The 49,073-nt window shown below is 73.0% G+C and carries 42 protein-coding genes and 1 rRNA gene (1 of these 43 cut by a window edge); 15 read left to right on the forward strand and 28 right to left on the reverse strand.

What is annotated here, in order from left to right; translation table 11 throughout:
• The 3 genes in view from ABD343_RS19565 to ABD343_RS19575 are tightly spaced (each overlapping or abutting the next) and all read left to right on the forward strand, a layout consistent with a single transcriptional unit that may run on beyond the window.
• Positions 1–486: the 3' portion of a hypothetical protein gene (locus ABD343_RS19565; RefSeq protein WP_344529889.1), read on the forward strand. Its footprint begins 42 nt before the window's first position; 486 of the gene's 528 nt are visible here — the last part of the coding sequence; its start codon lies off the left edge, out of view; it ends in the stop codon at positions 484–486.
• Positions 483–3,248 (forward strand): ABC transporter permease subunit, encoded by a 2,766-nt coding sequence (locus ABD343_RS19570; RefSeq protein ID WP_344529891.1) that lies wholly within the window; start codon positions 483–485, stop codon positions 3,246–3,248. The genes ABD343_RS19565 and ABD343_RS19570 overlap by 4 nt, the downstream gene beginning before the upstream one ends.
• Positions 3,245–3,931 carry an ABC transporter ATP-binding protein gene (locus ABD343_RS19575; protein WP_344529893.1) on the forward strand — a complete coding sequence of 229 codons (687 nt, stop codon included), beginning with the start codon at positions 3,245–3,247 and terminating at the stop codon, positions 3,929–3,931. Before ABD343_RS19570 ends, ABD343_RS19575 begins: the two co-directional genes overlap by 4 nt.
• A 96-nt stretch (positions 3,932–4,027) precedes the next feature.
• On the opposite strand, the gene ABD343_RS19580 is transcribed toward ABD343_RS19575, so the two are convergent.
• Entirely contained in the window at positions 4,028–4,657 is a 630-nt protein-coding gene (locus ABD343_RS19580; protein ID WP_344529895.1) for a LysM peptidoglycan-binding domain-containing protein, read from the reverse strand.
• A gap of 454 nt (positions 4,658–5,111) precedes the next feature.
• Here ABD343_RS19580 and ABD343_RS19585 point away from each other — a divergent pair, with 454 nt between their 5' ends.
• Entirely contained in the window at positions 5,112–5,957 is an 846-nt protein-coding gene (locus ABD343_RS19585) for a hypothetical protein (RefSeq protein WP_344529989.1), read from the forward strand.
• Between the two features lie 196 nt (positions 5,958–6,153).
• Positions 6,154–6,453: a hypothetical protein gene (locus tag ABD343_RS19590; protein ID WP_344529897.1), complete on the forward strand. Its 300-nt coding sequence runs from the start codon at positions 6,154–6,156 to the stop codon at positions 6,451–6,453.
• Between the two features lie 31 nt (positions 6,454–6,484).
• Here ABD343_RS19590 and der read toward each other — a convergent pair whose 3' ends face one another.
• The 4 genes from der to ABD343_RS19610 form a co-directional block, all read right to left on the reverse strand.
• Positions 6,485–7,954, reverse strand: a complete 1,470-nt coding sequence (der, locus tag ABD343_RS19595; protein ID WP_344529899.1) for a ribosome biogenesis GTPase Der — start codon at positions 7,952–7,954, stop codon at positions 6,485–6,487.
• Positions 7,951–8,571, reverse strand: coding sequence for a lysophospholipid acyltransferase family protein (locus ABD343_RS19600; protein ID WP_425578226.1), 621 nt, complete (start codon positions 8,569–8,571; stop codon positions 7,951–7,953). The genes der and ABD343_RS19600 overlap by 4 nt, the downstream gene beginning before the upstream one ends.
• A gap of 69 nt (positions 8,572–8,640) precedes the next feature.
• Positions 8,641–9,375 carry a (d)CMP kinase gene (gene cmk / locus ABD343_RS19605; RefSeq protein ID WP_344529903.1) on the reverse strand — a complete coding sequence of 245 codons (735 nt, stop codon included), beginning with the start codon at positions 9,373–9,375 and terminating at the stop codon, positions 8,641–8,643.
• Positions 9,376–9,633: 258 nt separating this feature from the next.
• Positions 9,634–10,722, reverse strand: coding sequence for a prephenate dehydrogenase (locus ABD343_RS19610; RefSeq protein WP_344529905.1), 1,089 nt, complete (start codon positions 10,720–10,722; stop codon positions 9,634–9,636).
• 71 nt (positions 10,723–10,793) lie between these two features.
• Between ABD343_RS19610 and ABD343_RS19615 the strand changes: the two genes are divergently transcribed.
• The gene (locus ABD343_RS19615; protein WP_344529907.1) at positions 10,794–11,114 is read left to right on the forward strand and encodes a DUF952 domain-containing protein; all 321 of its coding nucleotides are present in this window, start codon (positions 10,794–10,796) and stop codon (positions 11,112–11,114) included.
• Positions 11,115–11,288: 174 nt separating this feature from the next.
• Here the strand turns inward: ABD343_RS19615 and ABD343_RS19620 are convergent, their stop codons facing one another.
• The 9 genes from ABD343_RS19620 to pyrG all read right to left on the reverse strand — a co-directional run bounded on the left by ABD343_RS19620 (position 11,289) and on the right by pyrG (position 22,503).
• Positions 11,289–12,425 carry a pseudouridine synthase gene (locus tag ABD343_RS19620; protein ID WP_344529909.1) on the reverse strand — a complete coding sequence of 379 codons (1,137 nt, stop codon included), beginning with the start codon at positions 12,423–12,425 and terminating at the stop codon, positions 11,289–11,291.
• Positions 12,425–13,150, reverse strand: coding sequence for an SMC-Scp complex subunit ScpB (scpB, locus tag ABD343_RS19625; protein ID WP_425578222.1), 726 nt, complete (start codon positions 13,148–13,150; stop codon positions 12,425–12,427). Before scpB ends, ABD343_RS19620 begins: the two co-directional genes overlap by 1 nt.
• A complete protein-coding gene (locus ABD343_RS19630) occupies positions 13,143–14,162 on the reverse strand; it encodes a segregation and condensation protein A (RefSeq protein ID WP_344529911.1) in 1,020 nt (339 codons plus the stop codon). Before ABD343_RS19630 ends, scpB begins: the two co-directional genes overlap by 8 nt.
• Before the next feature lie 25 nt (positions 14,163–14,187).
• Entirely contained in the window at positions 14,188–14,853 is a 666-nt protein-coding gene (locus ABD343_RS19635; protein ID WP_344529913.1) for a hypothetical protein, read from the reverse strand.
• Positions 14,850–15,914: a ParA family protein gene (locus ABD343_RS19640; RefSeq protein WP_344529915.1), complete on the reverse strand. Its 1,065-nt coding sequence runs from the start codon at positions 15,912–15,914 to the stop codon at positions 14,850–14,852. Before ABD343_RS19640 ends, ABD343_RS19635 begins: the two co-directional genes overlap by 4 nt.
• Positions 15,915–16,406: 492 nt before the next feature.
• The gene (gene ald / locus ABD343_RS19645; RefSeq protein WP_344529993.1) at positions 16,407–17,522 is read right to left on the reverse strand and encodes an alanine dehydrogenase; all 1,116 of its coding nucleotides are present in this window, start codon (positions 17,520–17,522) and stop codon (positions 16,407–16,409) included.
• A 176-nt stretch (positions 17,523–17,698) separates the two neighbouring features.
• Positions 17,699–19,735 carry an AAA family ATPase gene (locus ABD343_RS19650; RefSeq protein ID WP_344529917.1) on the reverse strand — a complete coding sequence of 679 codons (2,037 nt, stop codon included), beginning with the start codon at positions 19,733–19,735 and terminating at the stop codon, positions 17,699–17,701.
• 474 nt (positions 19,736–20,209) lie between these two features.
• Positions 20,210–20,845, reverse strand: a complete 636-nt coding sequence (locus tag ABD343_RS19655; RefSeq protein ID WP_344529995.1) for an NUDIX domain-containing protein — start codon at positions 20,843–20,845, stop codon at positions 20,210–20,212.
• Between the two features lie 5 nt (positions 20,846–20,850).
• Complete coding sequence (gene pyrG / locus ABD343_RS19660) at positions 20,851–22,503, reverse strand: CTP synthase (RefSeq protein ID WP_344529997.1); 1,653 nt, start codon at positions 22,501–22,503, stop codon at positions 20,851–20,853.
• 409 nt (positions 22,504–22,912) lie between these two features.
• Between pyrG and ABD343_RS19665 the strand changes: the two genes are divergently transcribed.
• Complete coding sequence (locus tag ABD343_RS19665; protein WP_344529919.1) at positions 22,913–24,730, forward strand: glycoside hydrolase family 15 protein; 1,818 nt, start codon at positions 22,913–22,915, stop codon at positions 24,728–24,730.
• A gap of 43 nt (positions 24,731–24,773) precedes the next feature.
• Here the strand turns inward: ABD343_RS19665 and ABD343_RS19670 are convergent, their stop codons facing one another.
• Together ABD343_RS19670 and ABD343_RS19675 are read right to left on the reverse strand one after the other, a co-directional pair.
• The gene (locus ABD343_RS19670; protein WP_344529921.1) at positions 24,774–25,943 is read right to left on the reverse strand and encodes a beta-1,3-glucanase family protein; all 1,170 of its coding nucleotides are present in this window, start codon (positions 25,941–25,943) and stop codon (positions 24,774–24,776) included.
• Positions 25,940–26,884, reverse strand: coding sequence for a glycoside hydrolase family 16 protein (locus tag ABD343_RS19675; protein ID WP_344529923.1), 945 nt, complete (start codon positions 26,882–26,884; stop codon positions 25,940–25,942). The genes ABD343_RS19670 and ABD343_RS19675 overlap by 4 nt, the downstream gene beginning before the upstream one ends.
• A gap of 110 nt (positions 26,885–26,994) precedes the next feature.
• Here ABD343_RS19675 and ABD343_RS19680 point away from each other — a divergent pair, with 110 nt between their 5' ends.
• Positions 26,995–28,035, forward strand: coding sequence for a LacI family DNA-binding transcriptional regulator (locus ABD343_RS19680; protein ID WP_344529925.1), 1,041 nt, complete (start codon positions 26,995–26,997; stop codon positions 28,033–28,035).
• Between the two features lie 203 nt (positions 28,036–28,238).
• On the opposite strand, the gene ABD343_RS19685 is transcribed toward ABD343_RS19680, so the two are convergent.
• The 8 genes from ABD343_RS19685 to ABD343_RS19720 form a co-directional block, all read right to left on the reverse strand.
• Positions 28,239–29,477, reverse strand: coding sequence for a glycosyltransferase family 4 protein (locus ABD343_RS19685; RefSeq protein WP_344529927.1), 1,239 nt, complete (start codon positions 29,475–29,477; stop codon positions 28,239–28,241).
• Between the two features lie 371 nt (positions 29,478–29,848).
• The gene (gene recN / locus ABD343_RS19690; RefSeq protein WP_344529929.1) at positions 29,849–31,615 is read right to left on the reverse strand and encodes a DNA repair protein RecN; all 1,767 of its coding nucleotides are present in this window, start codon (positions 31,613–31,615) and stop codon (positions 29,849–29,851) included.
• Positions 31,616–31,800: 185 nt separating this feature from the next.
• A complete protein-coding gene (locus tag ABD343_RS19695; RefSeq protein WP_344529931.1) occupies positions 31,801–32,706 on the reverse strand; it encodes an NAD kinase in 906 nt (301 codons plus the stop codon).
• Positions 32,703–33,506 carry a TlyA family RNA methyltransferase gene (locus tag ABD343_RS19700; RefSeq protein WP_344529998.1) on the reverse strand — a complete coding sequence of 268 codons (804 nt, stop codon included), beginning with the start codon at positions 33,504–33,506 and terminating at the stop codon, positions 32,703–32,705. Before ABD343_RS19700 ends, ABD343_RS19695 begins: the two co-directional genes overlap by 4 nt.
• A gap of 9 nt (positions 33,507–33,515) precedes the next feature.
• Entirely contained in the window at positions 33,516–33,782 is a 267-nt protein-coding gene (locus ABD343_RS19705) for a hypothetical protein (RefSeq protein ID WP_344529933.1), read from the reverse strand.
• Between the two features lie 170 nt (positions 33,783–33,952).
• A complete protein-coding gene (locus tag ABD343_RS19710) occupies positions 33,953–34,804 on the reverse strand; it encodes an ABC transporter ATP-binding protein (RefSeq protein ID WP_344529935.1) in 852 nt (283 codons plus the stop codon).
• Complete coding sequence (locus tag ABD343_RS19715) at positions 34,801–35,832, reverse strand: FecCD family ABC transporter permease (protein WP_344529937.1); 1,032 nt, start codon at positions 35,830–35,832, stop codon at positions 34,801–34,803. The genes ABD343_RS19710 and ABD343_RS19715 overlap by 4 nt, the downstream gene beginning before the upstream one ends.
• Entirely contained in the window at positions 35,829–36,908 is a 1,080-nt protein-coding gene (locus ABD343_RS19720) for a FecCD family ABC transporter permease (protein ID WP_425578223.1), read from the reverse strand. The genes ABD343_RS19715 and ABD343_RS19720 overlap by 4 nt, the downstream gene beginning before the upstream one ends.
• A 129-nt stretch (positions 36,909–37,037) precedes the next feature.
• Here ABD343_RS19720 and ABD343_RS19725 point away from each other — a divergent pair, with 129 nt between their 5' ends.
• Both ABD343_RS19725 and ABD343_RS19730 read left to right on the forward strand, forming a co-directional pair.
• Complete coding sequence (locus ABD343_RS19725; RefSeq protein ID WP_344529938.1) at positions 37,038–38,069, forward strand: ABC transporter substrate-binding protein; 1,032 nt, start codon at positions 37,038–37,040, stop codon at positions 38,067–38,069.
• A gap of 23 nt (positions 38,070–38,092) precedes the next feature.
• On the forward strand, positions 38,093–38,953 hold the full coding sequence (locus tag ABD343_RS19730; RefSeq protein ID WP_344529940.1) for a siderophore-interacting protein: 861 nt from the start codon (positions 38,093–38,095) through the stop codon (positions 38,951–38,953).
• A 250-nt stretch (positions 38,954–39,203) separates the two neighbouring features.
• On the opposite strand, the gene ABD343_RS19735 is transcribed toward ABD343_RS19730, so the two are convergent.
• On the reverse strand, positions 39,204–40,280 hold the full coding sequence (locus ABD343_RS19735; protein WP_344529942.1) for an HAD hydrolase-like protein: 1,077 nt from the start codon (positions 40,278–40,280) through the stop codon (positions 39,204–39,206).
• Between the two features lie 146 nt (positions 40,281–40,426).
• On the opposite strand from ABD343_RS19735, the gene ABD343_RS19740 reads away from it, so the two are divergent.
• The 5 genes from ABD343_RS19740 to ABD343_RS19760 all read left to right on the forward strand — a co-directional run bounded on the left by ABD343_RS19740 (position 40,427) and on the right by ABD343_RS19760 (position 47,183).
• The gene (locus tag ABD343_RS19740; protein WP_344529944.1) at positions 40,427–41,713 is read left to right on the forward strand and encodes a DUF1015 family protein; all 1,287 of its coding nucleotides are present in this window, start codon (positions 40,427–40,429) and stop codon (positions 41,711–41,713) included.
• A gap of 177 nt (positions 41,714–41,890) precedes the next feature.
• Positions 41,891–43,378: a pyridoxal phosphate-dependent decarboxylase family protein gene (locus ABD343_RS19745; RefSeq protein WP_344529946.1), complete on the forward strand. Its 1,488-nt coding sequence runs from the start codon at positions 41,891–41,893 to the stop codon at positions 43,376–43,378.
• A 90-nt stretch (positions 43,379–43,468) separates the two neighbouring features.
• Entirely contained in the window at positions 43,469–44,800 is a 1,332-nt protein-coding gene (locus ABD343_RS19750; protein WP_344529948.1) for a lysine N(6)-hydroxylase/L-ornithine N(5)-oxygenase family protein, read from the forward strand.
• Entirely contained in the window at positions 44,797–45,381 is a 585-nt protein-coding gene (locus tag ABD343_RS19755) for a GNAT family N-acetyltransferase (protein ID WP_344529950.1), read from the forward strand. The genes ABD343_RS19750 and ABD343_RS19755 overlap by 4 nt, the downstream gene beginning before the upstream one ends.
• On the forward strand, positions 45,378–47,183 hold the full coding sequence (locus ABD343_RS19760) for an IucA/IucC family protein (protein ID WP_344529952.1): 1,806 nt from the start codon (positions 45,378–45,380) through the stop codon (positions 47,181–47,183). Before ABD343_RS19755 ends, ABD343_RS19760 begins: the two co-directional genes overlap by 4 nt.
• A 69-nt stretch (positions 47,184–47,252) precedes the next feature.
• Here the strand turns inward: ABD343_RS19760 and ABD343_RS19765 are convergent, their stop codons facing one another.
• The 3 genes from ABD343_RS19765 to rrf all read right to left on the reverse strand — a co-directional run bounded on the left by ABD343_RS19765 (position 47,253) and on the right by rrf (position 48,937).
• Positions 47,253–47,978 carry a tetratricopeptide repeat protein gene (locus tag ABD343_RS19765; protein ID WP_344530002.1) on the reverse strand — a complete coding sequence of 242 codons (726 nt, stop codon included), beginning with the start codon at positions 47,976–47,978 and terminating at the stop codon, positions 47,253–47,255.
• Positions 47,918–48,547, reverse strand: a complete 630-nt coding sequence (locus tag ABD343_RS19770; protein ID WP_344530004.1) for a hypothetical protein — start codon at positions 48,545–48,547, stop codon at positions 47,918–47,920. Before ABD343_RS19770 ends, ABD343_RS19765 begins: the two co-directional genes overlap by 61 nt.
• Positions 48,548–48,820: 273 nt before the next feature.
• A 5S ribosomal RNA gene (rrf, locus tag ABD343_RS19775) occupies positions 48,821–48,937 on the reverse strand.
• Between the last annotated feature and the right edge of the window lie 136 nt (positions 48,938–49,073).

The following is a 49,073-nucleotide window of genomic DNA, read 5'->3' on the forward strand; positions in this document are numbered from 1 at the left end:
GCCGCCGGGGCCGTGCTCTGCGCGATCGGCTGGTACGGCGTCTCCGGCGAGCGCTTCGCCGAGCGGCAGATCCCGTACCTGGCCTCGTGCACGATTCCCGGGGCCGCGCTGATCGTCGCGGGCGCGGTGCTGCTCGCCGCCTTCGGCGCCGACTGGCCCGTACGAGGCGGGGCGCCGCCTCCCGCCACGCCTCCCGCCACCCTGGCCGAAACCGCCCCCGTGCCGGAGGGTGCCGCGGACGTGGACCGGAGCGGTGTCCGTACGGGCGGCCCCCCGCTGGCCGTTCCCGGCGGCACGCTCGCGCACGACCCCGGCTGCCCCCTGGTCGACGGCAAGCCCGAGGCCACGCCCCTCGACGAGACGGCGCTGCGCGAACGGGACCTGAGCCCCTGCCCGATCTGCGAACCGGACCTGCCGGAGCCGCCGGAGCGGCCGGAGCCGTCGGATCCGTCGAACCTGCCGGAGCCGCCGGAGCGGCGGAGTTGAACTCCCTCACCTACGACCTGACGCTCGCCGGGCTCGCCGTCGGCAGCGCCGCCGCGCTCACCGGCATCGGCCTGATCGTCACCTATCGCGCGACGGGCGTCCTCAACCTCGCGCACGGCGCCCTCGCGATGGTCTGCGCGTACCTGCTGCGCCAGCTCACCGTCGAGTGGGGCTGGCCGCTCTGGCTCGCCGCCGCCGTCACCCTCCTCGTCGTCGCGCCCGCGCTCGGACTCGTCCTGGACCGCGCCGTCTTCCGACCGCTGGAGGGCGACACGGTGCCCGCGCTCGTCGCCTCGCTCGGCGTCTTCGTACTCCTCATCGGCCTCGCCACCCTGCTCTGGGGCACGGGCGCCCGCGCCGACGCGCCCGAACTGCTGCCCGAGGACCCGTGGATCCAGCTCGCCACGGCCGTCCTCCTCGCGCTCGGCGTCGCCGCCGTCACCCGCTGGACGCGGCTGGGCCGTGAACTGCGCGCCGTGGTCGACAACCGGAGCCTGGCCGTGCTCTCCGGGATCGACGCGGGCCGGGTCTCCGCCGCGGGCTGGGCCTTCGGCACGGTGACGGCCGGGCTCACGGGCGTACTCCTCGCGCCCCAACTGCGCCTGGACCCCTACGGGCTGCCGCTGCTCGTGATGGAGGTGATGGCGGTCGCCGTCGCGGCACGGATGCGGAGCCTGCCGCTCGCGGTCGGCGTGGCGCTCGCCGTCGCCGTCGCGCAGAGCCAGCTCACCCGCCTCCACCCCGAGGGCGCGGCCCAGCCGCTGGTCCAGGCGGTCGGCTCGAACCTCTTCGCGGTCGCCCTCCTGGTCGCTGCGCTCGGCCTGCCCGCGGTACGCGCTTCCGGCGAGGCGCCGGTCCCCGCGACCGCGCCGCGGGCGCGGCTGCGGCCGCGTGACGGTACGCCGGTACGCGATCCGCGCGGGGCCGCGCCGGGTGATGCCGGTGCGGGGCAGGCGGCAAGGGCCGTGCGGGGTGCGCCCGCTGTGCCGTTGCCGCTTGTCGCGGGCATCCTCTTCCTGCTTCCGCTCGGCTTCGCGGGGAGCGATCTGCACACCTCGATCCAGGTGCCGGCCCTCGCCGTCATCCTGCTCTCCCTCGTGGTCGTCACCGGGCGGGGCGGGCAGATCTCGCTCGGCCAGGCCGCGTACGCCGGGCTCGGCGCGCTCCTCACCGCGCAGTTCTCGCCGCACATGCCGAACCTGTCGGCGCTCCTGTGCGCCGTCCTGGTGATCGCGCCGCTGGGGCTGCTCACCGGCTGGCCCGCGATCCGCCGCCGCGGCCTCGCGCTCGCGCTGACGACGCTCGCGATCTCGCTGCTGGTGAGCCGCTTCGTCCTCGAACAGCCCTACGCCCTGGAGGGCCTCGTCCCCGACCGCCCCGCGGGCTTCTCCGGCGACCGCGCCTATTACGCCCTCGAACTCGCCCTCCTCGCCCTCGCCGCGCTGACCGTACGGGCGCTGCGGCGCGGGCGGTACGGGCGTGCGCTGGCCGCCATCCGCGACCACGAGCAGGGCGCGGCGGCGGCCGGGGTGCCGGTCCCGGCGCTCAAGCTGACCGCCTTCGTCACGGGCGCGGCGCTCGCCGCCCTCGGGGGCGGGATGCTGACGATGGGGGTCCGCGCGTTCGATCCCGGGGCCTTTGATCCCGTGCGGGGCCTGCTCTGGTTCGCGGCGATCGTCGTCCTCGGCTCGGACAGCGTCATCGCGGCGATGGCGGGGGCCGCGTTGCTGGTCGGGCTCGACGCCGGGACGCAGGGCGGTTGGGCCGCCGCCGTCATCGGCGTACTGGCCGTTGCCACGGGGCGTGTGCCGGTGCTCCGAAACGGCCTGCTCCCCGCACTCGGCCTCGGGGCCCACTCCCCCGCACCCTCTTTCCGGGCACGGATGCCAAGCGGGGGCAGCACCCTTGCGCCCGTTTCCTCTTCTCCGGTGCCGGGAAGGGGCGGCCACCTCGCGCGCGTCGCGGGCCGCGGGCGCACCGTGGCTGGGCGCGCAGGTCCCCGCGCCCCTGACGGGGCACGTCCGCTTCTCCCTGCTGTGCTTGGGAGGTCTGCGCTGGGGGTACCCCCTGCTCGAAGAGCTTGGGGGAGCAGGGCTGGCAAGCGCAGCCCCCATGCCGGGGACGCGCACCTCGCCGGGGACGTCCTGCACGTGCGGAACCTGACCGCCGGGTACGGCCGGCACACGGTCCTCCGGGACGTGTCCCTGGACGTCCCACAAGCCCAAGTCACCGCGCTCGTCGGGCCCAACGGGGCGGGCAAGAGCACGCTGTTCCACTGCCTCGCGGGCACCCTGCGGCCCCGCGCGGGGGCGGTGCGGCTCGGGGAGCGGGACATCACGCGCCTGCCCGCGCACGCCCGGACCCGCCTCGGCATCGCCCGTACGTTCCAGCAACTGGCCGTCTTCCCCTCCCTCACCGTCGCCGAGAACGTCCAGGTGGGCGCCGAGCAGACCGCCTCCGGCGCCGCGACAGGGCGCGCGCTGCGGCTCTTCCAGCTCGACCGGCTCGCCGACGCCCCCGCCGCCGGGCTCCCCACGGCCACGCTGCGCCGCCTCGAACTCGCCCGCGCGCTCGCCACGGAGCCGCACACCCTGCTGCTGGACGAGCCGACGGCGGGCCTGGACCCGGCGGAGACCGAGGCGCTCATCCGGGTGCTGCGGGCGCTGGCCGCCGACGGAATGGCGCTGCTCGTCATCGAGCACGACCGCGAACTCGTCGCCGAACTCGCCGACACCGTCCACACCCTGGAGCTGCCGTCATGACCGTCGAGCTGGCGCTGGAGCGCGCCCGGGTGCGGTACGGCCCCGTGGAGGCCCTGCACGGCGTCGGGCTCGCGGTGCCCTCGGCGCGCGTCACCGTGCTGCTGGGCCGCAACGGCGCGGGGCGTACGACGGCGCTGCGCGCCCTCGCCGGGACCGTGCCGCTCTCCTCCGGCCGGGTGGTGTGGGGTGGCGCGGACGTCACGCGCGTCCCCGCGCACGCGCGGGCCCGGCGCGGGATGGCCTTCGTGCCGGACAGCCGCGCGGTGTTCGGCTCGCTCACGGTGACGGAGAACCTGGAGCTGGCCGGTCCCCTGCCCGCCGCGCTCCCGTACGAGGCGCTGGGCCGCCTCCTGCCCCGTACGGCCGCCACGCTCTCCGGCGGGGAGCAGCGCATGCTGGCCGTGGCGCGGGCGCTGCTCTCCCCGGCGCGCGTCCTGCTGCTCGACGAGCCCACGCAGGGCATGTCCCCGGCGACGGCGGCCCGTACGTACGCGCTGCTGCGCGAGGCCGTGACGGACGGGGGCCGCACCGTGCTGCTGGCCGAGCAGCGGCTCACGGCGGAGCTGTGCGGGACGGCGGCGGTGGTCCACGAACTGCGGCGCGGCACCGTCGCGTTCTCCGGGGAGCCCCGGGAACGCGGGAGCCCCGCCGGGCCAGTCGGCCCGGCGGGGCGTTCAGCGTGACGCCGAGGGTCGGAGCCGCGTCACACGTACGGCCGTCACAGGACGGCCGTCACAGGTGCGACCGTCACAGGTGCGGCCGTCACACGTACGGCCGCGTCACACGTGCAGCCGCTGCCCGGGCAGGATGAAGTCCGGGTTGTTCCCGATCACACCCCTGTTGGCGCTGTAGACGGCGCTCCAGCTCTTCCCGTGCGCGGCCGCGATGGTGCCCAGGGTGTCTCCGGCCTTGACGGTGTAGTTGCCGGAGCCCGTGCCCGTACCGCCGCGCACCGCGCCCCTGTTGACGGGCGCCGCGGCGCGCTCCCGCGCCGTGGGCTGCGCCTTCGGCTTCGCGGCCTTCCTGGGCTGCGCCTGGGGCGCGGGGGCCTGCGGTGCCCGTCCCGAGGCGCCGGCCTTCGCCGAGCAGGTCGGCCACGCGCCCCAGCCCTGTGCTGCCTGGACCTTCCTGGCGACGGCGATCTGCGCGGACTTGCTGGCCCCGGCGGCGGTCGGCGCGTATGCCGTGCCGCCGTACGCGCGCCAGGTGCTGGCGGAGAACTGGAGTCCGCCGGAGTAGCCGTTGCCTGTGTTCGTGCTCCAGTTCCCACCGCTCTCGCACTGGGCGATGCGGTCCCACACTCCGTCGTTCGGCGCCGCCGAGGCCGAGGTGGCCGAGGCGGCGAGCAGCGCGAGCGGGGCGGCGATTCCGGCACCCGCGAGCACCGCGGCGTTACGACGTATGGACAAAGGAATCCCTCTCCACGTACCCGGGAGCCCCCGTACCTCCCCCGACGCGGAAGAGCGCGGTGCGCATCGGGCGCCCGCACTCCGCTCCGCTGTCCCGGGTGGTGCGCGTTGCACCGCCGTGGAATGTATGGACGCCCTCGCCCCGCTATCAACCATCTCCTTGTCTTTCCAGGCCAGTTGCCGGTTACTCGCTATAACAGCGGTTTCAGGACACCCACCAAAGGACGCTATATACGGAAGTAACCCCCGGCGAACGCGGCGATCTGTGACCCAGTTCACCGTTCGAACTTGCGTGCCCCTCGCAGGAATTGACGGGGAGTGACGGATTCCGCCGTCCTGGTCACGCCCGGTATCGAACAGACCGATTTCGCTGTACGAGTCGCGTGACCACGGCCACAGATCGCCCGTTGTCCACACGAACAGGAACCGAAAGCCAGGAGCCTCCGTGTCCCCCATGCTCGATGTCAGCGACGCAGTACGCGCCGAGATCGGCGAAGCCGAAGCCGAGCGGCTGCTCGCCGGAGAGAACGCCCCGGGCAGCTACGACTGCACCTCTTGCCGCGCCCCGGGCGACACCCACAAGGAGCGCACCAGCACCGTGCTCTTCGTCGGTGAGGAGACGGCCGTGCTGGCCTTCGCCCACGCGAACTGCATCCCCTCCCAGGTGGTCAGCCTCTCGGAGGAGCAGCTCAAGGGCGCCGTCCGCAACCTCGCCCCGGACGGACCCCCGCAGCAGGCGCAGCCCGCCCCCGCCCCGCAGACGCCCCGGCCCCCCGCACAGGCCACCTCGCCGGAGGCCTCGTCCCTCCCCAGGACCGACCAGCGCCAGGCCGTCCTGGGCGTCACCTGCGGCCAGGTGCTCATCGACGAGAACCTGCACCCGGCCATCGTCGTCGAGCCCACGGGCCCCATCGCCCGCCCGGGCTCGGACGGCCCCGGGGACGACTTCCTGCCGCTCCTCATCGAGCAGGGCTTCCTGCCGGTGACGGAGGTGGCACAGCCGCCCGCGCAGGTCCCCGGCTGGTCCGTGCTGCTCGCGATGGGCCAGCTCCACGCGATCCTCATGCCCCCGACGGGCACCGGGACGCAGCCGGTCGCGTGGTGGCAGGCGCACCAGCCGCTCGCCGTCACCGAGGGCTGGCGCACGGCGGCGACCAAGGGCCACAAGGTCCTCGTGTACGCGGCGCCCGCGGGCTCCATCGGCCAGCAGCCCCGCGAGGACCTGCTCCGCGAGGCGCTGGAGAAGGCCGCCGCCGGGGGCGTCCTGGTCGCCGCGGCGATGCCGCTCGCCGGGACGTGATGCCGGATCCGGACGCACGGAACGTACCGCCACAACCGTAAGACCACAGTGGCAATACGGACAGAACCTGTGCGATCAGGTCATTTGCCGCCCGGCCCCGCATCCGCCGGGCGGCACGTTCGTTGGCACAGGCGTGCAGCCATACGAACCGCCCCGAGCCCACGACCCGCACCTCAACCAGGGACAGATTCCCGGAATGCGCCCCCCGCACAGCATGTCGCCGGAGAGCTCCTCCACTCCGATCTACGACTCGCTGTACGCGGAGTACCGCAGGCTCTTCCGGGCCCTGCCGGGTGACCGGTCGGACGAGGAGGAGCTGCGGTTCGAGGGCTTCGGCACGCGCTACGGCACCGGAACCGGCTCCTGGCGCGTCACCGAGCCCGGCACCGGCTCCTGGTCGTCCCTCGCCTGGCAGGGCGACGGGCACGGCACGGGCCACTTCTCCGCCGCGCTCCCCCTGCCCCCGGCCCCGCGGGACGGTCACGCGTACGGGTGACCGCCTGCGGTGACCGCCTCGCAGGGGCGCGCTACTTCTTCTTGCCGCGCTTCTCCCGCACCCGGACCGAGATCTGGATCGGGGTCCCCTCGAAGCCGAACTCCTCGCGCAGCCGCCGCTCGACGAAGCGGCGGTAGCCCGCCTCCAGGAAGCCGGAGGCGAAGAGCACGAAGCGCGGCGGCTTCGTCCCCGCCTGGGTGCCGAAGAGGATGCGGGGCTGCTTGCCGCCGCGCACCGGGTGGGGGTGCGAGGCGACGATCTCGCCGAGGAACGCGTTGAGCTTCCCCGTCGGCACCCGCGTCCCCCAGCCCTCCAGGGCCGTCTCGATCGCCGGGACCAGCTTCTCCATGTGCCGCCCGGTGCGCGCCGAGACATTGACCCGGGGGGCCCACTGGACCTGCACGAGATCCCGCTCGATCTCCCGCTCCAGGTAGAAGCGGCGCTCCTCGTCGAGGGTGTCCCACTTGTTGTAGGCCAGGACGAGCGCCCGTCCGGCGTCCACCGCCATCGTGATGATGCGCAGGTCCTGGACGCTGATGGACTCGCTCACGTCGATCAGGACGACGGCGACCTCGGCCTTCTCCAGGGCGGCGGCCGTACGCAGCGAGGCGTAGTAGTCGGCGCCCTCCTGGAGGTGGACGCGGCGCCTGATGCCCGCCGTGTCCACGAACTTCCAGGTCTTGCCGCCGAGTTCGATCAGCTCGTCCACGGGGTCGCGGGTGGTGCCCGCCATCTCGTTGACGACGACGCGGTCCTCGCCCGCCACCTTGTTCAGCAGCGAGGACTTGCCGACGTTCGGGCGGCCGATGAGCGCGACCCGGCGCGGGCCGCCGGGGGCCGTGCCGAAGGTCTGCTCCGGCGCCTCGGGCAGGGCCTTGAGGACCTCGTCGAGCATGTCGCCCGTGCCACGCCCGTGCAGCGCCGAGACGGGGTGGGGCTCGCCCAGGCCGAGGGACCACAGGTAGGAGGCGTCGGCCTCGCCGGAGGGGCCGTCCACCTTGTTGGCGCACAGCACCACGGGCTTGCCCGCGCGGCGCAGCAGCTTGACGACGGCCTCGTCCGTGTCGGTGGCGCCGACGGTGGCGTCCACGACGAAGACGACCGCGTCGGCGGCCTCGACCGCGAACTCGGCCTGCGCGGCCACGGACGCGTCGATGCCGAGCACGTCCTGCTCCCAGCCGCCGGTGTCGACGACCTTGAAGCGGCGGCCCGCCCACTCGGCCTCGTAGGTGACCCGGTCGCGGGTGACGCCCGGCTTGTCCTCGACGACCGCCTCGCGGCGGCCGATGATCCGGTTCACCAGCGTCGACTTGCCGACATTGGGGCGGCCGACGACCGCGAGGACGGGGAGCGGCCCGTGCCCGGCCTCGCCGAGCGCGCCCTCCACCTCCTCCAGGTCGAAGCCTTCCTCGGCGGCGAGCTCCATGAACTCCGCGAACTCGGCGTCACCGAGCTCACCGTGCTCGTGCCCCTCGTCGCCGGAATGGTTCTGGTCGGTCATGGTGTCTCGTCCTCGTCGTTCTGTGTGCGCGAACGGCCGGTGAGCCGCCTGGCCTCCGCCAGGTGCCCGCTCAGCCGCCGCTGAAGCTGTACGGTCGCCTCGTCCAGCGCCCGTTTCGTACGGCGTCCGCTCCCGTCACCGACCGCGAACGGGTCGCCGAAGACCACGTCGACCCGGCCGCGCAGCGGGGGCAGCGCGCGTATCAGCCGCCCGCTCCGGTCCGCGCTGCCGAGCACCGCGACGGGCACCACGGGCGCCCCCGAGCGCAGCGCGAAGTACGCGAGCCCCGAGCGCAGCGCCGCGAACTCGCCCTCGCCGCGCGTGCCCTCGGGGAAGATGCCGAGGACGCCGCCGCGCTCCAGGACGCCCAGCGCGTTCCCGATCGCGGCGCGGTCGGCGGTCGAGCGGTCGACCTTGAGCTGCCCGATGCCCCGCAGGAACGGGTCGAGCGGGCCGATGAACGCCTCCTGCTTGATCAGGAAGTGCACGGGCCGGGGCGCGGTGCCCATCAGCATCGGCCCGTCGATGAGATGCGAGTGGTTGACCGCGAGGATGGCGGGGCCGCTGGGCGGCATCCGCCAGGCGCCGAGCACCCGGGGCTTCCAGAGCCCGTACATGAGCCCGATGCCGATCCGCCGCCCGACCGCGGCCCCCCGCGCCGGGGGGAGGGAGTCGGTGTCGGCCACCTAGACCTGCCCCGCCTTCTCCAGGCGCTCGGCCTTCCGCGCCGCCGCCTGCTCGACGAGGGTCACCACGCACTCGACGACCTGCTCCAGCGTCAGCTCGGTGGTGTCCACCTCCACCGCGTCGTCCGCCTTCTTCAGCGGCGAGGCCTTGCGGCTGGAGTCGGCCTTGTCGCGCTGCGCCAGGGCCTGCTGGGTGGCGGCCAGGTCGGCGACCGCCTTGCCGTCCTTGTCCTTCAGCTCGCCGCTGCGGCGCGCGGCACGGGCCTCGGCCGAGGCGGTGAGGAAGACCTTGAGGTCGGCGTCGGGCAGCACGGTCGTGCCGATGTCCCGGCCCTCGACCACGATGCCGCCCTCGGCGCCCGCGGCGATGGTGCGCTGCAGCTCGGTGATGCGGGACCGCACCTCGGGCACGGCGCTGACCGCGCTGACCGCGGAGGTGACCTCCTGGGTACGGATGGGGCCCGAGGCGTCGGCGCCGTCGGCGGAGATGGCCGGGGCCTCCGGGTCGGTGCCGGAGACGATGGCGGGCTTGCCCGACGCGGCGGCGATCTCGGACGCGTCGGAGACGTCGATGCCGTTGGTCAGCATCCACCAGGTCATCGCGCGGTACTGGGCGCCGGTGTCGAGGTAGCTCAGCCCGAGCTGGGCGGCGACGGCCTTGGACGTGCTGGACTTGCCCGTGCCGGAGGGGCCGTCGATGGCGACGATCACTGAAGACGCCAGGGTTGCAGACACGGTGAGTGACACCTTTCGTGATGCGCACGGGCCAGAGGGGTGGGCCGTGATGGCCCCGCCCAAGGCTACCGGCTACCGCGCCGGGGCCCGCCCGGCCCTGTGCCATGCGGGCTGCGGCTTCGATCCGAAGCGCGCCCCGCAGGGGCGCTTCAGGGGCGCGGGGAACTGCGCGAGCGACCACGGCGAAGCCCGCGGACCGCGGATCACCGACCGGGGCAGCCCCTGCCCAGCGGCTCCGGGACCGGGCTACGGCTACGGCTACGGCTGACGGATCGACCAGCCCCGGTCCCGCAACGAGGACTGGAGCGGCCGTACGGCACGGGGCTCGACCATGAGCTGGACGTAGCCCGCCTGCTGACCGGTGGCGTGCTCGATGCGCACGTCCTCGATGTTGACCCCGGCGGCGCCGGCGTCCGCGAAGATCCGGGCCAGCTCGCCCGGGCGGTCGCTGATGAGGACCACGACCTCCTCGTAGACGGTCGGGGCCTGGCCGTGCTTGCCGGGGACGCGGGCGCGGCCCGCGTTGCCGCGCCGCAGCAGGTTCTCGACGCCGCGGGTGCCGCCGTCGCGCTTGTCCTCGTCGGCGGACTCCAGCGCGCGCAGCGCCCGTACCGTCTCGTCCAGGTCGGCGGAGACCTCCGCGAGGATGTCGGCGACGGGGCCCGGGTTCGCGGAGAGGATGTCCACCCACATCGCCGGGTCGGAGCCCGCGACGCGGGTCACGTCGCGGATGCCCTGCCCGCACAGCCGTACGGCCGTCTCGGCGGCGGACTCCAGGCGGGCGGCGACCAGGCTGGAGAGGAGCTGCGGGGTGTGCGAGACGAGGGCCACGGCCCTGTCGTGCGCGTCCGCGTCCATCACGACCGGGACCGCGCCGCAGAGCGCGATCAGCTCCAGCGCGAGGTTCAGCACCTCGGTGTCGGTGTCCTGGGTGGGCGTGAGCACCCACGGCCGGCCCTCGAAGAGGTCGGCGGTGGCGGCGAGCGGCCCGGACTGCTCGCGTCCGGACATGGGGTGACTGCCCAGGTACGTGGTGAGGTCGCCGCCCTGCTCCGCCACCTCCCGGCGCGGGCCGCCCTTCACGCTGCCCACGTCGATCACCCCGCGCGCGAGTCCGCGCCGCTGGACCTCGGCGACGGTGGCGGCGATGTGCGCGGGCGGCACGGCGACGATCGCGAGATCGACGGGCCCCTCGGGCTCCTCCTCCGTGCCCGCGCCCAGCGACGAGGCCGTACGGACGCGCTCCTGGTCGCGGTCGCTCAGGTGCACGCGCACGCCGCGCGCGGTCAGCGCGAGCGCCGCCGAGGTGCCGATGAGGCCCGTGCCGAGCACGAGGGAGGTTCGCATGCCGTACAGCCTAATTCGGCGCCCGCGCGGCTGTCCGCGCCGCCCGGGGGGCGAGACGGTACAAGGGAGGCATGATCTTCCACGTGGTCCCGCTCGACGACTGGCTGCTCGCCCCGGACCGCCCCTACGCGCCCCGGGTCCTCGTCAACGGCGGCTTCATCCCGTGCACGGCCGACGAGAACGAGGCGCTGGCCGTGGCCGACGCCCGCTTCCGTGAGGCCGTCGGTCCGCTGATGGTGCTGATGATCGACGAGCGCAAGCTGGACGCCCGCGTGCGCTGGGAGCCGGCCCCGCAGATCTACGGCCGGATCAACCGCTCGGCCGTGGCCGGGATGCTGGAGATCGAGCGCGACACGGAGGGCCGGGCGCTGGCCCTGGCGGTCTGGTCCTGACCGTCCGGTCCTGACGGGCCGGTCCTGACGGGCCGCCGGTACGCCCGTACCCCGCCGGTGCGGAGCCCGTCCCGGCCGCCGTACGCGACGGCGCGGTACCGGGTCCGGTCCTCGTCGCCCTTCCTCGCGTGGAAGCAGCACCCGTGGGCCCGGGGCACTCCCCTGGCCGGGCTGTTACAGCCCGACCTCGTTCATCAGCATGCCGACCTCGGTGTTCGTCATCCGCCGCAGCCAGCCCGACTTCTGGTCGCCCAGCGCGATCGGCCCGAAGCGGGTGCGCACCAGCCGCTCCACCGGGAAACCGGCCTCGGCCAGCATGCGCCGCACGATGTGCTTGCGGCCCTCGTGCAGCGTGACCTCGACCATGTAGTTCTTGCCCGTGTTCTCCACGACCCGGAAGTGGTCGGCGCGCGCGAAGCCGTCGTCCAGCCGGATGCCGTCCTTCAGGCGCTTGCCGAGATCGCGCGGCAGCGGGCCCTGGATGGCGGCCAGGTAGGTCTTCTTCACCCCGTACCGGGGGTGGGTCAGCCGGTGGGCCAGCTCGCCGTGGTTGGTGAGCAGGATCAGGCCCTCGGTCTCGGTGTCCAGGCGGCCGACGTGGAAGAGCCGGGTCTCGCGGTTCTGGACATAGTCGCCGAGGCACTGGCGCCCGTCCGGGTCCTCCATGGAGGCCACGACCCCGGCGGGCTTGTTCAGCGCGAAGAAGAGGTACGACTGGGTCGCGATCGTCAGCCCGTCGACCTTGATCTCGTCCTTGGCCGGGTCCACGCGCAGCCCCTGCTCGCGCACGATCTCGCCGTTGACCTCGACCCTGGCCTGCTGGATCAGGTCCTCGCAGGCCCGCCGCGAGCCCATGCCCGCGCGCGCCAGCACCTTCTGGAGGCGCTCGCCCTCGACCTCGCCGAAGGTCTTGGGCAGCTTGACCGGCGGCTTGCTGTGCCGCTCCCTGTTGCGCTCCTCGATCTTCGCGTCGTACTCACGGGGCCGCGCGGGCGCCGACGCCCTGCGGGAACGCGCCTTGGGCGCCCCGCTCTTGGTGACGTCCTTGCGGACGTTCTTGCCCGACGGGCCGCCGCCCGCCTGGCCTCCGCCCGTCTTCGCGCCGGGCTTGCCGCCCTTGGCCCCGGGCTTCCCGCCGGAAGCGCCGGGCTTGCCGCCGGGCTTGCCGGGGGCGCCGGGCTTGCCGCCCTGGGTGTAGCGGCGCTCCTCCGGGCGGGGCTTGCCGGGCTGCTGCTTACGGCCGCCCTGCCCCCGGCCCTGGTTGCCGCGGGCGCCGCCGCTACCGCCTGTGTTCCTGCCGCTGCTTCGCATCAGTGTTCCGTCGTCTGGGTTCCGCTGGAAAGGTCGTCTACGTCGAACGACGGCATGCTCTCCTGGGTCTCCCCCTCGACGGCCTCCGCCTCCGGGAGGAAGGGGGCCAGTTCCGGAAGCTCGTCCAGGCCGCGCAGGCCCATCCGCTCCAGAAAGTAATGCGTCGTCCTGTACAGGATCGCACCTGTCTCGGGTTCTGTTCCCGCCTCCTCCACCAGCCCCCGCTGCAGCAGGGTGCGCATGACCCCGTCGCAGTTCACCCCGCGCACCGCGGAGACCCGGGAACGGCTGACCGGCTGACGGTACGCGACGACGGCCAGGGTCTCCAGCGCGGCCTGGGTGAGCCGGGCCTGCTGGCCGTCCAGCACGAACCGCTCGACGGCGTCCGCGTACGTGCCCCGCGTGTAGTACCGCCAGCCCCCGGCCACCAGCCGCAGCTCGAACCCGCGCCCCTCGCGGGCGTACTCGTCGGCCAGCTCGCGCAGCGCGTCCGAGACCTCGCGCGGGCGCCGCTCCAGCACCTTGGCCAGGTGCTCGGCGCTCGCGGGCTCGTCGACGACCATGAGCACGGCCTCCAGCGCGGGCTTCAGCTCCAGCCCGGCCACACCGGAGGTCCCGGCGGGCGCCGCCTCGGGGCCCTCCTCCGCGGGCGCCATCCCCGCGGGCGCCTCCGGTGCCTCGTCGGCGGCCTGCTGGACCTCGTACGTCTCGGTCGTCTCACTCATCCCTGGGCTCCCTGGCCTCTCCGGGCTCCTGGTCGAATTCGTCGGTCACCAGCGGCGCGCTGCCCGAAGCGCCGCTCCAGCGCACGAGCAGCGTCCCCAGCGCCTCGTCCTGCTCCAGCGAGACGGCCCGCTCCCGGTACAGCTCCAGCAGCGCCAGGAACCGCGCGACGACGGTGAGCGTGTCCGGTGCGTCCGACGTCAGCTCCTGGAAACTCGCCTCCCCGCGCTCCCGCAGCACGGCGACCACGACCTCGGCCTGCTCCCGCACGCTGACGAGCGGCGCGTGGATGTGCTCGACGTACACGGCGGGCTTGGGCTTCGGCCGCATCGCCCGTACGGCGATCTCCGCGAAGCCCTCGGGCCCGACGCTGATCACCACCTCGGGCAGCAGCTCCGCGTGGTGCGGCTCCAGCCCGACCGTACGGGGGTACCGGCGGGACTCCTCCTCCCAGCGGCCCGCGAAGATCGTGGCGATCTCCTTGTACGCGCGGTACTGGAGCAGCCGTGCGAAAAGCAGGTCCCGGGCCTCCAGCAGCGCGAGGTCGGCCTCGTCCTCGACCTCGGCCTGCGGCAGCAGCCGGGCGGCCTTGAGGTCGAGCAGCGTGGCCGCGACGACCAGGAACTCGGTGGTCTGGTCGAGGTCCCACTCGGGGCCCATGGCGCGGATGTGCGCCATGAACTCGTCGGTGACCTTGGAGAGCGCGACCTCGGTGACGTCCAGCTTGTGCTTGGAGATGAGCTGGAGGAGGAGATCGAAGGGCCCCTCGAAGTTGTCGAGCACGACCCGGAACCGCCCGTCGTCGGGCTCGGGCTCCTCCGGCGCGGCCCCCTCGGGCTCCTCGCGCTCGGGCTCTTCCGGCTCGGGCTCCTGAGTCTCCTCCGGCTCCGGTTGAGTCTCCTCCGGCTCCGGCTCCAGGTCCGGTTCCGGCTCCGTCCCGGGCCCCCGCCCCAGAGGTCGGCGGGAGGAGGCCCGGTGCGGAGCCGTGTCGGAGGGGAGGTCAGGACTGAGCATCGCTGGCAGCGTACTGGCAGGCCCCTCAGCGCCCGCGCAACCGCCGTACGAGAATGCTCGCGTCTCCTCGCGACTCCAGGTCGGCCAGGACCACGGCCACCGCCTCGCGCACGATGCGCCCGCGGTCGACCGCGAGCCCGTGCTCGCCGCGCAGCACCAGCCGCGCGTGCTCCAGGTCCATCAGCTCCTCGGCGGAGACATAGACCGTGATCTTCTCGTCGTGCCGCTCGCGCCCGCTCGGCCTGCGGCTGGCCGCGCGGCGGCGTGCCGAGGACCCGCCGGACGACTGCCGCCCCTTGGCGGAGCCGCGCCCGCCGGACGCGCCCTGCTGCTGCGGCGCCGCCGAGGACGCCGCGGGGGCCCGCTGCTCCTCCGTCCTGCCGGTGGACGCGGGGGATGCGGAGGCGGCGGAGGAGGACGGGTTCCGGGTCTCGCGGCCGCCGTGCTCGCCGCCGTTCCCGGCACCGGCGCCCGCGCCCGTCTCGCCGTCGCCCTCGCCCGCGGAGGCGTGCTCCTGGGGCGTGCCGCCGCCGGGTTCGGGCTCGGTGGCCTGGGCGGGCACCTTGGCCGCCTCGCCGTTCACCTGGCCCTGGCCGCCCTGCCGGCCCTCGCCCTGCTGCTGGGGAGCCGACGGCTGGACCGCGGATCCCCCTGTCGTACGGAACAGTTCGTCGGCTGCCGGCAGACTCACTCGGCGTGGCACCGGGCGAGCACCTCCCTGGCGAGCTGGCGATAGGCGGCGGCGCCGACGGAGTTGGACGCGTACGTCGTGATGGGCTCGCCCGCGACCGTGGTCTCGGGGAAGCGGACGGTACGGCCGATGACCGTGTGGTACACGTTGTCGTCGAACGCCTCGACCACCCGCGCGAGCACCTCTCTGCTGTGCACGGTGCGCGAGTCGTACATCGTCGCCAGGATCCCGTCCAGCTCCAGCTCGGGGTTGAGCCGCTCCTGCACCTTCTCGATCGTCTCGGTGAGCAGCGCGACGCCGCGCAGCGCGAAGAACTCGCACTCCAGCGGGACGATGACCTTGTGCGCGGCCGTCAGCGCGTTCACCGTGAGGAGGCCGAGCGAGGGCTGGCAGTCGATGACGATGAAGTCGTAGTCGTTCATCAGCGGGCCCAGGGCGCGCTGGAGGGTCGACTCGCGCGCGACCTCGCTGACCAACTGCACCTCGGCCGCAGACAAATCGATATTGCTGGGAAGCAGGTCCATGCCCGCGACCGCCGTCTTCAGCAGCACCTCGTCGGGCGCGAGACCGCGCTCCATCAGCAGGTTGTAGACGGTGAGGTCCAGCTCCATCGGGTTCACGCCGAGGCCGACCGAGAGCGCGCCCTGCGGGTCGAAGTCGACGAGCAGCACGCGGCGCCCGTACTCCGCGAGCGCGGCGCCCAGGTTGATGGTCGAGGTGGTCTTGCCGACCCCGCCCTTCTGGTTGCACATCGCGATGATCTTCGCGGGACCGTGCTCGTTCACCGGGCCCGGGATCGGGAAGTACGGCAGCGGGCGGCCGGTCGGGCCGATGCGCTCGCGGCGCTGGCGCGCGGCGTCTGGCGCGAGCGTGGCGGCGTACTCGGGATCCGGCTCGTACTCGGCGTCCGGGTCGTAGAAGTGCCCCTCCGGCAGTTCGCCGTAGGAGGGGTCGTAGTTCGGTTCACTGTAGTCGGCGAAGCGCTCGGCGGACTGACCGTTCGTAGCGTCGCCGGCCATGGCGTTCACGTGGTGGCCGTCCATGCTCTGGTGGGCTGTCATGCTCGGTGAAGGGTTCTGGTGGGCTGAGAAGGTGCGGACAGCGACGGAGCCGACAGCCTCGGACCGCGAGGAACCCGCTGAGGTCCCCTGGCCTCGCACAGGCGCTCCTGGTTGACCACCCCCGGGAGAAAATGTCGACTCATTCACAAGTCGTCCTACCTCCTTGGTGACCAGGAAATTTCTAGACAGGTCAGCGTGACACCATGCCGACGCTTGGGGACTCTATGGCGTGTCGGCGGTCCGCAGCAACACAATCCGCCGGAGACGGCACGATGTGTCGGTAACCGCGCGGCCGGATGTCAAGAGGCTCTGAGCCCTCCTGGGGCGGTTTCGTGGGTGCGCAAAACGGTTAGACAGTTACGTTCACGGCGAGTTGGGGACCCCGTGCAGGGGTCCGATTACGCCACCGGCCGAACCTCGTCACCAAGGTCCGGCCGGGTACGTGATGTTGCCGACGTTGACGTCCGCTGTTGACCCCAACGCCTCGCGGGCTCAGCCGAGAAGCGTGCCGATGTCGCGCACCGGAAGCCCGTGGGCCTCGGCGACGGGGCCGTAAACGACATCGCCGTCGTGGGTGTTGAGCCCCTTGGCGAGCGCCGCGTCCCGGCGCAGGGCCTCGCGCCAGCCGCGGTTGGCGACCTCCACGATGTACGGAAGTGTCGCGTTCGTCAGGGCGTGCGTGGAGGTGTTGGGCACGGCTCCCGGCATGTTCGCGACGCAGTAGAAGACCGAGTCGTGGACGCGGAAGGTCGGCTCGGCGTGCGTGGTCGGACGCGAGTCCTCGAAGCAGCCGCCCTGGTCGATCGCGATGTCGACAAGCACACTTCCCGGCTTCATCCGCGAGACCAGCTCGTTGCTGACGAGCTTCGGCGCCTTGGCGCCCGGGATCAGCACGGCGCCGACGACGAGGTCGGCGTCGAGGACGGCGCGCTCCAGCTCGTACGCGTTGGAGGTCACGGTCCGGACGCGGTTGCCGAAGATCTTGTCGGCCTCGCGGAGCTTGTTCACGTCCTTGTCGAGGAGCGTGACGTGGAAGCCGAGGCCGACCGCGATCTGCGTCGCGTTCCAGCCGGAGACGCCGCCGCCGATGACGACCGCGCGGCCCGCGTTCACCCCGGGGACGCCGCCGGGCAGCACGCCGCGGCCGCCCGCGGAGGCCATCAGGTGGTACGCGCCGACCTGCGGGGCGATCCGGCCCGCGACCTCGGACATCGGGGCGAGCAGCGGCAGCGCGCGGTTGGCCAGCTCGACCGTCTCGTACGCGATGGCCGTCGTGCCCGACTCCAGGAGCGCGTCGGTGCACTCGCGGGAGGCCGCGAGGTGGAGGTAGGTGAAGAGGGTCTGGTCCTTGCGCAGCCGGTGGTACTCCTCGGCGACCGGCTCCTTGACCTTCAGCAGCAGGTCGGCCGTGGCCCAGACCTCGTCCGCCGTGCCGAGGATGGAGGCGCCGGCGGCGACGTACTCCTGGTCCGGGATGGAGGAGCCGGTTCCGGCGCCCTTCTCCACGAACACCTCGTGTCCGTTCCGCACCAGCTCGTGCACCCCGGCCGGGGTGATGGCCACGCGGAACTCGTTGTTCTTGACCTCGCGGGGGATGCCGACCTTCACATCGATCACGGTCCTTGACTCAGGTTGCAGAAAGGCAGAGGTGGCCGGGTCGTGCATGCGAAAGCAGCCGGTGTGACCGCGGCTCGACCAGTTTAATGAAGGATGTGCACCTGTCTAGCCTTACAAAGGTGCGATCTTTTACGGGATCACTAGGTGATTCGTAGGTTACCCGGGGGTCAGGGGGCATCTGCGCCGGTCACGTGGTGCCCGTCCTCCGCGCCCTCCCCCTCGGCGGGCCCCAGCAGCCGTCCGGCCTCGGCTCTGTGCGCGCGGGCCGCGCGCAGGTCGCCCACCCGTTCGCAGGCGTCGGCCACGCGCAGCCGCAGGGCCGCCTCCAGCCGGTCGTCGCCCGCCTTCCGCGCCGCTTCCAGCGCCTGGGCGCAGGTGCGCAGCGAGTCGTGCGGACGGTCCGCGTACTCCTGGACCCGGGCGATCTCCGCGAGCGCGCGGGCATGGGCGCCGGAGTCCCGCAGCCTGCGGAAGGCCGCGGCGGCGGCCCGCCACTCGCGCAGCGCGTCGCCCCACCGGCCCGCGTAGGTGTGCACGGCGCCGATACGGCCGTGCAGCCGCGCCGCCGCCTCCCGGTCCGCGGGCTCGGCCCGGGTCAGCCGCAGCGCCAGCGCCCGCCCGTACCAGTCGGTGGCGCGGCCCCAGTCCTCCAGCTCCGCGTGGGTCCCGCCCAGCGACTCCAGGGCCCGGGACGTGGCGACCGGGTCCTGCCCGGCCCGCGCGGCGTCCAGCGCGGTGCGGTACCGGACCAGCGCGTTCCGGAGCCGGTCCGTACGGGCGTCGAGGTCGCCGAGGTTGAGCAGCGCGGCGGCCCGCTCGCGGTGCAGCTCGCCGCGCTCCGCCACGTCGAGGACCAGCTCGTGCAGCCGGTACAGCTCGGGGGCCGACTCGTCCGGGTCGCGGTGCGCCTCGAACGCGCGGGCCAGCGCGGAGATCAACCGGCGGGCCAGCGTGTCGAGTTCGCCCCCGGCCTCCTCGACGGCCGTCCGCGTCGCGGCGAGCAGCGCGTGCCGCCGCGCCTCCAGCCAGACGCGGGCCTCGTCCGGGCGCGAGAAGCGCAGCGAGCGCGGCATGCAGGCGAGCCGCTTGCGGGCCTCCGAGCCCGAGGGCTGGCAGATCGCGTGGCACGCCCGCAACTGGCGCACCGTGCGCTCCAGCATCCGCGCCCGTGCGAGCAGCGTCTCCGAGGGGCGCTCGCGGGCCTCCAGCTCGGCGCGGAGCAGCGGATCGAGGCACCCGGGCACCGCGTACCGCTCGGGGCCCGTCTCGCGCAGCAGGCCCAGCCGTACGAATTCGGCCAGCGACGAGCGTGCCGAGGAGACCGAGCAGCCCGCGAGCGCCGACGCGATGTGGGCGTCCACGAACCCGGCGGGGGCCAGCACGAGCAGCCGCAGCATCCGGGAGGGCGCGGTGGAGAGCGAACCGTGGACGAGCCGGAAGGCCCGGCCCAGCGGACCGGCTCCCTCCTCCGGCTCCTCCGTTCCGAGCAGGCGCTGGGCGGCGTCCGCGACGGACATCTTGGGACGGGCGCCGAGCCAGCCGCCCATCATCACCAGCGCGGCGGGCAGATCGCCGCACGCCTCGGCGAGCGCCTCCGCGCTGCGCGGATCGACGGTCACGCGCGGGGCCGCGCCCGCGTGCCGGGCCAGGACCTGCACGGCGGCTGCCCGGTCGAGGCCGCCGAGCGCACACGGCCGCACGTCGGGCACGCCGGTCAACGGGCCTCCGGCCACCGCGACGACCAGGCACTCCCTGCTCTCCGGCAGCAGGTCGAGCACCTGCTCGGCCCCGGCCACGTCGTCGAGCAGGAGCAGCGCCCTGCCCTTCTCGCCGAGCGCCGCGAAGGCCGTACGGAACGCCTCCGTCAGCGCGTCCTCGTCGGCCCCGGCGGGCGGGGGCGCGGCGGTGCCGAGGGCGGCGAGCAGATCGCGGGCCGTACGTTCGGTGGGGACGGCACGGCCACCTGGGTCCGTGAGGCGGGCGCGGAAGACGCCGCCGGGGTAGCCGTCCGCGATCTGCCGGACGAACTCCTCGGCGAGGGTGGTGCGGCCGGAGCCGGGGGCACCGGCGATCAGCAGGACGCGGGCCTGGGGCAGAGGGTGGCCGGAAAGTGTGTGCAGACCGGCGCTCTCGATGTCCTCGCGCAGCGCGCGGAGTTCACGCTCCCGTCCGGTGAATGTGGGCTGCGCCGCGAGGTCCGTCACGCCTCTGAGCGTAGTTCACGGCCCGGCCCTTACCTGGGCCCCAGCTCCGCCGAACCATCCCGAAAATCACCTCACCGGCCCACCGCCAACCCCGCACGCCCCACCGGTTCACGACGCCACGGGGCTTGCCAACTAGGGGCGCGGGGAACTGCGCGCCCAGCCACGACGCGGGCGCGCCCCGCGACCCACAGCCCGGGGCACCCCGAACCCGGCCCTGTACGCAGGGCACCCGGCGCAGGGGGCTGCGCTTGCCAACCCTGCTCCCCCGAGCTCTTCGAGCAGGGGGCACCCCCAGCGCAGACTTCCCAAGCACAGCGGGAGGGAGAGGCGGGGGCCTGCCCCACCAGCGCGCGGGCCCCAAGCACAGTGGGGCGGAGGGAGAAGCGAGAAGCAGGGGGCCTGCCCCGGCAAGGGACGGGGCACCCTCTCTCCGGCCCCCGGGGAGGGGGTGCCCCGGAATAGCAGCGGCGGGGGCTACTTTTCGTAGGGGCGGGCGGGCCAGTCGGCGTCGGCAGGGCGGAGGGCACCGACGCCACCGCCACCGGAGATCGCGGCATGCAACGCCAGCGCACCGACCACGAGGCAATTGTTGTGCAGCTCGCCCGCCAGCGCGCCGCGCACCAGCTCCTCCAGGGGGACCCGGGCCAGCTCCATGACGGACTCTTCCTCGGAGACCTCGAAGCGCTCGCCGTCGGCCTCGGAGAGCTGCTGGGCGAGGAAGATCCGGACGGCCTCGTCGCTGCCGCCGGGCGTCGTGTAGACGTCGACCAGCACCCGCCAGTCCTCGGCCTTCACATGCGCTTCCTCGTACAGCTCGCGCTGGGCCGCGTGCAGCGGGTTCTCGCCGGGGATGTCGAGGAGCCCGGCGGGGATCTCCCACAGCTTCTCGCGGACCGGGTGGCGGTACTGGCTGAGGACCAGGACGCGGTCCTGGTCGTCGAGGGCCAGGATGGCGACCGAGCCGGGGTGCGTCTGGTAGTCGCGGCGGGCGACGGTGCCGTCGGGCATGACGACGTCGTCCGTACGGACACCGGTCTTGTTGCCCTGGAAGGGCGTGGCGGAGGCGGTGACCTCCCACTGCTCGGGGACGTCGGTGATGCGGGTGGCCATCGCGGTCACTTCCCTTCCTGCTGGCGCGCGACCGCGGCCTTCACCAGGCCCGCGAAGAGCGGGTGCGGGCGCGTGGGCCGGGAGCGCAGCTCGGGGTGGGCCTGGGTGGCGACCAGGTAGGGGTGGACCTCGCGCGGGTACTCGACGTACTCCACGAGCTTGTTGTCGGGCGAGGTCCCCGAGAAGAGGATCCCGGCCTTCTTCTCCAGCTCGGTGCGGTAGTGGTTGTTGACCTCGTACCGGTGCCGGTGGCGCTCCTCGACGTACGGCTCCTCACCGTAGACCTCGCGGACGATGGAGCCCTCGGCGAGCTTCGCGGGGTACATGCCCAGGCGCATGGTGCCGCCCATGTCGCCCTCGCCGGCGACGATGTCGAGCTGCTCCTCCATGGTGGAGATCACCGGGTGCGCGGTGCCGGGGTCGAACTCGGTGGAGTTCGCGTCCTTGATGCCCGCGAGGTTCCGGGCGCCCTCGATGACGATGCACTGGAGGCCGAGGCAGAGGCCGAGCAGCGGGATCCTGTTCTCGCGGGCGAAGGTGATCGCGCCGACCTTGCCCTCGACGCCACGGTCGCCGAAGCCGCCGGGGACGCAGATCGCGTCGCAGTCGCCGAGCTGCCGGGCCGCGCCCTCGGGCGTACGGCAGTCGTCGGAGGTGACCCACTTGATCTTCACGCGGGCGCGGTTCGCGAAGCCGCCGGCGCGCAGCGCCTCGGTGACCGAGAGGTAGGCGTCGGGCAGGTCGATGTACTTGCCGACGAGCGCGACGTTGACCTCGTGGTCCGGCTCGTGGACGCGGCGCAGCAGGTCGTCCCACTGGGTCCAGTCCACGTCGCGGAAGGGGAGGTCGAGCTTCCGGACGACGTAGGCGTCCAGGCCCTCGGTGTGCAGCACCTTCGGGATGTCGTAGATCGACTTGGCGTCCTTGGCGACGGCCACGGCGTTGTCGTCCACGTCGCACATCAGGGAGATCTTGCGCTTGATCGCGATCGGCACCTCGCGGTCGGCGCGCAGCACGATCGCGTCGGGCTGGATGCCGATGTTCCGCAGCGCGGCCACGGAGTGCTGGGTCGGCTTGGTCTTCAGCTCGCCGGAGGGGCCGATGTACGGGAGGAGGGAGATGTGGACCACGAAGACGTTGTCCCGGCCGACCTCGTGGCGGACCTGGCGGACGGCCTCCAGGAACGGGAGGGACTCGATGTCGCCGACCGTGCCGCCGACCTCGGTGATGACGACGTCGACGTCGTCGGTGGCCATGCGGCGGATGCGGTGCTTGATCTCGTTGGTGATGTGCGGGATCACCTGGACCGTGTCGCCCAGGTACTCGCCGCGCCGCTCCTTGGCGATCACCGAGGAATAGACCTGCCCGGTGGTGACGTTCGCGGAGCCGTCGAGGTCGACGTCGAGGAAGCGCTCGTAGTGCCCGATGTCGAGGTCGGTCTCGGCGCCGTCGTTCGTGACGAACACCTCACCGTGCTGGAAGGGGTTCATCGTGCCCGGGTCGACGTTCAGGTACGGGTCGAGCTTCTGCATCGTGACCCGCAGGCCCCGGGCCTTGAGCAGGGCACCCAGGCTGGAGGCGGTGAGCCCCTTGCCGAGCGAGGAGGCGACACCCCCGGTGACGAAGAGGTGCTTGGTCGTCATGGACGTAGGCGGCATGGCCAAGAGGGGGCTCCCGTGGTCGCTTGGTGGGGTGCGGAGCGATTCCCTGGCGCCTGTGCTCAGGGGTGCCACCGCTGCGGTTCGGGGGGCTGTGGAGTCGAACAGATCGAGTCGCGTGCCCACCGGTCCACGGGCTTCAAGCCTAACAGTGCCGCCGCCGGGCCGCGTCGCACGAGGCTCCCGTGACGGCCGTCGCGGACGCGTGACGCCCCAGGGTGACAGCGAAGTCGCAGCAGGTGAGCGCGGGTAGGAAGCTCACCCCATCGGCGCAGCCGGACTCAGTCAACCGTCGGGCGTGGGAGATCCCTGCGTCGTATATTGCTCGGAACTTGCCCGGGCAGGGAGAGCAACACACAGGCCATTGAGCGCGTCCCACGGGGCGTAGCAGCAGTTCGTTCGACTGGAGATGCACGTGGCTGGGCGCATCGAGGATTACGCACTCATCGGGGACATGCAGACGGCAGCTCTGGTCGGCAGGGACGGGACCGCCGACTGGCTGTGCCTGCCCCGGTTCGACTCCCATGCCGTCTTCGCGGGCCTGCTGGGCACCGAGGAGAACGGCTTCTGGCGTGTCGGGCCCGCGCACTCCGCGGGCACCGGGCCCGCCCCGGCGGACCGCCGCCGATACCGCGGGGACTCGCTGATCCTGGAGTCCGAGTGGGACACCCCGCGCGGCACCGTCCGCGTCATCGACTTCATGCCGCCCCGCGAGACCCACGCGCCGCAGCTCGTGCGGATCGTGGAGGGCGTCAGCGGCCGGGTGCCGATGCGCTCGGCGCTGCGGATGCGTTTCTCCTACGGCTGGGTCGTGCCGTGGGTGCACAAGGTGGGCCGGCGCACGGTGGCCGTCGCGGGCCCCGACTCGGTGTGGCTGGACAGCGACGCCGACACGTACGGCAAGAACCTCACGACGTACTCCGACTTCACCGTCGGCCCCGGCGACCGGATCGCGATGGCGATTAGCTGGCAGGCCTCGCACCGCGAGCCGCCGCCGCTGCCGGACGCCGAGGAAGCGCTGAGCACGACCGAGGACTTCTGGCGCGAGTGGGTCGAGCACTGCACGTACCACGGCCCGTACCGGGAGGCCGTCGTCCGCTCGCTGATCACGCTGAAGGCGCTGACGTACGCGCCGACGGGCGGCATCGTCGCGGCGCCGACGACCTCGCTCCCGGAGGAGCTGGGCGGCTCCCGGAACTGGGACTACCGCTTCACCTGGCTGCGCGACGCGGCCATCACGCTCTCCTCGCTGCTGCGCACCGGGTACCGCGAGGAGGCGCGCGCCTGGCGCGAGTGGCTGCTGCGCGCGGTCGCGGGCGACCCGGAGAACCTCCAGATCATGTACGGCATCGCGGGCGAACGGGAGCTGAGCGAGGCCGAGTTGGACTGGCTGCCGGGGTACGAGGACTCCCGGCCCGTCCGGATCGGCAACGGCGCGGCGGGCCAGCTCCAGCTCGACGTCTACGGCGAGGTCACCGAGGCCCTGCACCTGGCCCACCAGACGGGCCTCGCCCGGAACGACTACGCGCAGCTCCTCCAGATCAAGCTGATCGGCTATCTGGAGAAGCACTGGTTCGAGAAGGACGAGGGCATCTGGGAAGTGCGCGGCCCCCGCCGCCACTTCACCCACTCCAAGGTGATGGCCTGGGTCGCCGTCGACCGCACCGTGCGGCTGATCGAGAGCGGCGACGCGGACGGCCCGCTGGAGCGCTGGCGCGATCTGCGCGACGAGATCCACCGCGAGGTCTGCGAGAAGGGGTACGACAAGGAACGGAACACCTTCACGCAGTCCTACGGCTCCAAGGAGCTGGACGCCTCGCTGCTGCTGATCCCGCAGATGGGTTTCCTGCCGCCGGACGACAAGCGCGTGATCGGCACCATCGAGGCCATCCAGCGCGAGCTGTCCACCGAGGACGGCTTCGTCATGCGCTACCCGACCACCTCGGCCGCCGGGGAGGAGAACGTGGACGGGCTGGAGGGCGACGAAGGCGCCTTCCTCGCCTGCTCGTTCTGGCTCGCCGACGACCTGGCGATGATCGGGCGCGTGGAGGAGGCCCGCAAGCTCTTCGAGAAGCTGCTCGCGCTCCGTAACGACCTGGGGCTGCTCGCCGAGGAGTGGGACCCCCGGCGCCAGCGCCAGGTCGGGAACTTCCCGCAGGCGTTCAGCCACGTGCCGATGATCGACACGGCACTGCGGCTGACCGCCTCGGGAGCGTACGGAGTCTGAGACCCGGGTCCGGGATTCCGGAACGGGGTCCCGGAGCGGGGTTCTAGAACGGGGTCAGCGTGAGCGTGATGCTCTGCGGGGCCCCGTCCTCGATGTAGGAGGCGAAGCCGCCCACGTCGTCGAAGGCGAAGCCGTACGCCTTGCCGTCCTGGGTGGCCTCGTGCATGGCCTTCGCGTAGTGGTGGGTCAGGTCGCCCTGGTAGAAGCCTCCGGGGTCGTCGGTGGGCTGGCTCGCGTGGGCGGCGAGCGTCGTGCGGTTGAAGCCGGCGCCGAGGATCGCCGCGACGGGCCCGGTGACGCCGTCGTTGGGCGCGGCGAGGGTGCCGTCGCAGAACAGCACGTCCTTGGTGCTGGGCTTGTCGAAGGAGACCTCGCCGGGCCCGGTGAAGGCGAGCTTCCCGCCGCTGACCTTGCCGGTGAACTTGCCCGCGTTGGTGGTGACGGTGAGGTCCTTGCCCTCGTAGGTGCTCCAGACCTCGTCGATGTACGGGGCGAAGTAGTCCTCGGCGAAGAGGCCCGCGCCGATGCCGTGGCCCGGGGCGATGACGCGCTTGTCGTCGATGACGAGCTTGTCGAAGCCCTGGGCGCCCTTGACGGCCTCGAACACCTTGGCGCGGGCGCCGTCCTTGAGGGCGCCGGTCGTCTGGTCCTTGGCGCCCTTGAGCTGGATGGCGAGGGGCACGCTGAACATGTCGACCATGGTCGTGTTGCAGTACATGCCCTCGGGCTTGAAGGTGAACTCGGCGCAGTCGTGCATCACTCCGTGGTTCGGGTCGCCCTCGACCCAGCCCGCGGGGTAGGCGAGCGCGGCCTTGCCGTCGCCGTCCTCCACGGCCTTGATCTTGAGCTTGTCGCCGAGCGCGACATAGATCCGCCCGGACATGTGCGGGAGCTGGATCGTGGTGTCGCCGCCCCCGGCGAGCGGTATCGCGTAGTCGGTGAATCCGTCGCCTCCGTTGTCGGAGACGGCGACGGGCTTCAGCTCGCCCTCGGGGGTGACGCGGACCTGGTTGGTGCCGTCGTTGCCCACGATGTAGACGTAGATGGACTTGTTCTCGTACTCGCCCGTCTTGTTGACGATCGTGAGCGGCATTCCGGCCTTCGCCCGGCGGCCGGTGGTCCCGGCTCCCGCCTGGTTGACGATGAGCCCGGCGGCGGGCGCGGCGACGGCGGTGGCGGCTGCCGTACGCAGCAGGGTCCTGCGGCTGATCACTTGGAGGCACCTCCTGTGCGCTCGACGGAGACGGAGTCGACGAGCAGCGAGGCTCCCGGCTTCGTCGCCGCCGTGGGGGTCTTCTGGCCGGCGACACCGTCGGGGAACGCGCCGCCCATGGCGAGGTTGAGCAGGATGAAGTGGCCGTGGTGGGTGGCCTTGGCCCAGGTGTCGGCGTCCATGTCCGACTCCTTGACGGAGTGGAACTGCTGACCGTCCACGTACCAGCGCAGTTCCTCGGTGCCGCCGGAGCGGTCGAGTTCGAGCGCGTACTCGTGGAATTCCGACTGGCAGGTGTCACAGGGCCGCTCGGCCCCGATGCCCTGCGTCTCGTTGCAGGGGCCGCCGGGGTTGACGCCGCAGTGGAGGACGCCGTGGGTGGCCTTCTGGCCGTTGACGTTCTCCATGATGTCGAACTCGCCCACGCCGGGCCAGTTCTGGTAGTTGCCCCGGTAGGCGTCGCCGAGGGTCCAGAAGGCGGGCCAGTAGCCCAGCGCCTCCTCGCCGGAGACGTCGGGCAGCTTGAGCTTCGCGGCGATACGGAGCTTGCCGCCCTCGGGCGCCTCGAAGTCCGTGCGCTTGGTCTCGATGCGGCCCGAGGTCCAGTTCTCGCCGTTCTTCAACGCCGTGATCTTGAGGTGGCCCTCGCCGTCGAGCGAGAGGTTCGCCGGGTCCTTCGTGTACTCCTGGATCTCGCCGGTGCCCCAGTTGGCCGGGCCGCCGGGGTAGTTGTGCCCGGTGTCGATGATCCAGTCCTGGTCGGAGGGCAGCGAGCCGGCCTCGCCGTCGAAGTCGGTGCGCCAGACCTCCTCCATGACCTCGGCCTTCGTCCCGGACGAGCCGGATTCGGCCGCCTGGGCGTGCGGCAGCAGCAGGGCTCCGGCGGCGGCCAACGCGGTGGCGGCCGCGGCTCCCGCGACGGTTCGTCTCTTGAATCTCATCTTCCGCGCTCCTTGCGTGGGGGGATTGAGAGCGCTCTCACGTCATGGGCATGCACAGTGCCGATCCTTCGGAGTAGCGTCAAGCCCTTCCGGAAGAAAAGGAGTTCGAGGTGCACCGAAGTCGCGGTCCGCGCCCCACGCTGGAAGCCGTCGCGGCCCACGCGGGCGTCTCGCGCGCCACCGTCTCCCGCGTGGTCAACGGCGGCGCCGGAGTCCGTTCCGAGGTGCGGGAACGCGTCCGGGCCTCGGTCGACGCGCTGGGGTACGTGCCGAACAGCGCGGCCCGCAGCCTGGTCACCCGGCGCACCGGTGCCGTCGCCGTCGTCATCGCCGAACCGGAGAGCCGGGTCTTCTCCGACCCGTTCTTCTCCCGCCAACTGCGCGGAATCAGCCGCGAGCTGGCCGAACGCGACCTCCAGCTCCTGCTGATGTTCCTGGAGGAGCGCGGCGACAGCGCCCGCGTCAGCCGCTATCTGTCGGCGGGCCATGTGGACGGCGTCCTGATGTTCTCGCTGCACGGCGAGGAGCCGCCGCTCGGCGGCGCCGCCGAAGAGGCGGGGCTGCCGGTCGTGTTCGGCGGGCGCCCCGGCTGGCCCGGCGCGGCGGCGGACCCCGGACTGCTGTACGTGGACACGGACAACCGGGGCGGGGGGCGGCAGGCCGTCGCGCATTTGCTGGAGCGAGGGCGGCAACGGATCGGGGTCATCACCGGCCCCCTCGACCAGACCTCGGCGCTCGACCGCCTGGAGGGCGCCCGCGACGCGCTCGCGGCGGCCGGAGCCGCTCCCCCGCCCGCCCTCGACGGCCGCTTCACGGCGGAGGGCGGCGAACGCGCGATGGCCCGGCTCCTCGACGAGGAGCCCGGCCTGGACGCGGTCTTCGCCTGCTCGGACCTGATGGCCTCGGGCGCGATGCGGACGCTGCGGGCCCGAGGCCTACGGGTCCCGGCCGATGTCGCCGTCGTCGGCTACGACGACCTCGAACCCGCGTCCTGGGCGGACCCTCCGCTCACGACGGTCCGCCAGGACGTCGAGCGGATGGGCCGCATCATGGCCCGCTTGCTCCTGCGACGCCTCGCCCTGGAACCGGACGAAGCCTCGCCCTCACCGGTGGTGACCCCGGCACAACTGGTCATCCGCCAGTCGAGCTGAGCGCCCGGTCACGACACGTCGGGGCTTGCCTCTTCAGGGGCGCGGGGAACTGCGCGCCCAGCCACGACGCGGCGGCAGCCCGCGAAGCACAGCCCGGGGCACCCCGGGCGCGGCTCTTTCACCCGGGGCCCCCGGCACAGGGGGCTGCGCTTGCCAGCCCTGCGCCCTGCGCAGACCTCCCAAGCGCTGAGGGGGAAGCAAGGCTACGCTGTCAGCTCGTCGTAGACGCTCAGGACCTGGGCGACGGTGTCGTCCTCCGTCGGCCACGACTCCGCACGGGCGCGTCCCGCCGCCGCGAGGGCCTCGCGGCGGACGGGGTCCTCCAGCAGCGCGCGTACCGCCGAGGAGAGCGCGTCCGCGTCCCCGTACGGCACCAGTACGGCCGCGTCGCCGACGAGTTCGGGGATGCCGCCGACCTCGGTGGCGACCAGGGGGACGCCCCGGCTCAGCGCCTCCTGGGCGAGCGGCGAGCGGGAGTCCCAGCGCGTGGAGAGCAGCGCCACGTCGGCCCCCGCGAGCAGCCGCAGCGCGTCGTCCCGCCGCCCCAGGAGCCGTACGGGCAGCTCTTCCTCGTCGATACGGCGCTGGAGCGCGGCCCGTTCGGGGCCCTCGCCCGCGACGGCGAGCAGTGGCGGCGGGTCGAGGTCGCGCCAGGCGCGCGCGGCCGTGAGGACGGCGTCGTACGCCTGGTGCCGGTCGAGGCGGCCGACGGAGAGGACGAGGGGGCGGCCCACGGCGCCGATCTCGGCCCGCGCCTTGTGGCGCTGCGCCTCCGCGCGCGCGTCCCGTTCGGCCCGCGCGCCCTCCCCGTCGTCCTCGCCCTCCTCCCCCGTACAGTCGTCCGCCGCGTCGCGCGGGGCGGGGATGACGACGGGCGCGAGGCGGGCGTCGCGCGCGCCGCAGTCGCGGGCAGCGTCGACGAGGTCCGTGGTCACGCCGAGGACGACGGCCGCCGCGCGGGCGACCCGCCGCTTGAGGAGCCGCGCGAGCAGCGCGCGGGCCCCCTCGGCGTGCTCGGCGCCCTCGGCGCCGGGCAGCGGCTGGGTGTGCCAGGTGACGACGAGCGGCGTGCCGCGGCGGCGCCTGCCGAGCGCGAGCGCGGCGAGGAACCCGGCGCGCAGCCCGTGCGCGTGCACCAGGTCGGCGTCGGCGCAGAGTGTGCGCAGGCCCGCCACGGTCTCGCGCTCCGTACGTCCCGTGGCGGGCGCGAACCTGGCGCCCGTACCGGTGAGGGCGCGGGCCAGTTCCTCGTCCCCGGGGGCGCATACGGTCACCCGCACGCCCCGGGCGACGAGCCCCTCGGAGAGGGAGCGCACGTGTGCCACGGTCCGCGCGCCCGGTACGCCCCCGCCGCGGGTGAGGGAGCCGCCGCCGAGCACCTGGACGGCGTGCAGCGGGACGCGTCCGACGAGCGGCGGGGGCGGGGTGGCGGTGGGGGTCACGACAGGTCGGGCTCCAGATCGGCGTACAGCGGAGGTCGGCGTACAGCGGCGGGCGGACGGGCAACGGGTGGACGGACCGGCGGTGGACGGACGGGCAGGTGGACACCGGCTGCCGCACCCGGGTCCCGGTCCCGGCGAGTCCCCGGCAGGGTGACGCGGGCTCAGGGCCCGGCCCCACGGCCGTGGTTCGGATGTCCGGGTCCGCCCAGGATGCCAGGTGACGGCCGCGCGCCGCAGCGCCGTACGGACGGACCGGCGGCGCGTCGGGCCCGGCACGCCCGGAAAGTGCGCCCGGCGGCCCGTCGGCGGCCCGTCCGGGGTCCCCCGCACGAGCGAGGCCGCGTTCGCCGAGCGCGTACCGGTGTCCGGAGTCAGGACCCGGCGCGGGCCGCCTCCAGAAGCTCCTCGGCGTGCGCCCGCGCGAGCTGCGAGTCCTCCTGGCCCGCGAGCATCCGGGACAGCTCCCGCACCCGGTCCTCGCCCTCCATCGCCTGCACGCCGCTGCGCGTCACCGAGCCGTCGTCCGTCTTCTCCACGACGAGATGGCGGTCGGCGAAGGCGGCGACCTGCGGCAGATGGGTGACGACGACGACCTGCGCGGACTTGGCGAGCCGTGCCAGGCGCCGCCCGACCTCGACGGCGGCCTTGCCGCCGACGCCCGCGTCGACCTCGTCGAAGAGGTACGTGGGCACGGGGTCGGCGCCCGCGAAGACGACCTCGACGGCGAGCATCACCCGGGACAGTTCGCCGCCCGAGGCGCCCTTGGCGATGGGCCGGGGCTGCGCGCCCGGATGCGGGGTGAGCAGCAGTTCGACCTCGTCGGTGCCGTGCGGCCCGAAGGCGAGCGTACGGCCGTCGATCTCCAGCCCGTTCCCGTCCTCGGTGGACTCGGTGTGCTTGAGGTCGAAGGAGACCCGGGCGTGCGGCATGGCCAGCTCGGCCAGCTCCTCGGTGACCGCGTCCGCGAACCGCTTGGCGGCGTCCGCGCGGGCCTCGGTCAGGGCGCGGGCGTGCCCGGCGAGTTCGCCGCGCAGGGATTCGCGCTCGGCGGTCAGCTCGCCGATACGGTCGTCGTCGCCCTCCAGCTCGGCGAGCCGGGCGGCGCTCTGCTCGGCCCAGGCGAGGACGTCCGAGATGTCCTCGCCGTACTTCCGGGTGAGCTGGGTGAGGGCGGCGCGGCGCTCCTCGACGGCGGCGAGGCGGAGCGGGTCGGCGTCCAGGTCGTCGGCGTATCCGGCGAGTTCGCCGGCGACGTCGGAGAGCAGGATGTGCACCTCGCCGAGCCGGTCGGCGAGCGCGGCGAGGGACGGGTCGTGCGCCCGTACGGCCTCCAGCGCGCGGTGGGCGCCGCCGACGAGCGTGGCCGCGTCGACGCCCTCGGGGTCGGCGGGGTCGCCCGCGAGCGCCCCGTGCGCGGTCGTGGCGGCGGAGGCCAGCGCCTCGGCGTGGCCCAGCCGCTGGGCCTCGGCGGCGAGTTCGGTGTCCTCGCCGGGCTGGGGCTCGGCGGCGGCCACCTCGTCGATGCCGAAGCGCAGCAGATCGGCCTCCTGGGCGCGCTCGCGCGCCCGCGTGGTCAGCTCCTCCAGTTCGGCGGAGACGGCGCGCAGCCGCTTGTACGCCGCGCCGTAGGCGGCGAGCGGCACCGCGACGGCCTCGCCCGCGTACCGGTCGAGGGCCTCGCGCTGGCGGGCCGCGCGCAGCAGCCCCTGCTGGTCGGTCTGTCCGTGGACGGCCACGAGGTCGTCGCTCAGCTCCGCGAGCAGCCCGACCGGGACGGATCGTCCGCCGACGTGTGCGCGCGAGCGCCCCTCGGCGGAGACGGTGCGGCTGACGAGCAGCGCCGCTTCCTCGTCCCCGGACTCGTCGAGCTCGGCCCCGGCCTCCGCGGCGCGGCGGGCCGCGGGCGCGTCGGGCGGGACGACGATCCTCCCCTCGACGACGGCGGCCTTGGCACCGACCCGTACGAGCGCCGCGTCGGCACGCCCTCCGAGCAGCAGCCCGAGGCTCGTGACGACCATGGTCTTGCCCGCACCGGTCTCGCCGGTCACCGCGGTGAAGCCGGGGGACAGCTCGACGACGGCGTCGTCGATCACGCCCAGGGCCCTGATCCGCATCTCCTCCAACACGGATACGACCATACGAGGTTCCGCCACGATCCCCCCACCCCCGGTCGGAGTGGTGGCCCCGCGACGGCGGGACATAGGCCCCGTCGAGCGCGCAATGACCACATCTCCCACAGCCTCACCAGGGGCACAGGTGATCGGTTCCGTCCGAAAGTGGCCCGTCGGCGTCCGTCGGCGGTCCGTCAGCGGTCCGCCCCGTACTAGCGGGGAGCGCCCCGCCAGCCCGAGACCGGCAGCGCGAACTTCGCCACCAGGCGGTCGGTGAATGAGGCGTGGTGCAGCCGCGCAAGCCGTACGGGCACGGCCCCGCGCCGCACCTCCACACGCGCCCCGGGCGGCAGGTCGACGCTGCGCCGCCCGTCCGCCCACAGCACGCCGTGCGGCGTCTGGGGCTGGACCTCGACGGCGAGCACCGAGTCGGGTGAGACCACCAGCGGCTTGGCGAAGAGCGCGTGGGCGCTGATCGGCACCATCAGCAGCGCCTCGACCTCGGGCCATACGACGGGGCCGCCGGCCGAGAACGCGTACGCGGTCGAGCCGGTCGGGGTCGCGCACACGACGCCGTCGCCGCCGAAGCTGGAGACCGGGCGGCCGTCGACCTCGGTGACGACCTCCAGCATCCGCTCGCGCGCGGCCTTCTCGACCGAGACCTCGTTCAGCGCCCAGTCGGTGTGCGCCACGCGGCCGTCCTCGCGGACCAGCACGTCGATGGTCATCCGCTCCTCGACCTCGTACGCGCGCGTCACCACGCGGTCCACGACCTTGTCGAGGTCGTCGCGCTCGGCCTCCGCGAGGAAGCCGATCCGGCCGAGGTTCACGCCGAGCATCGGCACGCCCGAGGCCCGCGCGAACTCGGCGCCGCGCAGCAGCGTCCCGTCGCCGCCGAGCACGACCAGCAGCTCGCAGCCCTCCGCCGCGTCGGGCTTGGCGTCGACGGCCTCCACCGACTCCGGCAACGGCAGGTCGACGGCCTCCTCGGCGAGCACCCGCACCCCGATACCGCAGCGCAGGAGGCCCTGCACGACCAGTTCGGCGCTGCGGACGGCCGCCGGTCTTCCGGTGTGCGCGAGGAGGAAGACCGTGCGCTCCTGGTCGCATGCTGTCACTTGGGCCCCTCCGCTACAGCTCGCTCGACATCCGCCGGGTCGAGGTCGGGCGCCCCGGCGCGCAGCCACAGAAAGTACTCGACGTTCCCCGAGGGGCCCGGCAGCGGGCTCGCGATCACGCCAAGCGCGCCGAGCCCGTGCGTGGCGGCGTGCCCGGCGACCGTGCGCACCGCCTCGGCACGCAGCGCGGGGCTGCGGACGACGCCGCCGCTGCCCAGCCTCTCCTTGCCGACCTCGAACTGCGGCTTGACCATCAGCACCAGGTCGGCGTCGGGCGCCGCGCAGCGCACCAGCGCGGGCAGCACGAGGCCCAGCGGGATGAATGACAGATCGCCGACGACGAGGCCGACGGGCTCGCCGACGTCCTCCAGGGTCAGCTCCCGCACGTTCGTACGGTCCCTGACGGTGACGCGGGAATCGCTCTGCAGGGACCAGGCGAGCTGCCCGTACCCCACGTCGACGGCGACGACGTGTCCGGCCCCGGCGCGCAGCAGGACGTCGGTGAAGCCGCCGGTGGAGGCGCCCGCGTCCAGGGCGCGGCGGCCCTCGACGCGCAGGCCGCGCGGCACGAAGGCGTCGAGGGCGCCCGCGAGCTTGTGGCCGCCCCGCGAGACGTAGCCGGGGTCGCCCGGGTCCTCCTTGACGACGAGCGCGGCGCTGGTCTCCACCTGGGTGGCGGCCTTCGCGGCGATGTTGCCGCCGACGGTGACCCGTCCCGCGGCGATCAACTGGCCCGCGTGCTCGCGCGAACGGGCCAGCTTGCGGCGCACCAGCTCCGCGTCGAGTCGGCGTCGTGCCACTGCCACGTCTCAGCTCCGGGGTCGGGGGTCGTCGAGGGAGGCCAGCGTCTCGCGCAGTCCTCTGTGCACATCCTCGTACACCTCCAGGTGGCCGCCGACCGCGAGGTGGTCGGCGTCCTCCAGCCGCCGGAGCGCGGCGTCGACGGGGCCGTTCCCGGTCGGGGTGACGGTGACGCCCAAGGGGCGCGGACCGTCGTCCGGCTCCGCCTGCTCCGGTCCCGCCTGTTCCGGTTCCGGTTCGCCTTCGGGCACCTCGTCGGGGGGCAGCTCGCTCATGGTCCCGACGCTACCGCGCACCACTGACTTTCCCGCTCACCGGACAGGAGCTGCCCCTTGCCGTGCGTTGCGGACTGCGGCTGCGCGGTGGCTGGTCGCGCAGTTCCCCGCGCCCCTGAAGCCGCCCCTCCGGGGCGTGCTTCGGGGCACCCTGCCGATGCCGGGCGGGCTCAGGACAGAGGGCGCGCCCTTGCTGCTGGGACCACCAACGGAGTTCCCGTCTCCGGGTCGTCGATGACGCGGCACGGCATGCCGAAGACCTCTTCCACCAGGTCGGCGGTGACCACGTCGCCGGGCGGGCCCTCGGCGACCACGCTGCCGCCCTTCATCGCGATCAGGTGGGTCGCGTAACGGGCCGCGTGGTTGAGGTCGTGCAGGACGGCGACGAGGGTGCGGCCCTCCTCCTCGTGGAGCCGGGCGCACAGGTCGAGGACCTCGATCTGGTGCGCGATGTCGAGGTACGTCGTCGGCTCGTCGAGCAGCAGCAGCGGGGTCTGCTGGGCGAGCGCCATCGCGATCCACACGCGCTGGCGCTGGCCGCCGGACAATTCGTCGACATAGCGCTCGCCGAGGTCGCCGACGCCGGTGGCCTCCATCGACTCCTCGACGACCCGCTCGTCCTCCTTCGACCACTGCCGCAGCAGCCCCTGGTGCGGGTAGCGGCCGCGCGCGACGAGGTCGCCGACGGTGATGCCGTCCGGCGCGATCGACGACTGCGGCAGCAGGCCGAGCGTGCGGGCGAGGGCCTTGGCGTGCATGCCCGCGATGTCCGAGCCGTCCAGCAGCACCGAGCCCCGCGTGGGCTTGAGCATCCGGGAGAGGGCACGCAGCAGCGTGGACTTGCCGCAGGCGTTGGGCCCGACGACGACCGTGAACGACCGGTCGGGCACGGCGACGTTCAGCTCTTCCGCGATGGTGCGCTGGTCGTAGCCGAGGGTGAGGTCCCGGCCCACGAGACGGGGCCCGGCCCCCGCGCCCTCGGCCACCGGCGTTTCCGTCGAGTCGGTCTTCGTGCCCGTCATATCCGTCCAGCCTTACGTTCCGTGGCCAGCAGCCACACCAGATATCCGCCGCCCAGTACGCCCGTGACCACGCCGACCGGGAGCTGGTGGTCGCCGAAGGCGCGCTGGGCCGCGAGGTCGGCCGCCATGAGCAGGGCGGCTCCCATGCACATCGAGGGCAGCAGGTTCGGCCCCGGGCTCCTGGTGATCCGCCGGGCGAGCTGCGGTGCTGTGAGGGCCACGAAGGCGACGGGCCCGGCCGCCGCCGCGGAGAGCGCGACCAGCAGCACGGCGGCGGCCAGCAGCGTGAGCCGTACGCGTTCGACGCGTACGCCCAGGGCGTTCGCGGCGTCGTCGCCCATCTCCATCATCCGCAGGGCGCGCCCGCAGCCGAGGAGGATCAGCGGGACGAGCACCGCCATCGCGCCGAGCAGCGGCAGCGCGTCGTCCCAGCCGCGGCCGTCGAGGCTGCCGGTCATCCAGAGCACGGCGCGCGAGGCCTCGGCGATCTGGGCCCGGGTGATCAGGAAGCTGTTGACGCCGGTGAGGATCGCGGCGACGCCCACGCCGACGAGGACGAGGCGGTAGCCGTGCATGCCGCGCCGCCAGGCCAGCCCGTAGACGAGGAGGCCCGTCACGGCGCCGCCGAGCGCGGCGCCGACCGCGAGGCCCGCGCTGCCGCCGCCCATCAGCACGATGACGACGAGCGCGCCGGTCGCCGAGCCGTGGGTGAAGCCCAGCATGTCGGGGCTGCCCAGCGGGTTGCGGACGACGGACTGGAAGACCGCGCCCGCCAGGCCCAGCGAACAGCCGACGAGCAGCGCGGTGGCGACGCGGGGCAGCCGCAGCTCGTTGACGATGAACGCGTCGGCGGGGTTGCCCTGCCCGGCGAGCGTACGGATCACGTCGCCGGGGGCCATGGGGTATTCGCCGCTGCCGATCGCGAAGACCGCGACGACGAGCGCGACGAGGGCGCAGCCCAGCCCGACGAGCAGCGCGCGGGGGCGGAGGGTGACGGAGAGGCCGCCCCCGGTCCGTATGACGCTCATGCCGGGACCACCCGCCTGCGCCGCACGAAGTAGAGGAAGAAGGGGCCGCCGAGGATCACCGTGACGATGCCGACCTGGAGTTCGGCGGGCCGTCCCGCGACGCGGCCGAGCACGTCGGCGCCCAGCAGCAGCACGGGCGCGAGGACCGCGCAGTACGGCAGCATCCAGCGCTGGTCGGGCCCGGTCAGCGAGCGCACCATGTGCGGCACCATCAGGCCGACGAAGACGATCGGCCCGCAGGCGGCGGTCGCGGCGCCGCACAGCAGCGTCACGGCGACGATGGCCACGGCGCGGGTGCGCGCGGGGCGCGAGCCGAGGGCGCGCGCCGAGTCGTCACCGAGCGCCAGCGCGTTGAGCGGGCGGGCCAGCGCGAGGGCGCACAGCGCGCCGACGACGATGAACGGCGCGGCCTGCGCCACCGTCGAGTCCTGTGCCCGCGCGAGCGAGCCGACGGTCCAGAAGCGCATCCGGTCCAGCGAGGCGGTGTCGAGGAGCTGGACGGCGTTGACGTACGAGATCAGCGCGGCGTTGAGCGCGGTGCCCGCCAGTGCGAGGCGCGCGGGGGTCGCGCCGCGCCCGCCGCCGACCGCGTAGACGAGCACGGAAACGGCGGCGGCGCCGAGGAAGGCGAAGCCGATGTACCCCGTGTAGCCGGAGACGCCGAAGAAGGAGATCGCGGTCACGACGGCAGCGGCGGCGCCCGCGTTGATGCCGAGGATGCCGGGGTCGGCGAGCGGGTTGCGGGTGAGCGCCTGCATCACGCCGCCCGCGAGCCCGAGCGCGACGCCGACGAGCAGCCCGAGCAGGGTGCGCGGCAGCCTCATCTCGTGCACGACGGCGTACGAGGACGAGCCGCTGTCGACGAGTCCGCTCCACGCCTCGCCCAGCGAGAGCTGTCGGGCGCCGACGGCGAGGCTCAGGAAGACGACGAGCAGCAGCAGGAGGAGGGCGGCGAGAAGTCCGGCCGTACGACGCACCGGACGCGCCGGACGCGCCGGGCCTCCTGCGGCGTCCTGCCCGGTCTCCCCTGAGGTCCCCGGGGGCGGGGATTCCGGTGGGGACTTGGTGAGAGTCACGTGCGGGCTCCGGTCGGGGCCGGGGGAGCGGGCCCCGGCCGCTGGACAACAACGGTTTTGGTTAGGTTAGCCTAACCATCGATTCGGCCATATGGCCGCCCCGTCAGCACGTCGAGAGAAGGCCGCTCCATGTCCCGCTCGCCCCGTTCCTCCCAGCTCTCCCGCCGCGGGATCCTCGCCGCCGGCGGCGCCGTCGGCATCGGCGCCCTGCTCGCCGCCTGCGGCAACGAGAAGGCCGGGTCCGGCTCGGGCGGCGGCGAGGGCGGCGCGTGGTCCTTCACCGACGACCGCGGCAAGAAGGTCAGCCTGAAGTCGTCCCCGGAGCGCATCGTCGCCTACACCGGAACGGCCGCCGCGCTCTGGGACTTCGGCATCCGCGACCGGATCGTCGGCGTCTTCGGCCCCACCAAGCGGAAGAACGGCAAGCCGGACGTCATCGCGGGCGAGCTGGACGTCGACAAGCTGGAGATCATCGGCAACTCCTTCGGCGAGTTCGACATCGAGAAGTACGCCAAGACGCGGCCCGAGGTCCTGATCACCAACATGTACGTCAAGGACGCGCTCTGGTACGTCCCGGACGAGAGCAAGGACAAGATCCTCAAGCTCGCGCCCGCCGTCGCGATGCAGGCCGCCGAGGTCTCGATGGTGAAGTCGATCGAACGGTTCGCGAAGCTCGCCGAGTCGCTGGGCGCGGACCTCAAGTCGAAGTCCGTCACCGACGCCAAGGCCCGCTTCGAGAAGGCGTCCGCCAAACTGCGCGCGGCCGCCAAGTCGAGCGGCGGGCTGCGCGTGATGGCCGCCTCCGCCACCGCCGACCTGCTCTACGTCTCGGACCCGAACGCGAACGCCGACCTGAAGTACTTCAAGGAGCTGGGCGTCGACTTCATCGTCCCCAAGAAGGTCAGCAAGCAGGGCTTCTACGAGGAGCTGAGCTGGGAGAACGCCGACAAGTACAAGGCCGACCTGATCATTCTCGACAACCGCACCCAGTCGCTCCAGCCCGGCGCGCTCAAGTCCAAGCCGTCCTGGGGCGAACTGCCCGCCGTCAAGGCCGGCCAGGTCGCCGAGTGGCTGACCGAGCCGCGCTTCTCGTACGCGGGCGCCGCGCCGCTCGTCGAGGACCTCGCCAAGGCCGTCGACAAGGCCAAGAAGGTCCGCTGACCCCCTCCAGAAGGAGACCGCACATGAGTACAGCGCCCGCAGCCGAGAAGGTCGTCCCGTTCGAGTTCTTCGACGTCCACGTCGTACGGACGCGACGGCTGAGCCCCGCGATGCTGCGGGTCACGTTCGGCGGAGAGCGCCTGGGCGACTTCGCCTCGGGCGGCCGGGACCAACGCTTCAAACTCTTCCTGCCGCGGCCGGGGCAGGAAGCGCCGCTGGTTCCCACGCACGCGGGCGAGAACTGGTTCGCGGAGTGGCGCGCGATGGACCCCGCCGAGCAGTCCCTGATGCGGTCGTACACGGTGCGGGAGCAGCGTGAGGACGAGGTCGACGTCGACTTCGCGATGCACGGCGAGCCGGGCGTGGACGAGGGCCCGGCCACGCGCTGGGCCCGCGAGGCCCTTCCCGGCGCCCGCGCGATACTGCTCGGGCCCGTCGTAGCGGACAACGGCGGCGTCGACTTCCGCCCGCCGGAGGGCACCGACTGGATCCTCCTGAGCGGCGACGAGACGGCGCTGCCCGCGATCGCCGCGACACTGGAACAGTTGCCCGAGGACACGCGAGTACGGGCGTGGATCGAGGTCCCGTCCCGCGCGGACGTCCAGGAACTGCGGGCCCCCGCCGACGCGGAGGTCGTGTGGCTCGTGCGCGACGAGACGGCGAAGTCCCGCGCGGAGCTGGTCCTCGACGCGATCGCCGAGGCGGAGTTCCCGCCGGGCACGCCGTACGCCTGGATCGCCGGCGAGTCCAACACCGTCAAGATGCTCCGCCGCCACCTCATCCGCAAACGGCGCCTCGCCCGCGGGTCCATCACCTTCACGGGCTACTGGCGCCTGGGCGCCACGGAAGAGCAGTTGGTAGCCGAAGCCCTCTCCGAGTCCTGACCAACCCTCCGCTTCTCCCTTCCGCGAAGCTCGGGAGGTCTGCGCGTGGGGGTACCTCCCTGCTCGAAGAGCTTGGGGGAGCAGGGCTGGCAAGCGCAGCCCACTTCGCCGGGTGCCCCGCGTGCAAGAGCCGCACCCGGGGTGCCCCGGGCTGTGCTTCGCGGGCTGCGGATGCGTCGTGGCCGGGCGCGCAGTTCCTCGCGCCCCCTATAGGGCGTACCCGGCGCGGCTCCGCGCAGGCACGCGCCCGTCAGAGGCCCAGTCGGGCCAGGGCCTTGCCCGGGTCGAGGGCGCGGGGATCCGTCCACGCCGCCGCGCACAGCGCACGGAGGCCGTCCAACGGGTCCCCCGAACCGTTCAGTTCGAGCTCGGAGCCAGTAGCCGTCGCCGTCCAGCCCTCACACACGAAGCCCTCTGCAAGAGCTCTCACCTCGGGATGAGGCACCAGCAGCCCCCTCAAGTCCCGAGCCACAAAAGTCGGACGGCACTCGGGGCCCGCGGCCAGGAGCTGGGCCGCGTCCGTGACCCCGGTCAGGACCAGGAGCGAGTCGACACCCCCCGCGTACGCCCCCTCGATGTCCGTATCCAGCCGGTCCCCCACCACAAGCGGGCGCCGAGCCCCCGTACGCAGAATCGACTCCCGGTGCATCGGCGGCAGCGGCTTGCCCGCGACCCGCGGCTCCGGCGCGGGCCGCACCGCCCGCGTCGCGATGCGGACGACCTCGACGGCGGCCCCGTTCCCCGGCGCGATCCCCCGCCCACTCGGAATAGTCAGGTCCGTGTTCGACGCGTACCAGCGCACTCCCCGCTGCACCGCGACCGCCGCCTCCATCAGCCGTTCCCACGGCATGCCGGGCCCGCCGTATCCCTGGACGACGGCGGCGGGCCCGTCGTCGGCCGACTCCACGACGCGCAGCCCGCGTTCCTCCAGCGCGACCCGCAGCCCTTCGGCCCCGATGGCCAGGACGGGCGCGCCCGGCGGCACGTCCTCGGCGATGAGGCGCGCGACCGCCTGCGCGGAAGTGATGACGTCCTCGGGCTCGGCCGGGACGCCCAGCTCCGTCAGATGCGCGGCCACGGTCCGCGGAGTGCGCGCGGCGTTGTTCGTCACGTACGCCAGTCCGAGCCCGCGCCCCCGCGCGCCCTCCAGCGCGCGCACCGCGTGCGGCACGGCCTCGCCCCCGGCGTACACGACCCCGTCCAGGTCCAGCAGCGCCGTGTCGTACGCCTCGGCGAGCGGGCGTTCGCTCGCGCCCGTACGGGTGCGCGGCGGGGCGTCGCCGACCGGTTCGTCGGGGGTCGGGGAGGTGCCGGAGGCACTGCGCATGGTCGTTCGCTCCTCGCGCCATTTACGGCGTAAACGTCTGTCGTACGCCCCCGATCCTCCCTCATCCGTGGATGCTCCTGGCCCGACTCCCTGCGCCCCCCGTGCCCCGCTCCACTCCCCCGCGGGCACGGGCATAGCATGCTCGAATGACCGCTGAGGGCCTCAGACTCACCCCGTTCCGCGGGCTGCGCTACGCACCCGAGAGGGTCAGCAGCCTCGCCGCCGTGACCTCCCCGCCGTACGACGTGGTGGTCCGGCCCGACGGCCTGCGGCACCTGGAGACGGCCGATCCGTACAACATCGTCCGGCTGATCCTCCCCCAGGCCGCCGACCCGGCCACCCGGCACCGCCAGGCCGCGGAGACCCTGCGCCGCTGGCGGACCGACGGCGTCCTCGCGCCCGACCCCGAGCCCGCGCTCTACGTGTACGAGCAGCGCAAGGGGGAGCTGCTCCAGCGCGGCCTCATCGGCGCCCTGTCCCTGTCCCCTCCCGAGGACGGCATCGTCCTCCCCCACGAGGAGGTGATAGCTGAGGTCGTCGAGGACCGCGCAGCTCTGATGCGCGAGACCGCCGCTAATCCGGAGCCGCTGCTGCTCTCCTACCGCAGCCGCGGCACCGCCACCGGAGCGACCGCCGTCATCGAGCGCACGACGCGCGGGACGCCGCTCATGGAGACGACGACAGAGGACGGTTTCTCGCACCGCCTGTGGGCGGTCACGGACCCGGCCGAGCTGGCGGAGGTCGACGCGGACCTGTCGCACCAGCGGGCCCTGATCGCCGACGGGCACCACCGCTGGGCGACGTATCTGCGGCTGCGCGCCGAGCACTCGGCGGACGCGCGCGGCGTCTCCTCGCCCTGGAACTACGGGCTGGTCCTGCTGGTCGACACCGCGCGCTATCCGCTCCAGGTGCGCGCCATCCACCGGGTGCTGCCCCGGCTCACGCTGCGGCAGGCCCTGGAGATGCTCGACATGACGGACAGTTTCCGCGTCCGCCCGGTCGAGGGCCCGCTGTCCCGGGCGATGGAGGAGCTGGAACGGACGCCGGGGAACGCGTTTCTGATCACCGAGGGCGACGGGGCCTTCCACCTGCTCGACCGCCCCTCCTCCCGGCTGCTGGACCTCACGATCCCGGAGGACCGCCCCGAGACCTGGAGACGGCTGGACGCGACGGTGCTGCACTCGGCGCTGCTCGACGAGGTCTGGAAAATCCCGGACCACCCGTCCGAGATCGGCTACATCCACCACACCGAGGCGGCGGTCGAGCAGGCCGCGCACCACGGCGGGGTCGCCGTGCTGCTGCGCCCCGTGCTGGAGGACACCGTGCGGTCGCTGGCGGAGCAGGGCGTCACCATGCCGCGCAAGTCGACGTCGTTCGGCCCGAAACCGGCCACGGGACTCGTGCTGCGCACCGTGGACACGGACGCCGCCTGAGCGCCGCCTGAGCGCCACCCGGGGGCGCGCCGCCCGAGCCGTCCCGGAGGGCTCTCCTCCGGTTAGCCCCTCCCCCGGGTCCCCCCCCGACCCGCGATCTAGTTAGGCTAGCCTTACCTAACCGTGCCGCGAGCGCGGTCAGGTCTGCTATGCCCGCGTCAGGGAGGACCCTTACCCATGAGCAGCAGGGCACACCTGCTCAACGACAGGACGGCGGAGCACTACCGGCGTTCCCTCACCGACGGAGTCGGGAGGGTGGCCGACCGACTGGCCCGTACGGAGCGCCCGTTCACCGGCGTCACACCCGCCGAGCTGGCCCCCGCCGTCTCCTCGATCGACCTGGACCAGCCGCTCCAGGACCCCGGAGCGGCCCTCGACGAGCTGGAGGACGTCTACCTCCGCGACGCCGTCTACTTCCACCACCCCCGCTACCTCGCCCATCTCAACTGCCCGGTCGCCATACCGGCCGTGCTCGGCGAGGCGGTCCTCGCGGCCGTCAACTCCTCGCTGGACACCTGGGACCAGAGCGCGGGCGGCACCCTCATCGAGCGCCGCCTGATCGACTGGACGGCGGGGCGCATCGGGCTCGGCAAGGCCGCCGACGGCATCTTCACCAGCGGCGGCACCCAGTCCAACCTCCAGGCCCTGCTCCTCGCCCGCGAGGAGGCCTGCCGCCTGGTCCGCAAGAACTCCGAGACCGCGCAGCCGACCTCGGCCATCCTGCCCCGGCTCCGTGTCCTCGCCTCCGAGTGCGGCCACTTCAGCGTCGAGAAGGCCGCGCGCCTCCTCGGCCTCGGCCCCGAGGCGGTCATTCCGGTCCCCTGCGACCGCGACCGCCGCATGCGGGCCTCCGCGCTCGAACAGGAGCTGGCCCGCTGCGCCGAGGAGGACCTCGTCGTCATGGCCGTCGTCGTCACGGCGGGCACCACGGACTTCGGCAGCATCGACCCGCTCCCCCAGGTCGCCGCGCTCTGCGAGGCCGCCGGCGTCTGGATGCACGTGGACGCGGCCTACGGCTGCGGACTGCTGGTCTCCCCGCGCCGCGGCCACCTCCTGGCGGGCATCGAACGGGCCGACTCGGTCACGGTCGACTACCACAAGTCGTTCTTCCAGCCCGTCAGTTCGAGCGCGGTTCTCGTCCGCGACCGCTCCACGCTCCGCCATGTCACGTACCACGCCGACTACCTCAACCCGGCGCGCAGCGTGGCGGAGCGCATCCCCAACCAGGTCGACAAGTCGATCCAGACCACGCGCCGCTTCGACGCGCTCAAGCTCTGGATGACGCTGCGCGTGATGGGAGCCGACACCGTGGGCGAACTCTTCGACGAGGTCGTCGACCGCGCCGCCGACGCCTGGCGGCTCCTCGACGCCGACCCCCGCTACGAGGTCGTCACCGAGCCCCAGCTCTCCACCCTCGTCTTCCGCTACGTCCCCGAGGACGCAGCGGGCATCCCGGACTCCCTTGTCGACAAAGCCAATCTGCACGCCCGCGAGGCCCTCTTCGCCTCCGGCGACGCCGTCGTCGCGGGCACGGTCGTCGACGGCCGCCACCACCTCAAGTTCACCCTGCTCAACCCGGAGACCACGCTCGACGACATCGCCGTCGTGCTCGACCTCCTCGCGGGCCACGCCGAGAGCTTCCTCGCCCCCGCCCGTAGGGCCTGAGCACCCGCTCCCCCACTCCCCGGAACCTCACTCCCCGGACCCTCACTCCCCGGACCCTCACTCCCGAACCCTCACCTCACGGAGCCCCACGTGACCACCCCGTCCCCCCACGGCCCCGCCGAATCGCCCGTACGCGACTTCGTCGCCATCGGCCTCGGCCCGTTCAACCTGGGCCTCGCCTGCCTGACCGAGCCGGTGCCCGGCCTCGACGGCGTCTTCCTCGACGACAAACCGGACTTCACCTGGCACCCGGGGATGCTCCTGGAGGACAGCACGCTCCAGACCCCGTTCCTCTCCGACCTGGTCACGCTCGCCGACCCGACCTCGCCGTACTCCTTCCTCAACTACCTCAAGGAGTCCGGGCGCCTCTACCCGTTCTACATACGGGAGAGCTTCTATCCGCTCCGCGCCGAATTCAGCGACTACTGCCGCTGGGCCGCGCACCGCCTCGGCGACGCCGTCCGCTTCTCCCACCGCGTCACCGAGGTCACCCACGACGAGGCCACCGGCCTGTACACCGTGCACGCCGACGACCTCGCCGCGGGCGTACGCCGTACGTTCCACGCCCGCAAGCTCGTCCTCGGCACCGGCACCGGCACCCCGCCCCACATCCCGGACACCTGCCGCGGCCTCGGCGGCGACCTGGTCCACAACTCCCGCTACCTGGAGGAGAAGGAAGCCCTCCGGCGCAAGCGCAGCATCACCCTCGTCGGCAGCGGCCAGAGCGCCGCGGAGATCTACTACGACCTGCTCCAGGACATCGACACCGCGGGCTACGCCCTCACCTGGGTCACCCGCTCCCCCCGCTTCTTCCCCCTCGAATACACCAAGCTCACCCTGGAGATGACCTCCCCGGAGTACATCGACTACTTCCACTCCCTCCCGCCGGGCACCCGCGACCGCCTCGTCGCCTCACAGAAGAACCTCTACAAGGGCATCAACTCCGAGCTGATCGACGCGATCTTCGACCTGCTCTACACCAGGAGCCGCACCGGCCCCTGCCCCACCCGCCTCATGACGAACACGGCACTCACCGACGCCACGTACGACGAGACGGACGGCACCTACACCCTCGGGCTCCGCCAGGAGGAGCAGAAACAGGACTTCACCCTCACCACCGAGGGCCTCGTCCTCGCCACCGGCTACCGCTACCGGCGCCCCGCCTTCCTCGACCCGGTCGCCGACCGCATCGCCTGGGACGACCACGGCCGCTTCGCCGTACGCCGCGACTACAGCACCGACCTCGCGGGCGACGAGATCTACGTCCAGAACGCCGAGCTGCACACCCACGGCTTCGCCGCCCCCGACCTCGGCATGGCCGCCTACCGCAACTCCTGCATCATCCGCGCCCTCACCGGCCGCGAGGTCTACCCCGTCGAGCGGTCCATCGCGTTCCAGGACTTCGCGGCGGTGGCCTCATGACACCGGCGGCCGACGCCCCCTTCTTCACCCGCGAGGACCCGGCGCTGGGCACCTTCGCGCTGCGCCCCGTCGACCCGCTCACCGACAGCGAACTGCTGCACGCCTGGGTCACGCACCCGAAGTCCGCGTTCTACCTGCTCCAGGACGCCTCGCTCTGCGAGGTCGAACGCGAGTTCATGAGCATCGCGGCCTCCCCGCACCACGACGCCTTCCTCGGACTCCACGACGGCGCGCCCGCCTTCCTCATGGAGCGCTACGACCCGGTGTACGTCGAGCTGCCCGGCCTCTACCCGCACGAGGAGGGCGACGTCGGCATGCACTTCCTGTGCGCCCCGACGGACACCCCCGTCCACGGCTTCACCCGCGCGGTGATCACCACGGTGATGGCGGCGCTCTTCGCCGACCCGTCCGTGCGCCGGGTCGTCGTCGAGCCCGACGTCCGCAACACCTCCGTGCACGCCCTCAACGAGGCCGTCGGTTTCCGCGTCGACTCGACCCTCACCAAGCCCGAGAAGGAAGCCCTCCTCAGCTTCTGCACCCGCGAGCAGTTCCAGGCCGCGACCGAAGAGAGCCTCATATGACGACCCCCCGCCCCCTCGCCCCGCAGGACGCCGTCGCGCACCTCACCCCCGAGCGCTGGGAACGCGCGACCCGGCTGCTGATCCGCAAGGCCCTCGCCGAGTTCACCCACGAGCGGCTGCTCACCCCCGAGCCCGTCGACGGCGCCCCGGGCCACTGGACGGTCCGCAGCGACGACGGCGCCACCACGTACCGCTTCACCGCGCGCCGCTACGCGCTGGACCACTGGCAGGTCGCGGCCGACAGCATCACCCGCCACCGCGACGGCACCCGGCTCCCGCTCGACGCGCTCGCGTTCCTCACCGAGCTGCGCGGCTCCCTGGGCCTGAGCGAGGAGATCCTGCCCGTCTACCTGGAGGAGATCAGCAGCACCCTCGCCGGCACGGCGTACAAACTCGCGGCCCCGCACATCAGCGCCGCGTCCCTGGCCGCCTCGGACTTCCAGACCATCGAGACCGGCATGACCGAGGGCCACCCCTGCTTCGTCGCCAACAACGGGCGGCTCGGCTTCGACATCGCCGAGTACCGCGCGTACGCCCCCGAGACCGCGACGCCCGTACGGCTGATCTGGGTCGCGGCCCACCGCTCCCGCGCGACCTTCACCGCCAGCCCCGACATCGGCTACGACAAGCTCATCCTCTCCGAGCTGTCGGCGCCCACCCTGCGCCGCTTCTCGGCCACGTTGGCGGAGCAGGGGCTGGACATGGACGAGTACGTCCTCATCCCCGTCCACCCCTGGCAGTGGTGGAACAAACTCTCCGTCACCTTCGCCGCAGAGGTCGCCCAGCGCCACCTCGTCTGCCTCGGCCACGGCGACGACGAACACCTCGCCCAGCAGTCCATCCGTACCTTCTTCAACACCGGCAACCCGCACAAGCACTACGTCAAAACGGCGCTGTCCGTCCTCAACATGGGCTTCCTGCGCGGCCTCTCCGCCGCCTACATGGAGGCGACCCCGGCCATCAACGACTGGCTCGCCGACCTCGTCGCCGAGGACGAGGTCCTCCAGGACACCGGCCTCGCCGTCCTGCGCGAACGGGCAGCGGTCGGCTACCACCCGGCCCCGTACGAGGCGGCGGCACCGAAGGGCTCCCCGTACCTCAAGATGCTCGCGGCCCTGTGGCGCGAGAGCCCCGTCCCGCACCTGGCCGAGGGCGAACGCCTGGCGACGATGGCCTCGCTCCTGCACACCGACCGCGAGGGCAACTCCTTCGCCGCGGCCCTCATCGACCGCTCGGGCCTGGAGCCGCGGGAGTGGCTGCGCCGCTACCTGAACGCCTACCTCACCCCGCTCCTCCACTGCTTCTACGCCTACGACCTGGTCTTCATGCCGCACGGCGAGAACGTCATCCTCGCCCTCGACGAGCACGGCACCCCCCGCCGCGCCTTCTTCAAGGACCTGGCCGAGGAGATAGCCGTCATGAACGCGGAGACGGTCCTGCCTCCCCAGGTCGAACGCATCCGCGCCGACGTCCCCGAGGACATGAAGGTCCTCTCCCTCTTCACGGACGTCTTCGACTGCTTCTTCCGCTTCCTGAGCGCCACCCTCGCCGAGGCGGACGCCATGGACGAGGACACGTTCTGGTCGACGGTCGCCGCGTGCGTACGGGACTACCAGGAGTCGGCCCCGCACCTGGCCGACCGCTTCGCACGCTACGACCTGTTCGCGGAGGAGTTCGCCCTCTCCTGCCTCAACAGGCTCCAGCTCCGCGACAACCAGCAGATGGTCGACCTCCAGGACCCCGCAGGCGCCCTCCAGCTCACGGGCACCCTGAGGAACCCCCTGGCGGCGTACCGGCCCTGACGCACCCATACGAAAGGGGCGGCCGGCCCGGTGTTCCCCACCGGGGCCGGCCGCCCCTTTCGTACTCTCTCAGCTCTGCGCGTCGTCCTGGCCGTCCTCGGCGTCCTCGGCGTCCTCATCGAGGGCGTCGATGAACTCGACACCGTCCAGCTCGGCCAGCCGGTCCGACGCGTCGGTCAGCCCCTTCTGGTCGGCCTCCAGCGCCTTCGCGAACCACTCGCGGGCCTCGCTCTCGCGCCCGACGGCCAGCAGCGCGTCGGCGTACGCGTACCGCAGCCGCGCCGTCCACGGCTGCACAGAGTTCGACGCCAGCTCCGGGCTCTGCAGCGTCACGACGGCCGCGTCGGCCTGCCCCATGTCACGCCGTGCCCCGGCCGCCACCAGCCGCATCTCGACCTGGCCGGCCTTGTCCAGCTTCTGCACCTCGGGCTCGCCCGCCATGGCCAGCGCCTTCTCCGGCCGCCCCATGCCCCGCTCGCAGTCGGCCATCACCGGCCACAGGTGCTGCAGCCCGGTCATCCGCCGCGCGGCCCGGAACTCGGCCAGCGCCTCCGCGTACTTCTCCACCCCGTACGCGGCGAAGCCCGCCGCCTCCCGTACGGACGGCACGCGCGAGGCCAGCCGCAGCGCGATCTTGGCGTACCCGTACGCCTGCTCCGGCTCCTCGTCGAGCAGCCGCGCGACCATGACCAGGTTCTTCGCGACGTCCTCGGCGAGCGTCTTCGGCAGGCTCATCAGCTCCTGCCGGACATCCTTGTCGAGCTCGTCACCCGTGATGTCCTCGTCGATCGGCAGCCGCCGCAGCGGCTCACGGTCGTGCGGCCGCTCCCGCCCCCCGCGCGGGCCGCGGTCACGGTCGTCCCTGCGGAAGGACCCGCCGCCACGCCGGTCCCGGTCGCGGTCGCGATCACGGTCCCGGAAGCCACCACCGCGCCGGTCGTCCCGACGGTCGTCGCGCCGCGGCCTGTCGTCACGCTGGGGACGGTCGTCACGTCGCGGCGGCCGGTCGTCACGCCCACGACCGCCGGCGCTCTGGCCGTACGGCCGTCGCCCGCCGCGGTCGTCCTCGCGACGCGGCCGGTCACGGTCCCTGTCGTCCCGCCGGTACGGCGCCCGCTCGCGCCGCTCACCATCCCGCTCGCGCCGGTCACGGTCGCGGTCCCGATCGCGGAACCCGCCCGTACGCGGCCGGCTGTCCCGGCGCTCGTCACGCCGCTCATTCCGGCGGTCGCCCCCACGCGGCCGGTCGCCACGGGGACGCTCGCCCCGCGAGTCGTCACGCCGGTCATCACGCCGGGGACGGTCATCACGCCGGGGACGGTCGTCGCGCCGATCGTCCCGGCGGTCATCGCGCCGGTCGTCACGCCGAAATCCCCCACGGCCTCCGCGCCCCCCGTCCTCACGGCGGGGGCCCCGGAAACGGTCGTCATTCCGGCGCGGCCCCGACTGCGTGTGCCGGGGACGACGCTCGGGACGATCGCGATCGTCGGGAGAGTTGCTGGACATCGACGTGACTCCTGTCTTCGAGTGCTGCACTCATTCTCGCGCAGCCACCCATGGGGCGCTCTTCAGAAAGAACCAAAAAAAGCCCTTGGCCTTCAGCGTGCGTGCGCTGAAGGCCAAGGGCCTCAAAGATTGTTCGGCGGCGTCCTACTCTCCCACACGCTCCCGCATGCAGTACCATCGGCGCTGAAAGGCTTAGCTTCCGGGTTCGGAATGTAACCGGGCGTTTCCCTCACGCTATGGCCACCGAAACTCTATTCGGTACACCGGGATACAGAGATCCCGGTTCCCAGAGTTAGCGAACAAGCACACTCTTCAATTTGAATGCGGTTGTTGTCTCAGAACCTACACAGTGGACGCGAGCATCAATGGACAAGCCCTCGGCCT

This window comes from Streptomyces albiaxialis, assembly GCF_039530985.1.
In the GTDB taxonomy this organism is placed as follows: Bacteria; Actinomycetota; Actinomycetes; order Streptomycetales; family Streptomycetaceae; genus Streptomyces; species Streptomyces albiaxialis.

Bases quoted from the DNA above. Each gene is read 5' to 3' on its own strand.
- ABD343_RS19715 (WP_344529937.1), bottom strand. From the start codon at position 35,832: ATGAGCGTCATACGGACCGGGGGCGGCCTCTCCGTCACCCTCCGCCCC.
- pyrG (WP_344529997.1), bottom strand. From the start codon at position 22,503: ATGCCGCCTACGTCCATGACGACCAAGCACCTCTTCGTCACCGGGGGT.
- ABD343_RS19705 (WP_344529933.1), bottom strand. From the start codon at position 33,782: ATGAGCGAGCTGCCCCCCGACGAGGTGCCCGAAGGCGAACCGGAACCG.
- ABD343_RS19710 (WP_344529935.1), bottom strand. From the start codon at position 34,804: ATGACGGGCACGAAGACCGACTCGACGGAAACGCCGGTGGCCGAGGGC.
- recN (WP_344529929.1), bottom strand. From the start codon at position 31,615: ATGGTCGTATCCGTGTTGGAGGAGATGCGGATCAGGGCCCTGGGCGTG.
- ABD343_RS19760 (WP_344529952.1), top strand. From the start codon at position 45,378: ATGACGACCCCCCGCCCCCTCGCCCCGCAGGACGCCGTCGCGCACCTC.
- ABD343_RS19575 (WP_344529893.1), top strand. From the start codon at position 3,245: ATGACCGTCGAGCTGGCGCTGGAGCGCGCCCGGGTGCGGTACGGCCCC.
- ABD343_RS19665 (WP_344529919.1), top strand. From the start codon at position 22,913: ATGCACGTGGCTGGGCGCATCGAGGATTACGCACTCATCGGGGACATG.
- ABD343_RS19640 (WP_344529915.1), bottom strand. From the start codon at position 15,914: ATGACAGCCCACCAGAGCATGGACGGCCACCACGTGAACGCCATGGCC.
- ABD343_RS19725 (WP_344529938.1), top strand. From the start codon at position 37,038: ATGTCCCGCTCGCCCCGTTCCTCCCAGCTCTCCCGCCGCGGGATCCTC.
- ABD343_RS19675 (WP_344529923.1), bottom strand. From the start codon at position 26,884: ATGAGATTCAAGAGACGAACCGTCGCGGGAGCCGCGGCCGCCACCGCG.
- ABD343_RS19755 (WP_344529950.1), top strand. From the start codon at position 44,797: ATGACACCGGCGGCCGACGCCCCCTTCTTCACCCGCGAGGACCCGGCG.
- ABD343_RS19740 (WP_344529944.1), top strand. From the start codon at position 40,427: ATGACCGCTGAGGGCCTCAGACTCACCCCGTTCCGCGGGCTGCGCTAC.
- ABD343_RS19610 (WP_344529905.1), bottom strand. From the start codon at position 10,722: ATGCGAACCTCCCTCGTGCTCGGCACGGGCCTCATCGGCACCTCGGCG.
- ABD343_RS19600 (WP_425578226.1), bottom strand. From the start codon at position 8,571: ATGTACGGGCTCTGGAAGCCCCGGGTGCTCGGCGCCTGGCGGATGCCG.
- ABD343_RS19630 (WP_344529911.1), bottom strand. From the start codon at position 14,162: ATGCTCAGTCCTGACCTCCCCTCCGACACGGCTCCGCACCGGGCCTCC.
- scpB (WP_425578222.1), bottom strand. From the start codon at position 13,150: ATGAGTGAGACGACCGAGACGTACGAGGTCCAGCAGGCCGCCGACGAG.
- ABD343_RS19735 (WP_344529942.1), bottom strand. From the start codon at position 40,280: ATGCGCAGTGCCTCCGGCACCTCCCCGACCCCCGACGAACCGGTCGGC.
- ABD343_RS19590 (WP_344529897.1), top strand. From the start codon at position 6,154: ATGCGCCCCCCGCACAGCATGTCGCCGGAGAGCTCCTCCACTCCGATC.
- ABD343_RS19655 (WP_344529995.1), bottom strand. From the start codon at position 20,845: ATGGCCACCCGCATCACCGACGTCCCCGAGCAGTGGGAGGTCACCGCC.
- ABD343_RS19615 (WP_344529907.1), top strand. From the start codon at position 10,794: ATGATCTTCCACGTGGTCCCGCTCGACGACTGGCTGCTCGCCCCGGAC.
- ABD343_RS19745 (WP_344529946.1), top strand. From the start codon at position 41,891: ATGAGCAGCAGGGCACACCTGCTCAACGACAGGACGGCGGAGCACTAC.
- ABD343_RS19730 (WP_344529940.1), top strand. From the start codon at position 38,093: ATGAGTACAGCGCCCGCAGCCGAGAAGGTCGTCCCGTTCGAGTTCTTC.
- der (WP_344529899.1), bottom strand. From the start codon at position 7,954: ATGACCGACCAGAACCATTCCGGCGACGAGGGGCACGAGCACGGTGAG.
- ABD343_RS19620 (WP_344529909.1), bottom strand. From the start codon at position 12,425: ATGCGAAGCAGCGGCAGGAACACAGGCGGTAGCGGCGGCGCCCGCGGC.
- ABD343_RS19585 (WP_344529989.1), top strand. From the start codon at position 5,112: ATGCTCGATGTCAGCGACGCAGTACGCGCCGAGATCGGCGAAGCCGAA.